Origin of the sequence: Mesorhizobium sp. M0496 (genome assembly GCF_040321205.1) — a bacterium.
GTDB lineage: Bacteria > Pseudomonadota > Alphaproteobacteria > Rhizobiales > Rhizobiaceae > Mesorhizobium.
The window spans coordinates 1-57,671 of sequence record NZ_JAMYRC010000012.1 but is presented as its reverse complement, the minus strand read 5'-3'; the positions used below and the strand labels follow the sequence as shown (position 1 = coordinate 57,671).

Annotated in this window: 48 protein-coding genes and 4 pseudogenes; 22 read left to right on the top strand and 30 right to left on the bottom strand. The window is 60.4% G+C overall.

Annotation, left to right across the window (positions count from 1 at the left end):
• Positions 1-128 precede the first annotated feature (128 nt).
• From NKI73_RS13425 to uxuA, 17 genes are all read right to left on the bottom strand, one after another.
• Positions 129-1,841, bottom strand: a complete 1,713-nt coding sequence (locus tag NKI73_RS13425) for a glycerol-3-phosphate dehydrogenase/oxidase (RefSeq protein WP_502905612.1) — start codon at positions 1,839-1,841, stop codon at positions 129-131.
• Positions 1,838-2,614, bottom strand: coding sequence for a DeoR/GlpR family DNA-binding transcription regulator (locus NKI73_RS13420; RefSeq protein ID WP_352630293.1), 777 nt, complete (start codon positions 2,612-2,614; stop codon positions 1,838-1,840). The genes NKI73_RS13425 and NKI73_RS13420 overlap by 4 nt, the downstream gene beginning before the upstream one ends.
• The gene (locus NKI73_RS13415) at positions 2,611-4,146 is read right to left on the bottom strand and encodes an FGGY-family carbohydrate kinase (RefSeq protein WP_352630291.1); all 1,536 of its coding nucleotides are present in this window, start codon (positions 4,144-4,146) and stop codon (positions 2,611-2,613) included. Before NKI73_RS13415 ends, NKI73_RS13420 begins: the two co-directional genes overlap by 4 nt.
• 236 nt (positions 4,147-4,382) lie before the next feature.
• Positions 4,383-4,619, bottom strand: coding sequence for a hypothetical protein (locus tag NKI73_RS13410; protein ID WP_352630289.1), 237 nt, complete (start codon positions 4,617-4,619; stop codon positions 4,383-4,385).
• 106 nt (positions 4,620-4,725) lie between these two features.
• Entirely contained in the window at positions 4,726-5,562 is an 837-nt protein-coding gene (locus tag NKI73_RS13405) for an SMP-30/gluconolactonase/LRE family protein (protein ID WP_352630287.1), read from the bottom strand.
• A gap of 6 nt (positions 5,563-5,568) precedes the next feature.
• Positions 5,569-7,338 (bottom strand): CoA-transferase, encoded by a 1,770-nt coding sequence (locus NKI73_RS13400; protein WP_352630286.1) that lies wholly within the window; start codon positions 7,336-7,338, stop codon positions 5,569-5,571.
• Between the two features lie 14 nt (positions 7,339-7,352).
• On the bottom strand, positions 7,353-8,369 hold the full coding sequence (locus NKI73_RS13395; protein WP_352630284.1) for an aldose epimerase family protein: 1,017 nt from the start codon (positions 8,367-8,369) through the stop codon (positions 7,353-7,355).
• On the bottom strand, positions 8,366-9,154 hold the full coding sequence (locus tag NKI73_RS13390; RefSeq protein ID WP_352630282.1) for an enoyl-CoA hydratase/isomerase family protein: 789 nt from the start codon (positions 9,152-9,154) through the stop codon (positions 8,366-8,368). The genes NKI73_RS13395 and NKI73_RS13390 overlap by 4 nt, the downstream gene beginning before the upstream one ends.
• A gap of 2 nt (positions 9,155-9,156) precedes the next feature.
• On the bottom strand, positions 9,157-10,362 hold the full coding sequence (locus NKI73_RS13385) for a CaiB/BaiF CoA transferase family protein (RefSeq protein ID WP_352630280.1): 1,206 nt from the start codon (positions 10,360-10,362) through the stop codon (positions 9,157-9,159).
• A 21-nt stretch (positions 10,363-10,383) separates the two neighbouring features.
• A complete protein-coding gene (locus NKI73_RS13380; RefSeq protein ID WP_352630278.1) occupies positions 10,384-11,169 on the bottom strand; it encodes an SDR family NAD(P)-dependent oxidoreductase in 786 nt (261 codons plus the stop codon).
• Position 11,170: 1 nt separating this feature from the next.
• Positions 11,171-12,166 carry an ABC transporter permease gene (locus NKI73_RS13375; RefSeq protein ID WP_352630276.1) on the bottom strand — a complete coding sequence of 332 codons (996 nt, stop codon included), beginning with the start codon at positions 12,164-12,166 and terminating at the stop codon, positions 11,171-11,173.
• A 45-nt stretch (positions 12,167-12,211) separates the two neighbouring features.
• Positions 12,212-13,744, bottom strand: a complete 1,533-nt coding sequence (locus NKI73_RS13370) for a sugar ABC transporter ATP-binding protein (RefSeq protein ID WP_352630274.1) — start codon at positions 13,742-13,744, stop codon at positions 12,212-12,214.
• On the bottom strand, positions 13,734-14,717 hold the full coding sequence (locus tag NKI73_RS13365; RefSeq protein WP_031259451.1) for an ABC transporter permease: 984 nt from the start codon (positions 14,715-14,717) through the stop codon (positions 13,734-13,736). Before NKI73_RS13365 ends, NKI73_RS13370 begins: the two co-directional genes overlap by 11 nt.
• Positions 14,718-14,787: 70 nt before the next feature.
• Complete coding sequence (locus tag NKI73_RS13360; RefSeq protein ID WP_352630272.1) at positions 14,788-15,816, bottom strand: sugar ABC transporter substrate-binding protein; 1,029 nt, start codon at positions 15,814-15,816, stop codon at positions 14,788-14,790.
• A 27-nt stretch (positions 15,817-15,843) separates the two neighbouring features.
• The gene (locus tag NKI73_RS13355) at positions 15,844-16,695 is read right to left on the bottom strand and encodes an IclR family transcriptional regulator (protein ID WP_352630270.1); all 852 of its coding nucleotides are present in this window, start codon (positions 16,693-16,695) and stop codon (positions 15,844-15,846) included.
• Positions 16,695-17,837, bottom strand: coding sequence for an ABC transporter substrate-binding protein (locus NKI73_RS13350; RefSeq protein ID WP_352630268.1), 1,143 nt, complete (start codon positions 17,835-17,837; stop codon positions 16,695-16,697). Before NKI73_RS13350 ends, NKI73_RS13355 begins: the two co-directional genes overlap by 1 nt.
• A gap of 117 nt (positions 17,838-17,954) precedes the next feature.
• Positions 17,955-19,139, bottom strand: a complete 1,185-nt coding sequence (uxuA, locus tag NKI73_RS13345; protein ID WP_352630266.1) for a mannonate dehydratase — start codon at positions 19,137-19,139, stop codon at positions 17,955-17,957.
• A 150-nt stretch (positions 19,140-19,289) separates the two neighbouring features.
• Between uxuA and NKI73_RS13340 the strand changes: the two genes are divergently transcribed.
• The 3 genes and pseudogenes from NKI73_RS13340 to NKI73_RS13330 form a co-directional block, all read left to right on the top strand.
• On the top strand, positions 19,290-20,063 hold the full coding sequence (locus NKI73_RS13340) for a FadR/GntR family transcriptional regulator (protein WP_352630264.1): 774 nt from the start codon (positions 19,290-19,292) through the stop codon (positions 20,061-20,063).
• On the top strand, positions 20,056-20,841 hold the full coding sequence (locus tag NKI73_RS13335) for an SDR family NAD(P)-dependent oxidoreductase (protein ID WP_352630262.1): 786 nt from the start codon (positions 20,056-20,058) through the stop codon (positions 20,839-20,841). The genes NKI73_RS13340 and NKI73_RS13335 overlap by 8 nt, the downstream gene beginning before the upstream one ends.
• A 4-nt stretch (positions 20,842-20,845) precedes the next feature.
• Positions 20,846-21,835, top strand: a pseudogene (locus NKI73_RS13330) (mannonate dehydratase); the annotation flags it as partial.
• A 93-nt stretch (positions 21,836-21,928) separates the two neighbouring features.
• Here NKI73_RS13330 and NKI73_RS13325 read toward each other — a convergent pair.
• Together NKI73_RS13325 and NKI73_RS13320 are read right to left on the bottom strand one after the other, a co-directional pair.
• Positions 21,929-22,134 (bottom strand): annotated as a pseudogene (locus NKI73_RS13325) (LysR family transcriptional regulator); the annotation flags it as partial.
• A gap of 54 nt (positions 22,135-22,188) precedes the next feature.
• On the bottom strand, positions 22,189-22,341 hold the full coding sequence (locus tag NKI73_RS13320) for a hypothetical protein (protein ID WP_352630260.1): 153 nt from the start codon (positions 22,339-22,341) through the stop codon (positions 22,189-22,191).
• Positions 22,342-22,772: 431 nt separating this feature from the next.
• On the opposite strand from NKI73_RS13320, the pseudogene NKI73_RS13315 reads away from it, so the two are divergent.
• Positions 22,773-23,072: pseudogene (locus tag NKI73_RS13315) on the top strand (calcium-binding protein); the annotation flags it as partial.
• 564 nt (positions 23,073-23,636) lie between these two features.
• Here NKI73_RS13315 and NKI73_RS13310 read toward each other — a convergent pair.
• Together NKI73_RS13310 and NKI73_RS13305 are read right to left on the bottom strand one after the other, a co-directional pair.
• On the bottom strand, positions 23,637-24,074 hold the full coding sequence (locus NKI73_RS13310; RefSeq protein ID WP_352630258.1) for a hypothetical protein: 438 nt from the start codon (positions 24,072-24,074) through the stop codon (positions 23,637-23,639).
• A gap of 639 nt (positions 24,075-24,713) precedes the next feature.
• On the bottom strand, positions 24,714-25,421 hold the full coding sequence (locus NKI73_RS13305; RefSeq protein WP_352630256.1) for a Crp/Fnr family transcriptional regulator: 708 nt from the start codon (positions 25,419-25,421) through the stop codon (positions 24,714-24,716).
• Between the two features lie 812 nt (positions 25,422-26,233).
• Here NKI73_RS13305 and NKI73_RS13300 point away from each other — a divergent pair.
• The 14 genes from NKI73_RS13300 to NKI73_RS13235 all read left to right on the top strand — a co-directional run bounded on the left by NKI73_RS13300 (position 26,234) and on the right by NKI73_RS13235 (position 43,214).
• Entirely contained in the window at positions 26,234-28,501 is a 2,268-nt protein-coding gene (locus tag NKI73_RS13300; protein ID WP_352630254.1) for a polysaccharide biosynthesis tyrosine autokinase, read from the top strand.
• A 51-nt stretch (positions 28,502-28,552) separates the two neighbouring features.
• Positions 28,553-29,110, top strand: a complete 558-nt coding sequence (nusG, locus tag NKI73_RS13295; protein WP_352630251.1) for a transcription termination/antitermination protein NusG — start codon at positions 28,553-28,555, stop codon at positions 29,108-29,110.
• A gap of 203 nt (positions 29,111-29,313) precedes the next feature.
• Complete coding sequence (locus tag NKI73_RS13290; RefSeq protein WP_352630249.1) at positions 29,314-30,486, top strand: glycosyltransferase; 1,173 nt, start codon at positions 29,314-29,316, stop codon at positions 30,484-30,486.
• A gap of 10 nt (positions 30,487-30,496) precedes the next feature.
• A complete protein-coding gene (locus NKI73_RS13285) occupies positions 30,497-31,471 on the top strand; it encodes a sulfotransferase family protein (protein WP_352630247.1) in 975 nt (324 codons plus the stop codon).
• Between the two features lie 50 nt (positions 31,472-31,521).
• Positions 31,522-32,673 carry a CDP-glycerol glycerophosphotransferase family protein gene (locus NKI73_RS13280; RefSeq protein ID WP_352630245.1) on the top strand — a complete coding sequence of 384 codons (1,152 nt, stop codon included), beginning with the start codon at positions 31,522-31,524 and terminating at the stop codon, positions 32,671-32,673.
• A 100-nt stretch (positions 32,674-32,773) separates the two neighbouring features.
• Positions 32,774-33,256 (top strand): FAD synthase family protein, encoded by a 483-nt coding sequence (locus NKI73_RS13275; RefSeq protein ID WP_352630244.1) that lies wholly within the window; start codon positions 32,774-32,776, stop codon positions 33,254-33,256.
• Between the two features lie 160 nt (positions 33,257-33,416).
• A complete protein-coding gene (locus tag NKI73_RS13270; protein ID WP_352630241.1) occupies positions 33,417-34,721 on the top strand; it encodes a lipopolysaccharide biosynthesis protein in 1,305 nt (434 codons plus the stop codon).
• Positions 34,722-34,764: 43 nt separating this feature from the next.
• Positions 34,765-35,982 carry a glycosyltransferase gene (locus NKI73_RS13265; protein WP_352630240.1) on the top strand — a complete coding sequence of 406 codons (1,218 nt, stop codon included), beginning with the start codon at positions 34,765-34,767 and terminating at the stop codon, positions 35,980-35,982.
• Positions 35,979-37,379 (top strand): O-antigen ligase family protein, encoded by a 1,401-nt coding sequence (locus NKI73_RS13260; protein WP_352630239.1) that lies wholly within the window; start codon positions 35,979-35,981, stop codon positions 37,377-37,379. Before NKI73_RS13265 ends, NKI73_RS13260 begins: the two co-directional genes overlap by 4 nt.
• Entirely contained in the window at positions 37,363-39,090 is a 1,728-nt protein-coding gene (locus NKI73_RS13255) for a hypothetical protein (protein ID WP_352630237.1), read from the top strand. Before NKI73_RS13260 ends, NKI73_RS13255 begins: the two co-directional genes overlap by 17 nt.
• A gap of 21 nt (positions 39,091-39,111) precedes the next feature.
• Positions 39,112-40,041, top strand: coding sequence for a ParB N-terminal domain-containing protein (locus NKI73_RS13250; protein ID WP_352630235.1), 930 nt, complete (start codon positions 39,112-39,114; stop codon positions 40,039-40,041).
• 86 nt (positions 40,042-40,127) lie between these two features.
• Positions 40,128-40,589 carry a hypothetical protein gene (locus NKI73_RS13245; RefSeq protein ID WP_352630232.1) on the top strand — a complete coding sequence of 154 codons (462 nt, stop codon included), beginning with the start codon at positions 40,128-40,130 and terminating at the stop codon, positions 40,587-40,589.
• Between the two features lie 268 nt (positions 40,590-40,857).
• Entirely contained in the window at positions 40,858-42,174 is a 1,317-nt protein-coding gene (locus tag NKI73_RS13240) for a polysaccharide biosynthesis/export family protein (RefSeq protein ID WP_352630230.1), read from the top strand.
• A gap of 23 nt (positions 42,175-42,197) precedes the next feature.
• Positions 42,198-43,214 (top strand): nucleotidyltransferase family protein, encoded by a 1,017-nt coding sequence (locus NKI73_RS13235; protein ID WP_352630228.1) that lies wholly within the window; start codon positions 42,198-42,200, stop codon positions 43,212-43,214.
• Positions 43,215-43,636: 422 nt separating this feature from the next.
• On the opposite strand, the gene NKI73_RS13230 is transcribed toward NKI73_RS13235, so the two are convergent.
• Both NKI73_RS13230 and NKI73_RS13225 read right to left on the bottom strand, forming a co-directional pair.
• On the bottom strand, positions 43,637-44,104 hold the full coding sequence (locus NKI73_RS13230) for a YihY/virulence factor BrkB family protein (RefSeq protein WP_352630226.1): 468 nt from the start codon (positions 44,102-44,104) through the stop codon (positions 43,637-43,639).
• A 659-nt stretch (positions 44,105-44,763) separates the two neighbouring features.
• On the bottom strand, positions 44,764-45,006 hold the full coding sequence (locus NKI73_RS13225) for a hypothetical protein (protein ID WP_352630450.1): 243 nt from the start codon (positions 45,004-45,006) through the stop codon (positions 44,764-44,766).
• A gap of 444 nt (positions 45,007-45,450) precedes the next feature.
• Between NKI73_RS13225 and NKI73_RS13220 the strand changes: the two genes are divergently transcribed.
• The gene (locus NKI73_RS13220; RefSeq protein WP_352630224.1) at positions 45,451-46,242 is read left to right on the top strand and encodes an IS5 family transposase; all 792 of its coding nucleotides are present in this window, start codon (positions 45,451-45,453) and stop codon (positions 46,240-46,242) included.
• 103 nt (positions 46,243-46,345) lie between these two features.
• Here NKI73_RS13220 and NKI73_RS13215 read toward each other — a convergent pair whose 3' ends face one another.
• From NKI73_RS13215 to NKI73_RS13205, 3 genes are all read right to left on the bottom strand, one after another.
• Positions 46,346-46,816: an FkbM family methyltransferase gene (locus NKI73_RS13215; RefSeq protein ID WP_352630433.1), complete on the bottom strand. Its 471-nt coding sequence runs from the start codon at positions 46,814-46,816 to the stop codon at positions 46,346-46,348.
• 9 nt (positions 46,817-46,825) lie between these two features.
• Positions 46,826-47,116 (bottom strand): hypothetical protein, encoded by a 291-nt coding sequence (locus tag NKI73_RS13210; protein WP_352630222.1) that lies wholly within the window; start codon positions 47,114-47,116, stop codon positions 46,826-46,828.
• An 83-nt stretch (positions 47,117-47,199) separates the two neighbouring features.
• Positions 47,200-48,351, bottom strand: coding sequence for a PqqD family peptide modification chaperone (locus NKI73_RS13205; RefSeq protein ID WP_352630220.1), 1,152 nt, complete (start codon positions 48,349-48,351; stop codon positions 47,200-47,202).
• Positions 48,352-49,275: 924 nt separating this feature from the next.
• Between NKI73_RS13205 and NKI73_RS13200 the strand changes: the two genes are divergently transcribed.
• Positions 49,276-49,524 (top strand): hypothetical protein, encoded by a 249-nt coding sequence (locus tag NKI73_RS13200; RefSeq protein ID WP_352630218.1) that lies wholly within the window; start codon positions 49,276-49,278, stop codon positions 49,522-49,524.
• A 188-nt stretch (positions 49,525-49,712) separates the two neighbouring features.
• Here NKI73_RS13200 and NKI73_RS13195 read toward each other — a convergent pair whose 3' ends face one another.
• Positions 49,713-50,303, bottom strand: coding sequence for a sugar transferase (locus NKI73_RS13195; protein ID WP_352630216.1), 591 nt, complete (start codon positions 50,301-50,303; stop codon positions 49,713-49,715).
• Positions 50,304-50,846: 543 nt separating this feature from the next.
• Here NKI73_RS13195 and NKI73_RS13190 point away from each other — a divergent pair.
• On the top strand, positions 50,847-51,935 hold the full coding sequence (locus NKI73_RS13190) for a hypothetical protein (protein ID WP_352630214.1): 1,089 nt from the start codon (positions 50,847-50,849) through the stop codon (positions 51,933-51,935).
• 145 nt (positions 51,936-52,080) lie between these two features.
• Here NKI73_RS13190 and NKI73_RS13185 read toward each other — a convergent pair whose 3' ends face one another.
• A complete protein-coding gene (locus NKI73_RS13185; protein ID WP_352630212.1) occupies positions 52,081-52,710 on the bottom strand; it encodes a LuxR C-terminal-related transcriptional regulator in 630 nt (209 codons plus the stop codon).
• Positions 52,711-53,768: 1,058 nt separating this feature from the next.
• Between NKI73_RS13185 and cysN the strand changes: the two genes are divergently transcribed.
• On the top strand, positions 53,769-55,796 hold the full coding sequence (gene cysN / locus NKI73_RS13180) for a sulfate adenylyltransferase subunit CysN (protein WP_352630210.1): 2,028 nt from the start codon (positions 53,769-53,771) through the stop codon (positions 55,794-55,796).
• 170 nt (positions 55,797-55,966) lie between these two features.
• On the opposite strand, the gene NKI73_RS13170 is transcribed toward cysN, so the two are convergent.
• Both NKI73_RS13170 and NKI73_RS13165 read right to left on the bottom strand, forming a co-directional pair.
• Entirely contained in the window at positions 55,967-56,665 is a 699-nt protein-coding gene (locus NKI73_RS13170) for a GntR family transcriptional regulator (protein ID WP_352630208.1), read from the bottom strand.
• A 310-nt stretch (positions 56,666-56,975) separates the two neighbouring features.
• Positions 56,976-57,530: pseudogene (locus NKI73_RS13165) on the bottom strand (type II toxin-antitoxin system HipA family toxin); the annotation flags it as partial.
• Positions 57,531-57,671: the final 141 nt, after the last annotated feature.

Below are 57,671 nucleotides of genomic sequence, written 5' to 3'. Positions count from 1 at the left end.
TTTTATTGAGTTATATCCAGTAGCGCAAACATCCCAATCAGACTGTGAGGTGGGTTACTTTCGCGCGCGCAGCGGCATCGGCAAAACCGACCGGATTGCCACGGGAAAGGGCATCGGCGACGGAGCGATCAGTCCAACCGCATCAGGTTCCGGCCCTCGAGTTCCACAACTGCGGCCTCGATTTCCTGCGCAATGCGCTCAGCACTCCAGTCAAGAGCCCGCGCGGCGATCGACGCGATCTCCTGCAAGTCCCGGCCTGTCAGGGAACCGGCAATCGCCAGGGTGCTGCGGCGCATGACGATATCAGCCAGATGTTCGACGAATTCGTTGCGGACGATGTAGTCGATTTCCGACCGGCTGTAGCTTTCTGAATCCGGCAGTCGACTCTCATCATCCGGCCCATGCCTGGCGATCTGCGTAGCTCTGGTGCCGTATCGTGACAGCAGCTGATCGAGACGCCGTTCCTCGATGCCTGTTTCCGATCGCGCCCGGGCCAGCCAGTCTGCGCGTGCCGAAGCATCGGGCGGGAAATCCCTGCCGCCGCCAATCGGCATGGCTTGCGTCGTCACCTTACGGCTGCGCTTCAGGCGCCCAAGCACCGTATCGGCGACTTCCTCGGCGAAGCCACGGAAGGTCGTCCATTTGCCGCCGATTAGCGAGATAACCGCGAAAGGCCTGTTCCGGTCCGGCTCGGCGACCGGCGCCGAGTGATCGCGGCTGATCAGCCCAGGTATCGATGCATCGGAGGCCGGCAGCGGCCTGATGCCGCTATAGGCATAGACGATCTGCTCGCGCTCGAACGCCATTCCCGGCAGCAGCGTCCGTACGCTGTCGAGCAGGTACTCGACTTCCTCGGGCTCGCAGCGCACCTCGTCGGGATTGTCGGCCTTGATGTCGGTGGAGCCGACCAGCGCCAGGCCGAGATAGTCGTAGACAAGGCAGATGCGGCCGTCGTCGGCCTCGAAATAGAGCATGCGCCCGGCCAGGCTTTTGACCAGTTCGTCGTGCTTCAACAGGATGTGCGAGCCCTTGGTGCCGCCGATCATCTTCGACGGCGCACCAAGCAAATCGTTGACGTCGTCGATCCAGGGACCGGCGGCATTGACCACCAGCTTCGGCCGCACTGAAAAGGCCGCGCCGTTTTCCGGCTGGAAGGTCAGCACGCCATCGGCCGAAGCCACCGGCGCCGTGTAGTTCGCGCTGGCCGAGGCCGCATTTGCCTGCAGCCCATCGAGGATCAGTTCGAGCACCAGCCTTTCGGGGTGGCTTATCTTGGCGTCATAGTAGGTGCCGGTGGCGACGATCGAAGGGTTGAGCGCCGGCATCTCACTGAGCGCCTGGCGCCGCCCGACCATGCGGTGGCGCGGCATGACCTGGTTTCGCGAGCCATAGAAATCATAGATCATCAGGCCGATCTTGATCAGGATGGCACCGCGGCTGCGCGGTGCGCTGGTCGAGCCGAACACCGTTCGCAGCGCCGCCAGCATGCCCTTGCTCCAGGAAAAGATCGGGATGACGGTCGGCAGTGGACTGACATAATGCGGCGCGTTTTTCAAAAGCAGATTGCGTTCGAGCGTCGACTGCGCCACCAGACCGAACTCGCCGGTTTCGAGATATTTCAGGCCACCATGAATGAGCCGGGATGGCGCGGCACTGGTGCCCGAACCGAAATCGGCCTTGTCGACGATCAGGCAGCTGACACCCTGTGCGCACAGGTCGCGAAACAGGCCCGCCCCGTTGATGCCGGCGCCGAGAATGACGACGTCGACCTCGCCGGTCCCGGCCATGGCGGCCAGACGCCCGGTCGGCTTTTCCGTACGCGTTCTTTCAGCAGGGTTCATGGCGCTTTCGTCTTGACGATGCGCAGCTTCACGCCGGCCCGTTCGAGGGCTTGCGCCCGTGCATCGCCCAGGCCTTCGGTCGCCAGCACGACGTCGAAGCTGGTCAGATCGTCGAAGACGTGCAGCGCGATCCTGTCGAACTTGGCATGGTCGACCAAAAGGATGCGCTTGACCGATGCTGCCATCATCGCCTGCTTGACCCGCACGACATTGGGATCCTGGATGAAGGCGGTGGTTCCAGTGATGGCTGAGGCTGAACAGATCAAGACATTGGCGCGCAGCTGTGCCACTGCGTTCTCGCAGACGATACCGATATAGGCGTTGTAGGTGCCGTGGTACTGGCCGCCGAGGCAGATGAAGTCGATGTCGTCAACATTGGTCAGCAGTGACGCCGTCGCCACCGAGTTGGTGATGACGGTCAGCGGCTTGACGTCGAGCAGCAGAGTGGCGGCGGCATTTGCTGTGGAGGAATCGTCCAGCATTACCACCTGGCCGGCTTCGACATAATCCAGTGCTGCCCGCGCCAGCGCATCCTTTTCGGCGCGATTGACCGTCACCCGGTAGCGGAAGGCGCTTTCGTAGAGGCCTGAAGGCTGAACCGTCACCGCACCGTGCAGCTTGCGCAGCACGCCCTGCTGCGCCAGCCGGTCGATGTGCCGGTGGATGGTCATGCGCGATACGCCGAAATGTTCGACCAGATCGTCGATGCGCACCTGGCCGAGCTTGATCACATAGTCAGCGATCTCTTCGCGTCGTTCGTCGGCCTTGATCATGCGGTTCCCCCAGTGTCTGGCCGCGCCAGCCTCTCGATCTCCGGCCAAAGCGGTTCGAGCGCACCTGCTATGCGGCCATAGAGGGAAAAGCGCTCGTTGAACACAGCACTTGAGGCCGGCACCGGCTCGTATTGGCGCGCCGTCATGCCTGCCTGCCTGGCACCTTGTTGCGGCGTCGCGAACATGCCGACCGCGGCACCTGCGCAAAGGGCAGCGCCAAAGGCCGCGGCCTCGTCGGTCGAGGTGACGGTGACCGGGGCATTCAGCACATCGGCGAACATCTGGACGAAAGCCGGATTGCGTGAACCGCCCCCGGTCAGGCGGATCTCGCTGATAGCAAAGCCCTCGCGCAAGGCTTCGACATGGGAGCGATGATTGAAAGCAATGCCCTCCAGAACCGCCTTGAGCATATCGCCGCGATCGTGCCAGCCGTGAAGGCCGACAAAGCTGCCGCTGGCGACATCGCCAAACGGGGAGCCGAACAGATAGGGATGAAACAGGATGGTCGACCGCTTTTTCAGGGCCACGTCAATCTCTGCTGCCAGAAACTCGTGGATCGAGCCGCCATCGACCGATGCCTTTTCCTGCTCCGAGCGGCAGAATGTGTCGAGAAACCAGTCGTAGTTAGCGGTCGAGGCTGGCGAGATCGCCATGTTGTTCCAGCGGCCCGCGTCGATGGCGTTGCGACAGAACCAACGCGGGTCGATGCGCGGTTCCAAAGAGACCACTTCGTTGATGGAATAGGTCCCGGCGACGATGGCGAGCACGCCCTCCTCATGGCCGCCCATGCCAAGCGCGGAGGCGGTCACGTCATGCAGGCCGCACGCAACCGGTGTTCCCTTGGCAAGGCCGGTCATTTCGGCGGCCTCGGCGGTGACGTGGCCGACGATTTCAGCCGAATGCGCCACCGGCGGCAGCGCGTCGAAAAGATCGTCCAATGCGAAGATGCGCATTGCTTCAGGCGCGAAGGCTTGCGTTCGGAAATCCGTGAATGAGGTGCTGGCCTCCGTGCGGTCGGTACCGATCGTGCCCGACAAGCAAAAGCGCAGCCAGTCCTTGCAGGCCAGTATATGCCCGATGCGCCCATAGCGGTCGGGTTCGTTCTTCCTAATCCAGGCCAGCAGCGCCGATGGCGCCGAGACGTGCGGCGCCTGGCCGGTGCGCGCCAACGCATCTTCGAAGACCCCGTCCGCCGACCATTGTTCGACAATCTCGCCGGCGCGGCTGTCGAGCGACAGGATCCCGGGCCTCAGTGGGCGGCGATCCTTGTCGAGCAGGTAAAGACCGTCGCCATGCGCGGTCGCCGCAACCGCCTTAATGTCGTCGGCAGGCCGGCCGCACAATGCGATCGCCTCGCGGATTGCGTCGGCGGTCGCTTGCCAGAGGCCGGCCATGTCGCGCTCCACCCAGCGCGGATGGGGCATCGATTGCGCAACCCGCCGGCGCGCCACCGACAACTGTGTGCCATCGGCATCGAAGATCACCGCCTTGGTAACCGTGAGACCGTTATCGATTCCGAGCAGACAGGGCATGGTCACCGCCTCTTTCAGCGACTGGCGATGCGCACTGCAAGGCAATCCTGCAGGCTGGGGCAAGGGTGACAGATATAGCGACGATCGACGAGCAACTGTGATACAAAGCGATGGGACCCAACGGATCAAATGAACCATATCTCGATGTTAATTTAACGTCAACATCTGAGATAATTCAGCGTACATCTGTAAAATCGAGCACCACGAGTGATGCAGGGGTCCGAAAAATCCCTGATTTATCTGTATTTTTTTGCTGTGAAAACATCCCAATTTGATCGTTCATTCAGCCTGCGAACACCATAGAACCGAAAGGCGAGATCGGCCAATGCGGCGGGATCCAACTTCGCCGTCAGCTCGGCCGTCGGATACTTGAATGTCTCGAAGAATAGGAAGCGCATGCGGACATTGCGCAGATCGACGCCGGTAGCCGTGTTCTTTTGGAAGACGATCAATGCGGAAAGGGCAATCGGCAAAGCAACGCGCCACCGTGTCGGACCCGTCTAGGCTTTTGATTTCATTGTGGAATTTTTCCAACACTGGCAACTCATCTATCGCCTGCTATGGACGCCGAGCGTCCTTTTATCGACCGGCCAAGGTCAAATCGATCTCGGTAATGTGCCAGCGGCCGAGATTGGCGGTGTAGAGTTTGTTACCCTTGAATGCGATATTGGTGGGGTGCGCGAGTGTCGTCGCAGCCGAATCCTCGATCAATGTCTCGAGTCCCCGGTCCTTGCGCCAGCGGTAGATCCGGCTGGGCTCATAGCATGAAATGAACAGCGAGCCGTCCGGAGCGAAGGCTAGACCATCCGGGACGTTATGCACGCCTTCGATAACGACCTGTCGCGGCCCAGCCGCACCGTCGGCAAGGATCGGCACGTAGCTGACACACGACGCATTGCTTTCCACCACATAAAGCCCGCTTCCCTCTGGCGACATGGCCATGCCATTGGCGAAGGACATCGCCTCCTGGCACCACAGGCGGCCCTCGCCCGTTGTGAGATCGTAGCGGAAGATGCCGGAACGATTGTCTTCGCCAACGCTATCCGACACGTAAAGCCAACCTCTCGCCTCGTCGACGATGGGATAATTCGGCACGCGGATGCCGGACGACGCGAAGCGTTCCATGCGCGCGGTCGCGGCATCCCAGCGAAAAATCGCGGCGTGCCTGAGGTCGCAGGCAAAGCAGTTCCCGGCGCTGTCGAAAGCAATGCCGAGAAGGAAACCGTCCGTGCCGCCCATGCGCTCGACCGAGCCGCCATCGGCGGCCAACCGCAGCAGGTCGCCGGTTTCGGTGCCGCACCAGATCGAGCCATCGCGGTGGACGGTCACGCCCTCCGGGTGCGCGACGCGCGGGCTGGTGAAGATGCCGTCGAAGAAAACGCGCGCGGCGGACATGTCGAGCAACGGCTTTACCATGGGGCCTCAGCTTGCGGTGTACGATCTCTCTGCGACGATGCAGCGCTCGACCATCGCGCGGTCGGCGGCGAGAATCTCGGCGATCAGCGCACCGCGTTCCTTGGCGCTGACAAATTCGAGGCGACGCAGGCCGAGCGGGTCGATGCGATTGCGCAGAACAGCGAGCGTATCGCTGGAAGGCAAGGGGACCTCCCGGCAATCGGCGTCGAAAGTCACAGGAAATCCGGTAGCGTCGCGAACCTGCTGGCGCGTGACATCCGGCATGGTCTCAAGGACGATCAATTCCCGGGATATCTGATCGAGCCGGAAGACGCAGAGATCGGTGAACACCAGCGCCTGGCCGGTGCGATAGCCCATCGGCACGCGCTCGGCCGGCGTCAGCAGCCCGCGGGCCGAACTCGCGATCTCCACCTCATCCACCAGCGACGGGATAGAATGACGGGGAATGTAGAGTAAATAGTCGCGGTGCATGTTGGCGACGTCGGCCATGCCGCCCTGCCCGGGCAGCCGGATCAGGCCGCCGCTCGGTTTGCGCAGCGCGATGGTGTTCACGCGACCACGCCGGTCGACTTGTGCCGCGCCGACGATCTCATGCGTCACGGCACCCGCCTGATAGTAGGTCGAATAGGTGTCGTCGCCGCCAGCATGCGCTACCGCCGTCTCGCAATCCAGACTTTCGATCAGCGACAGGATCATCGGGCTCGGCGCGATGTCGAGATGGCCGCAACTCATCGTCGCAATGATCATGTCCGGTGCGTGCGTCGCCTTGGCCAGCCGGTAAGCGACGTTGGCCAGCGGCGAGACAGCGCCGGCGCTGGCAAAACTCTCATTGTCGAGTTCGGCGGCGATGCGGGCGGCAATGATCTCGTCGATGGATGCTTTCTCTTCGCTATATGCGAGCGCCGGCATTGCGAGGGCCGTTTTGGCGCGAACCTTCGCAGCGTTTTGCAGCGGCTTCGGCACGCCATCGGAGGGCAGCCGCAGACTGTCCGCCAAGGGCGTTTCCCGGGCCGCCAATGCCTGCGACAGTGCCTGATAATCGGTGACATAGAATGGCAGGCACGAGGCCGGCCAGGCGCCGCCCGGCGCCAGCGCTATGGCCGAAACCTGATTGCGGGTCAGCACGCTCTGGCGCCCGTCCTGCCGCAGCGCCCCGACCGGGACGACCTCCTCGACCGTGACCAGCACCTTGCGCGCTGCACCCACCATCGCGAAGTCCAGTGCGCGCGGCCCGATGACCTGAACATTGCCGCTTTCGTCCGCGCGCTGTGCGTGGACGACGAACGTGTCAAGACGCAGTGGCGGGATGAATCCCATATCTGTTCGGGCGATCGGATCGGGCACGGCTCTCGCGCGCGGCAAACGCGACAGCATGTCCGATCCCTCCGGAAGCTGGAACGGCATGGACGGCAGATTCTGCTGCGCAGCCCGCAGCGCCTGGATCATTGCCAGTGCCGTCCAATCGCGAACCGGTATCGCGCCGCTTTCGGCGGCGGCACGGAATCTTGGTGGCAGGCCGAAAATATCGAGGCTGGAAAAGCAGAGGTCGATTTCCGCCACCGCACCCGCTTCGAGCAGCAGTTCGAGCGGCAAGCCGCCGGCCCAGCAGACGTAACGCAAATCCTTGACGTCCGACTGGGCTATCGCGCGCAGCAATGCGATCGGCAGCCGAGCGAAATGGTGACCGCCGACGCCAAGCGAGTCGCCTTGGCCGACCATCGCGGCCAGCCCTTCGACATCAGTGAAGCGCGGCCGGTTCGACTTGACCAGGGACATTGCGGCACGATCATTCACAGCGCGGACGCCTCGATGCGGTAGCGGGTCACGAACGGCTTTTCGGTTGAGAATTCCAGTGCCGTCGCAATGCCGGATTGGGCGATGGGGTTGTCAGCCAGCGCGGTCGCTGGGCCGAGCCCGAAGGGTGAGCAGATCGGCTCGATGCCAATGGCGACATGGCGCCCATTCCACGGTGCTGCCTTGCGGCCGCGGTTGGAGTACCAGAGCAGAAGGCTCGGAAAATGCTCCTTCTGCCAGGAGAGTTTTACCCGATAGCCGTCCGCGTGGTTGGCGAGCGCAGCCGCGCCATCGAGCCCCTCTATTTGCAGCAATTCCTCGGTGTCGGCGGCCAGAGGCAATCGCGAGGCGTCGACAACACCGCCGGCTCGCGCCGGCACATTGCTTAGGTCGGAGAAAGATTTGTTCCGGGCAAACAGTTCCGCGCCGGTTTCGACATCGTGTGGATAGGTGCGGCCTTCATCGAAGCTGCCGAGTTCCAACATAGCGGCGCCTGTCTCGAAAGGTAGCCGGAATACTGGATGAAGGCCGATCGGCAAGCGGCAGGCTCGGCGGACGACGATCTTGAATTCAATGTCGATTGCCGGTGCCGATTGATCGGGCGTAATCGTCCGTTCGACACGCTCGACAGGACTCCCCTCGGGATAGTCCAAGACCAGCGACAGCGATCCGCTCTCGCTGTCGCGCCAGGTCCAGTCATGGTTGGAGCTGTGGCCGTGGACTTCTTCGTCCAGCCCCGGCGGCCCCATAACCTGCGCCCAAGTCTCGGGCCATCCACCGGCGGGCACCGAATAGCCGAACGGCACGCAGGGCCACTCGCCGCGCAACCGGCGCAGGATGCCCGGTAGCGCTTCCGCCTCCGGCTCGCTCGACCACGGCGCGATGTGCATCGGCGAGACCTGCCGGCCATCCGCCAGCAGAAAGGTAACGGGGGCGAGCATCGCGCCAAGCCGCTGGACAGTCAGCGCGCCATGCGCCCAGCCCAGTCCGCGATGGTCGTCGTCGCTGTTCACGACCCGGCCTTCTTCAGCCGCGCAGGGCTCCTGTCGGCGAATTCCTTGACCCGCTGCTGGCCGATCTCGCTGCGATAGAGATCGCCCAATATGTCGCGCTCCATGGCGAGGCCTTCGGCCAGATCGCCAGACACGGCATGCGCCGTCAGTGCCTTCAGGCCCTCGATTGCGGCGGCGGGCTCGGCGGCAATTATCTCAGCCAATTCCAGCGCGCGCGGCATCAGCCTGTCGACATCGACGACCTCGTTGACCAGGCCGGCAGCGACGAATTCGGAGGCCGGCACGATGGCACCGGTCATCAGCAGAAGTTTGGCGCGGTTGCGGCCGAGCTTGGCGACGCTGCGTTGCGTGCCGCCACCGCCGGGAACCAGCCCGAGCTTGATCTCCGGCAGACCGAGCTTTGCGAACTGGTTGGCGATCACGATGTCGCAGCACAGCACCAGCTCCATGCCGCCGCCCAAGGCAAAGCCGTTGATCGCCGCGATCACCGGCTTGCGGTTGTTCTCGATCGCCGCGTACATGCGCATGCCGGCAGCCTGGAACGTGTCGAATTCGGCGGAGGTCTGCGCGGCGTATTCCTTGATGTCGGCGCCGGCCATGAAGCCGCGACCTTCGCCGGTCACCACGATCGCCCCTACCCCCGCATCGCCGGACAGCGCCTCGAATGCGTCGGTAATCTCGCCCTGCATCATCCGGTTCATGGCGTTGAGCTGGTCGGCGCGGCGGAAGGTGACGACCGCGACGCGGCCCAAAGTTTCGACCGTGAGTGTCTGGTAGACGCGCATTGTCAGGCCGCGTCCACGGTCATGTCGCCGCACGCCTCCAATGCTGCAATCTCCTCCTTCGAAAGGCCGAACTCGGCCAGGATCTCGCGGCCATGCTGGCCGACCAGTGGCGCGGGCCGTTCGATGGTCGCGGGCGTCTCGCTCATCTTGACCGCAGGCGCCACCACCCGCACCTTGCCGCCGCGCGGATGCTCATAGCTGGTGATCATGCCCATGTGCTTGACCTGCGGGTCTTCGGCCGCACGGCGGATATCCTTCACCTCGGCGCACCAGATGTCGGCTGCCAGCAGCCGTACCAGCAGATCCTGCGTGGCGAATTTCTTCGTCTCCGCATTGACCTTCTCGAACACCTCGTCGCGCTTGTCGAACAAGGTCTTGAGGTCGTCATAGACGGCAAGCTGCGGCGCCTCCAGCACCTCGTACAGCGTCTTGAACGGGCTCATGGCGATCGAAATGTAGCCACCGTCCTTCGCCTCGTAGATGCCGAACGGCGCCTGCATGCCGGGATGGCCGATGCCGGAATTGGGCCGGACAAAGTCCTCGCCGAGGTTGAGCACGGCTACATATTCCTGATTGAGATGCGCCAGCAGACCGGCCAGCAGATTGACCTCGATCTTCTGGCCTTTGCCGGTCTTCTCGCGATAATAAAGCGCCGACAAGATGCCGTAGACCATGTTCATGGCGCCGATCTGGTCGGCGAGCCCGGCGCCGGCCGGAACCGGCGCCTGGTCGCCACGGCCGGTGTTGGCAATGAGCCCGGCAAGCCCCTGGATCAGCATGTCCTGGCCGGGGCGCTCGACATAGGGGCCCTCCTCGCCATAGCCCGAACCCGAGCAGTAGATGATGCGTGGATTGACGGCCTTGAAGTCCTCATAGCCATAGCCGAGCTTGGCCAGCACGCCAGGGCGGAAATTCTGCACCACCACGTCGGCGGTCTTGGCCATCTCCATGAGGATGGCGTGCACCTTGCGGCTCTTCAGGTTGAGCGCGATCGAGCGCTTGTTGCGGTTCCAGGCGAGGAAATTCGGGCTCTCGGAGCCGCCCACCCATTTGGCGAAGAAGGTCATGCCACGGAACATGTCGCCGGCGCCGGCACGCTCGACCTTGACGACGTCGGCGCCCATGTCGCCGAGCAGCTGCGTGGCGAACGGCCCCTGCAGCAAATGGCTGAAATCGAGGATGCGGACGCCTTCGAGGGCCTTGTTCATTTCAAATCTCGTTTCGTGTTTTCAAAGCAGTTCGGGAACATAGCGCGGTGCGGCGGTCAGTCCGCCATCCACACGCAAATCGGTGCCGGTGGTGAAGCCCGCGGCATCGGAGGCGAGATAGACGGCGGCTTCGGCCACTTCGGAAGGTTCGCCGATGCGGCCGAGCGGATGCATCTTGACCCAGGCCTTGGCCAAGTTGCCGCCGATCTCCTTGATCAGTCTGTCGTTCATCGGCGTGTTGATGGTGCCTGGCGAGATCGAATTGACGCGGATATTCACGGGGCCGAACTCGACTGCCATCTGGCGCGTCATCGCCATCACCGCGCCCTTGGCGCCGGCATAGGCGGTCCAGCCATCAAGCCCGATGTGCCCCTGTGCGGAGGCCATGTTGATGATCGAGCCGGACTTCTGCGCGATCATGTGCGGCAGCGCGTATTTGCAGCCGTGAAACACGCTGGTCAGGTTGACCGCGATCAGCCGGTGCCACTGCTCATCGGTCATCTCGTGCACCGGCATGCCGCCAATGGCGATGGCGGCATTGTTGACCAGGATGTCGAGGTGCCCGGTCTTCTTGACGGCGCCGTCGATGAGGCCGGCGATGTCGGCCCCTTGAGAGACGTCGCAATGCACGTAATCGGCCTGACGGCCGGCGGCGCGAAGTGCGGTCGCGAATTCCTCGCCCGCGCCGTCGGCTATGTCGCCGAGGAAAACATGCGCGCCTTCGCGCGCCATCGCTTCAGCGATCGCGTGCCCGATGCCGTCGGCAGCACCGGTGATGACGGCGGTTTTCCCTTCGAGACGGGCCATGTCAGCCTCCATTCGCGCGCCGGCGTTTCGCCTCGTCGAAGGCGACCGCGGCGATGATGATCATGCCGGTGATGACCAGCTGCCATTCGGTCGGCAGGCCGAGCCCGCGCAGGCCGTTGGACAGGAACTGCAGGATCAGCACGCCCAGAGCCATGCCGGTCAGGCTGCCGATGCCGCCGGCAAGGCTGACCCCACCGAGCACCGTCGCGGCGACGACCTGGAATTCGAAATTGAGCCCCGCCGTATGCTGCGCCGAGCCGACGCGCGCGGCGAGAATAATGCCCGCAATCGTCGCCAGCAGTGAACTGATGATGAAGCAGATGAACTTGACGCGCCGTACATCATAGCCAGCCAGCCGCGCCACTTCCTGATTGCCGCCGACGGCATAGATCTGCCGCCCGAACGGCCGATGCTGCATCATGTAGGCGAAGGCGGCGAGCAGGATGATGGCGATGACAGCCGAATAGGGGATGGTGTTGAACAGGCGGCCATCCGACAGAGCGATAAAGCTGTCGAGGCTGGCATCGTCCGGGATGGCGCGCTGGCCGGTATAGAGATAGACACCGCCGCGCATGATAAACATCGTGCCCAAAGTCACGATCAGCGAGTTGATGCCGGCATAAGCGGTGAGATAGCCGTTCACCACACCGATGATCAGCCCGAACAGCAGCGCGCCACTGATGCCGAGCCACAGCGAGTTGGTGTGGTTCATGATGATGATCAGCGGCAGGGCAATGGTCGCGAGCAGCGACCCGATCGAGATGTCGACCTCGCCGGAAATGAACACGATGGCACAGCCAATGCCGGCGATCAGCGGCAGCGACGCCTGGCCAAGCACGTTGGTCAAATTGCGCACGGAGAAGAAATTCTCGACCGTGAAAGAAAAGAACGCCAGAACCAGGATGAGGCAGACGAGCAGCGCCAGTTCCTGTCGGGCAACGAGCCGCACCAGCATGGATGGCTGGGCCTTTGCGGAAGCCGTGGCTGCAAAGCTCATCTCATGCTCCCTTCGAGGTGGGGCTGATCGCTTGATGTCATCATCTTACCCGATCGCCGCATTGAGGATCTTCTCCTGTGTGGCTTCCTCGCGCGACATGACCACGGTCAGGCGGCCTTCGCACATCACCGCGATCCGATCCGCAAGACCGAGCAGTTCCGGCATCTCGGACGTCATCATGACCACCGCCAGGCCCTCGCCGGCGAGCCGGTCGATCAGCGCGAAGATTTCCGACTTGGCGCCGACGTCGATGCCGCGCGTCGGCTCGTCGACGACGATCACCTTCAGGCCCCGCATCAGCCAACGCGCGATCAGCACTTTCTGCTGATTGCCGCCCGACAGGTTCTTCACCTGCTGGAACAGGCTGGGCGTCTTGATGCGGAAACGGTCGACATAGTCCTGCACCGCCTTGTGTTCCTTCGCCTTGTCGACGAACCCCAGGCGGGCGAAAGCACCGAGCGAGGCCAGGCTTGCATTCTGGTAAACAGGCAGTTCGCCCATCAGCCCTTCGCTCTTGCGGTCCTCGGTGAGCAGGCCGATGCCGAGCTTGACGCCGGTGCACGTGTCATGCGGCACGAGCCGGCTGGCGTCGACGGTGATCGTGCCCGCAGTGATCGGGTCATAGCCGACGATCGCCTTGGCGACTTCGGTGCGGCCAGCGCCCATCAATCCAAAGAAGCCGAGCACCTCGCCAGCTCGTGCCTCGAAGGAGACGTCGGTCAGCTTCTTCGCCGTGGTGAGGTTCTCCACCGACAGCGCGACCTTGCTGCCCGCCGGGCCACGCTGGCGGGGAAACAGATTGTCGATGCGCCGGCCGATCATGTCCTGGATCAGCGTGTCGTTGGTGTGCTCACCGATCGGCCTGGTCGAGATGTGGCGCCCATCACGCAGCACGGTCACCGTGTCGGCGATCTCGAAAACCTCGTCGAGCTTGTGGCTGACATAGACCACCGCGATGCCAAGGCTGGCCAGCCGGCGGATGACTGTGAACAGCAGCGAAACCTCGTTGGGCGTCAGCGAGGATGTCGGTTCGTCCATCACCACGACGCGGGCTTCATGGGCGAGCGCGCGCGCGATCTCGACCATCTGCTGCTGGCTGACCGGCAGCGATCCCGTGCGCGCCGCCGGATCGACGTTGAAGCCGATGCGGTGGAACAGCGCAGCTGAATCGGCACGAATCTTCTTCCAGTCGATCGAGCCGGCTCTGCCGGTCGGATAGCCTTCCAGGAAGATGTTCTCGGCAACGGTGAATTCGGAGATCAGCGCGATCTCCTGAAACACGACCTTGATGCCTTCCTTCAAGCTGTCGCGCGGCGACTTGATGTCGACTTCGTGCCCGCGCATGCGGATGGTGCCGGCATCCTTGCCGTAGACACCAGCCATGATCTTGATCAGCGTCGACTTGCCGGCGCCGTTCTCGCCCATCAAGGCATGGATCTTGCCGGGCTCCAGGCTGAAGTCGACATTGTCTAGCGCCACGACGCCAGGGAAGCGCTTGTCGATGCCGCGCAGTTCGAGCGCCGGCATGCTGGTGTCGATGGCCGCGCCTTCGCCAGGGTGAAGGAAATCAACGGACATTGGCTTTGTTCCGGATGATGTCGAGGTAGGTTGCAAGGATGATGACGACGCCCGGCACCACCATCTGCAGGTCCTGGTTCCAGCCGAGAATGATGATGCCGTTGTCGATCACCTTCAGCACCAGTACGCCGAGCAAGGTGCCGAAGAGCGATCCACGGCCGCCGAGCAGGCTGGTGCCGCCGAGGATGACGGCAGCAATGACCGTCAGTTCGAAGCCGCGGCCGGCGGTAGGCTGGCCGGCATTCATCAGCGACGACAGGATCATGCCGGCAACGCCGACGCAGAGCCCGGTGAGAACGAAGGCAAACAGCTTGAGGCGCTCGGACCGAAGTCCGGACAGGCGCACCGCCTTTTCATTGGCGCCAACCGCATAGAGGTAGCGGCCGAGCGTGGTGAAACGCAGCGTTACATAGGCAACCACGAAGATCAGCGCCGCCAGAATGACGGGGACCGGCACCGCGCCGACGTAGCCGGCGCCGAGATCGGTGAAGCTTGCGAGCTGGTTGTGGTTCTGCACCGCCTCGCGCGTGAACAGATAGACGCCGCCTTGCAGCATCATCATCGTGCCGATGGTGGCGATCAGCGAGTTGACCCGCAGCCTGGTGACGACCAGCCCATTGAACAGGCCGACCCCGCCGGCAAAGGCAAGGGCCGCCAGCAAGCCGAGCGTGAGGCTATGGGTAGAATTGAGCACTGCCATGCCAATGCAGCCGACGAAGGCGAGTGACGCGCCGACCGATAAATCGACCTCGGCGGTGATGATGAGCATGGTCATGCCCGAGGCAACGATCAGCACCAGCGCGCATTGGCGCAGAATGGCGATGATATTGGCCTCCGAATAGAATTGCGGCGCGGCGATCGAGATGGCGATGCACAGCACCGCCAGGATGACACCCAGCACAAGCTGGCTGCTGCCCAGCAGCTGGCCACCGACAAAGCGCTTCGGCGCGGAGGCGTGTGTAAGCTCGCTCATCTCAATCCATTCGGGCCGCTATGGTTCAGGCGCCCTTCCCGCATTGCGGGAAGGGCAAAGCCAGCCGGCTTTATTTCTTCAGGTCGGCGGAGGTCTTCATGCACTTTGCCGGCGGCTGCAGTGCGTTGACGGCATCCCATTTGATGGTGCGGGTGGTGCCGTCGTAATCATAGAACTTCTTCCAGTCCTCGCCGTTCATCGGCGCGGTCGGGCTGACGATATGCTCCGGCACTTCCTCGTTGTTGAAGAGCTTCACCGCGGCATCGATTGCCGTGAAGCCTTCCTTTTCCGGGAACATCGCGGCCTCGATGCGATACGACGGCTCGTTCTGCATCGCGTTGATGAAGGCAAGCCCCTCGCCGCCGGTGCCGACGGTCAACAGGCCATCCTGCGACTTGCCGGCCGCCTTCCAGGCCTGCAGGCCGCCCAGCGACGACGAGTCGTTGATGCCATAGATGATGTTGATGTCGGCGTTCTTGGCGAGTGCCGCCGAAGACACTTCGAGCGCGCGGTCGGGATTGCCGCCGCCGTCAAGGTCGTGGACCATGACCGCGTCAGGGATAACGGTCTTCAGCCCGTCCATGAAGCCGTGCGAGCGCAGCACCGTGGCGGAAAGCAGCGGCAGGCCGACATTCATCACCTTGGCAACGCCGCCGAGCTTTTCCTTGGCAAATTTGCCGGCCTCGACGCCGGAGAAATAGCCGGTGTCATAGTCGCAGATGGCGACCATCGTCGTCATGCCCTTGACCGGATTGCCCTCGAGTACCACCGGAATGTTGGCGGCTTTGGCCTGACGCAGCAGCGGCACCACACCTTCTTCATTCACCGGCGTGATGATCAGCACATCGACGCCCTTGGCGATGAAGTCTTCGGCTGCAGCGACCTGCTTGGATATGTCGAGATTGGCGTCCTGCACCTCGACCTCGATGCCGAGTTCCTTCCCGTGAGCCTTCATGCCCTTGATGACGTTCTGGTACCATTCATGGGTGGCGTAATTGGTGACGTAGCCGATGCGCTTGGGCATGTTCTCGGCATGTGCAGCCGCGCCCATGGCCAGCGCGGCCGCGGATGCAAACAGGATTGACTTGGACCAGTGCATTTTCTTCTCCCAGGTTTATCGCTTTTGTTAATCGCTGAACGGGTAGTCCCGCCGTTCCGGGTCGGCACGTAACGAAGAGTTGGATTCCCCCCAGCCGAGCTCCGCCGATATCTTCTCGGCGGCTGCCCGGGTGCGTTCGAAGACGGTCTGCCGGTCGAACCGTGCGGCCTTCTGCGGCAGCAGCGGGACCGTGAGTGCGGCGATGACGGCGCCGGTGTGATCGCGCACCGGCATGGAGATGTTGGTGCAGGCTTCGACGGCCAACGAGGCACGCATCTCGTAGCCGAGCCTGGCCACCTCGTTCAGCCGTGCCTCGATTTCGGCCCGCGTGCCCTGTCCTTCGCCGGCGGTCACGATGCGATCGACAATACGGTCGCGCTCGGCCCGGTTCGAATGGGCGAGCAAGACCGCGCCTGAACTGGTTTCGAGGATCGGGAAATGCGACCCCAAGGCAACCGAGTAGCGCATCGGCAGCGGTGAATCGATCTGCAGCACCACCAGCGCGTTCTGGCCTTCGCGCACCACGAGGTGGCAACTCTGATCGGCATTGGCGGTCAGTTCGCGCATCACCGGCAGCGCGCATTCGACTACCCGGTTTACCGGCGGGTGCATGTGCGCCAGTTCGAACAGCTTCAGCGACAGGCGGAAGCGGTCCGACTGCGTGCGAAAGATGTAGCCGCGCTTTTCCAGCAGGAGCAGGATGCGGTAGATTTCGTGAATGGAGCGTCCGAGGCCGGCCGCGATCTCGGTCTGGGTCAGCGTTTCAGCGCTGGCGGCCATGAACTCCAGGACGTCGAGCGCCTTGTCTACCGCCGGCACACGATAGCCGTTGCGACCGCTATCGCTGTCGTCGAGCGTCTCGGCAACATTAGCGGCCATCACGCAATGCTCCATTCCGGTTGCCTGGTTTCGCGGTAGAAGCGATTCACATGGTCGGCGAGTTCGGCCGCCGAAATTTCGCCGGCGATGGCGGCGGCCGCATGCGGCGCGCATTCGCGGAAGAAGGCGATGAAGCCAGGGTGCGTCGGACGCAGATAGGACGAGCTGATCGTCGCAAGCGTCGAGTTGAAGAAATTGCCGGAGAGATGATTGACCTCGACATCTTTCCAAGCCGCCAGCGATCCCGGCTGTCCGCCCGACTTTACATAGTCGCCGCGCTGGTATTCGGGCGAGCACAGGAACACCGCGTAGTCGATCGCGGCCTGCTTGTGTTTCGACCGGGCACTGACGCCGATACCGGCACCGCCGAGCAAGGCTCCGGCGGAACGCGGCGTCGGCACGTCGGCAAAGCGCAGACACGGCCTGTCGGTCCTGGAAGCATAGTTCACATAGCCGAACGCGAAAGGCACATAGACCACGTCGTCATGCGCGATCATGTGGTCATAGCAGCGGATCGGGTTCCATTTTGATGAGTTCGGATGCGACAGCGCCGCGAGCTCTCGCAATTGAGCGACGGCCTGCTCGACCATCTCCCTGGCAATGAATTGCCCACTGTTCTCCTGTGGGCTGCCAAGCGTCAGAAGCATGCACATGGCATCCGTCGGGACCGAGGGCAGGCCGAGCCACTTGCCGTTCTTGCGGGCGCGCCGGCCAAGCTCGACCACCTCGTCATGTGTGCGCGGCACCGGCCCGTAACGCTGCAGGAGATCCGGACGATAGGACGCGACCTGACAAGCGGCATCGATCGGCAACGCCCATTGGCGTCCGTTCCTTGCGTAGGAGCGCCAGGACGCACCGACCGAATCGCGTTCGAAGAAACGGATTTGTTCGGCCGACAGATAGGCGTCGAACGGCACCATCAGCTCATCCTTCGCGATGTCGCCGATGAAGGGATGGTCGAACACGACCAGATCGTAAGTGCCGAGCACCGGACCGAGGGCACCCTCGCCGAATTCATAGAGGCTGCGGCGGTCCCATTCGATTTCAAGGCCTGGATTGCCAGCGCAATACGGCGCCACGCTGGCGTCGAGCGGACCCCAGCAACGTCGATGATCCCACGCAAGACCGCGCAGTCTTGTCATTTCAGGCAATTCCTCCCTGGAACCGAGCATGTCCGCCCGGCCCGCAGTCGTAGCAGGTATTTTCACATAGACAAGTAACTTTTACATATGCAAATGGCAGTTCGCCTCCTGACGGCTTCAAGCCAGCCCGAACCGCTCGACGGCGCGCATGATGCCACGCAGCTCGGCGAGGCCTTTCAGCCGGCCGATCAGCGAATAGCCGGGATTGATCCTGGTCTTGCCGATATCGTCGGCGAGCAGGTGGCCGTGGTCCGGCCGCATCGGAATGCGCCAGTCGGCGCGGCCCTCGTTGCGGCGCCGCGCCTCTTCCTGCATCAGAGCGAGGATGACATGCGCCATGTCGGTGCCGCCTTCAAGATGCTCGGCCTCATAGAACGAACCGTCATCCTCGATGGTGATGTTGCGCAGATGGACGAAATGGATGCGATCAGCGAATTCCTTGACCATGGCGACGATGTCGTTGTCGGCGCGCGTGCCGTAGGAGCCGGTGCAGAACGTCAGGCCATTGGCGGGGCTGTCGACGGCGTTGAGGATGAAACGCGCATCCTCGGCGGTCGACACGATGCGGGGCAGGCCATAGAGCGAGAAGGGCGGGTCGTCGGGATGGATGCACATGCGCACCCCCTCCTCTTCGGCGACCGGAATGATCTCGCGCAGGAACCAGGCAAGGTTGTCGCGCAATTCCTTCGGCCCGATCGCATCGTATTCCGCCAGGGCCTCGCGAAAACTGTCCCTGTTGTAGCTGCGCTCGGTCGCCGGCAGGCCGGCGATCAGGTTGCGCTCGATCCTGTCGATCGCCTCGCTGCTCAGTTCCTTCAGCCGCGCTTCCGCCTCGGCGATGCGGGCGGCACTGTAGCTGGCTTCGGCATTGCTGCGCTTCAGCACGAACAGGTCGTAGGCCGCGAAATCGACCGCGTCGAAACGCAGGGCATAACCGGTCGTCGGCAGCCGATAGGCCAGGTCGGTGCGGGTCCAGTCGACCACGGGCATGAAATTGTAGCAGACCGTCGCGATGCCGGCCTTGGCAAGCGCGCGGATCGTGTCACGATAATAGCCGGCGTAACGCTCGCGTTCCGGTGCGCCGATCTTGAACGAATTATGGACCGGGATGCTCTCGACAACCGACCATGTCAGGTCAGCGGCCTCGATGATCCGCTTGCGCTCCATAATGCTCTCAAGCGGCCAGGCGCGGCCATCATAGATGTCGTGCAAGGCCGATACGATGCCGGTCGCGCCCGCCTGCTTGACATGATCGAGTGTTACCGGGTCGTTCGGTCCATACCAACGCCAGCACTGTTCCATGAAGCCTCCTCAATGTCAGCGGCGACCATATTGTCGGACCACAGAGCTGTCAACAAGCTAAAATTGTGCTCATTTCGACCAATAATCCCGCAATCTGTTGATCTCTTGCCAACTCTCCTTTATGTGGTCCAACAAATAGGAGGCAATCCCTTGGAGCAAGGTGGTCACGAGGCGGCGGACGATGCGGCGGTCAGCAGTTCGGCCGTCGATCAGACTGTGCGGCAGATCCTCGACCTCATTCGCAACCGCGCCATGTCCGTCGGCGACGTGCTGCCCACCGAACGGGAGCTTGGCGAACTGTTCGGCGCCAGCCGCAACACGATACGCGAGGCGCTGCGCACCATCCGCACCTATGGCCTGATCGATCCCAAGCCGCGTGTCGGCGCGGTGCTGGCCGATCGCCAGAATATCGCGATCCAGAACTTCTTCGCCGCGCAGATGGATATATCGAAGACCTCTTTCCACGACATCCAGGGGTTTCGCCGCATCATCGAAGTGAGCATCGGCGATCACATCATCCTCAACGCCAGCGCCGCCGAACTCGACGCCCTGGACGAGGTCAACGGCCTGATCGAAACCAGCAAGGATGTGCAGGAGGCAGCCCAGCGCGATTTCGATTTCCACCTGGCGCTGATGAAGCTCGCCGGCAACCGCATGCTGGTGCAGACCTATCAGTTCCTGTCGCCGGTCATCCTTCACATCATGACCGTCGGCAAATCCATCCGGCCGGTGCTGAGCGAAACACGCCAAGCCCATGGCGAGATCATCGCGGCTTTGCGGGCGCGCGACCGCATCGCCTACAGCTACCTGATGAGCCGGCATCTCGATTTCGGCCTGCGCTTCGTTCCCGACGACCTCGAAAACGCCCGCATCTCGCCGGCGCTACCGGACCCGACATCCTCCAAGGATTTGCATCATGTCTGACTTTGAGAACAAGGTTGCGCTGATCACCGGCACGACCGGCATCGCGCTCGCCACCGCAAGGCGTCTGGCGCAAGGGGGTGCTGCGATCGTCGCCTGCGGTATCGATGGAGCAGCCAATGCGGCCATGCAGGAGAGCCTCGTCGGAGCCGGAGCGAATGCGCTGGTGCAGACGGTGGACGTTTCCGTTTCCGACCAGGTTCGCGACGCGGTCCTGGCGGGCGTCAAGCGGTTTGGCGGCATCGACATCATCGTCAATTCCGCGGCGGTGCATCCTTACGGGACGGCGACGACGACCGACTGGGAAACCTGGAACCGGGCGATGGCGGTCAATGTCGGTTCAATCTATCTGACCGCCCATTTCGGCATCCCGGAAATGATCAAGCGTGGCGGTGGCGCCATCGTCAACGTCGCTTCGGTGCAGGGCTTCGCCTGCCAGCAGGACGTCGCAGCCTATGCCACGACCAAGGGCGCCATCCACACGCTGACGCGATCACTGGCGCTCGACTATGCGCCGGCTGGCATCCGGGTCAATTCGGTCAGCCCAGGCTCGATCCGCACGCCTATCCTCGAGAAAGCCGCACGCGGCGACAATGGCAGCGATGCCGATGTCGAAGAGGCTTACCGGCGCTTCGGCGCGGCCCATCCGCTTGGCCGCATCGGGGAACCGGAAGAGGTGGCGGAGCTGATCGCCTTCCTGTGCTCGTCAAAGGCCGGCTTCTGCACTGGCGCGGACTACAGGATAGATGGCGGCCTGACCGCCGGCATCGGCGTGAAGTAAAGCCATGAAGATCGGTCTTGGCCTTTACCGGGAGTCGCTGACCCCCGACAATTTCCGCTTTGCCCGACAGGCAGGCGCCACCCACATCGTTGCCCACCTCACCAACTATTTTCGCGGCCGCGATCCTTCGCTGTCCGCCGGCAGCGATGCCGAGGGTTGGGGCGATTGCTCCACCGACGAGCTTTGGGATTATGAGGATTTCGCCGGTCTGGTGAAGACCGTGCGCGACAACGGTCTGGAAATCGCCGCGATCGAGAATTTCTCGCCGCGTTTCTGGTCAGACGTGCTGCTCGGCGGTCCTGACAGGGCAAAACAGATCGAAGGCTTGAAGCGTCTTGTTCGCGATGCCGGACGTGCCGGTATTCCCTGTATCGGCTACAACTTCTCGATCGCCGGGGTCTGGGGCTGGTCGCGCGGCCCATTCGCTCGGGGCGAGGCGATGTCGGTGGGGCTCGATCTCGCCGCCATCGATCCCGATATGCCCCTCCCCGACGGCGTCGTCTGGAACATGCGCTATCGCGCCAGGCGGCCGAATGCCGAGCCAGTGAAGGTCAGCAGCGATGAGCTTTGGCAGCGGCTCGACCTCTTCCTTCGCGAGATCATACCGGTAGCCGAAGAAGCTGGTGTTGTGATGGCGGCGCACCCCGACGATCCGCCGGCCGAGGCGCTGCGTGGCGCCGCGCGGCTCGTCAACCGGCCGGAGAAATACGATCGGTTGATGGACATCGTCGACTCGCCGTCCAATGGGCTGGAGCTCTGCCTCGGCTCGCTGCAGGAAATGCCGGGCACCGATGACATTTACGAGCATGTCAGGCGCTTCGCCCGAAGCAAACGCATCGGCTACGTCCACTTCCGCAACGTGCGCGGCAAGGTGCCTAACTATCATGAGACTTTCGTCGATGACGGCGACATCGACATGGCCGAGATCGTCCGCATCCTGCGCGATGAAAACTATGACGGCGTGATGATCCCCGACCATACGCCGGAGATGTCCTGTGACGCGCCTTGGCACGCCGGAAAGGCCTTTGCCTTGGGCTACATGCGTGCGCTGGTCCAGAACGCCGCGGCGCTGGGGCCTTCTCGCACCGCTCAAGCCGCCAACATGCCGTACGGCAACGATCTGCACCTCGGCGTCCGAGGTCCTGAATGGAACCCCGTGGTGCGAACCTCACCCTCGCTGACCCAGTCCGGGATTCCATGAATGCTTATGACGATCCACCGGATGGGATCCGGCGCGCCCGCACGCCACGCGGCTAGTCGATCGCAGGACATTTAGACGCCGCCAAACAGCTCCATCGACGCCACTTCTCCGAGACCACCGCTCTTGGCCAACTCTGTGCCTTGTCATCACTGCTCCCGGAACGCCCGCTGTATCTGATCGGCCAGGGGCTTCACGAGATAGGACAGCATTGTGCGGCTGCCGGTCGAGAAGAACGCTTCGCCGGGCATGCGCGACGCCAAGGTGAGGCCTTTCAGCTTTTCCAGCTCCGTGCGCGGCAAGCTGACGCGAACCGTGTAGAAGCCCGCGCCGCGGCACGGTCTCCCAAACCGGCGACTGGGAAAACATTTACGTCAACTCCGCCGCAGTCCGTATAAATTCAGCCCACAACTTTGTCATCGACGATTGGACGGCTACCCAGCCCTGGGATGGCATCCGTGTCGGCGGCACTGGCTCCTTCGTCATCGAGGATAGCTATGTCGGCTACTCCCGAGACGACGCGGTCGAGGACGATGACGTCATCGGCGGCACGATCAAGGATTCTGACACGCCGCTGCCGTCCAGTTATCCACTTCCGCCCGCCGGTTGGACGGTCCTTCAAGGCTAGGCGGCGCGCGATTACTGGGCCAACGCCAAGGCGGTCTGGCATGCAGCCCATGACGGGACTGACCAGCCACCGCCGACCCCGCCTACCGACCCGGCCACGGGAACTACCGGGAACGACACTTTTTTCGGCACTGGCGCGGCCGATACCTATGATGCTTTGGCTGGCAACGACATACTGTGGGGCCGGGGTGGCAACGACGTGCTCAACGGTGGCGCCGGCAAGGACACCTTCGTGTTTGACACGGCCTTTGGCCCGGGCAATGTCGCTACGCTCCCCGACTTCCACGCAGCGGACGACGCGCTCTATCTCGACAACGCCGTCTTCACCAGCCTCGGCCCCGGTTCCTTGTCCAGCCCGACGCAGGTGAACTCGTCCTATTTCGAGTTGCGCCGCCACCAGCCATAACGATTACCTGCTCTACAACCAGACCACGGGCATTCTGTACTATGACCCCGATGGCTCGAAATCGGCCGCTCAGGTGGAAATCGCCCACCTACAGGCCGGGGCGGTCCTGACCTTCCACGACGTGTACGTCATTTGATCGCCGATGCGATCGCACATGGCACTACGAAGCGCGGGCGCGTCACCGCTGGTGTTCCAGTTGCGACTAACAGCGATCAAAAATAGCGACGGATCGGCGCCTTCATAGCGAGTGTTGCAGCAGCGTTCGGTGGCAAGCAGCGTGACGACGAGAAGGCCCTCGTTCTGACGCGTTGAAGTTTGGATCGCATCGGCCGGCAGCGGGCTTGGCCTCACGGGTCAATTCATCGCCGGTCGAACCAAAGAGGTGATCAAAGCCAGGGAGCAATGAGGCGACCTCACTGACGATGATCTTGATCGAATTGAATTGACGGGCAATCGCGACCACCTGCTGGGGCGTATCCAGGAGCGGTATGAGTTGGGGCTGGGCAGCGACATGCGCCTTCACGCTGGACGTCGGCTAGGAAGTGTGCGCGAACCGCCTGTATGCTACTGCCCGCGCGCAACCATCCAAACAGATACTAACCGGGTGAGTGGACCCATGATCACGCCAGCCCAGGTAGCGGCGCGCTCTCGGCGATCTTTGCATTCTTGACGGATCATATTTTGGACTTCAGAGCAACCAAGTGGCGTCAGTATCCAGCTGTTAAGCTGAGATGATCTTCTCCACATTGAGCTGTTGTCGTCCGCGTAGCCAATCGGCATATTGAGACGATCCGCTTTCCGGATCAGTCGCCGAGTTTTTATCTCTGCAATCTGCTCATAGTATATCAACGTTTCCCAATAATGCCGGTATTCAGCCTTTTCCCGCTGCGCAGGCGTACGAGCATTTGCGAGGTCGATGTCATAGGCGTGATCGAGGTTCCTGATGGTTCGCCGGTACGCCTTAATTTCCAACAACTCTTTGATTTCTAATAATATCGTCATACGACCTCCCCACGCCCTCGTGTCCAAAAAAACGCTACGACCTTATGTGACGTTCAGTCCATTCAACTACTTGGATGAGCTCAGAAGGCAAAAGAACTAGACGGCGAGTAGCATCACGACGATCTGGTTCCGAAAAGCTCCGGCTCGCCAAAAGCCGCCACGAACCAGCGTTTGCAAAGGCAAAGCGGTCTCGCCAGCAAGGCCGATTAAATCAAGAAGGTACCGGCGAAGCGGAAGGCGAAAACAACTTCAAGTAACAGCCGTTGCTGAAAGAGCGCGTTTCTCCCTTACGGGCCAACGACCGAACAATCCTGATATCAGCGCTACACTGGGCACCACCGATAGGATTAATTGCGCATTTTCTAATATGCCTAGTAAAATTGACCGGTGCGGGTGCGTAGCGTAAGCCCGCCGCAGTGGCCGGTGCGGTCCTCACGTCCCCGGAGGGCTGCCCCCCGCATCGGCCATTTCCCTTACGCTCTGGATGGCGGCGAGCGATCGGGGATCGATCTAAAGACTGATGCGCAACGAAGCCCACCTGATGTGGCCAACGGCATAGTCAGCCGCTTGGCAAGAGAGCCTGCGGGATCACCGAGGCACTACCCGGTCGCGCGGTTGAGATCAGAATTGCGCCTGATGTCAGCTCGAAATGTAAGACCGATCAAATCCGGCCGTTTTGATAAGTCCCGCATGGTCATGCAACTCGACCACACCATTGCGGAATGAAGCCAGTCCGTTTTCCCGCAAATCCTTCAACACGCGACTTACATGCACAGCCGAAAGTCCTAACGCGTCGGCCAGCTCGGCCTGGGTCAGCGGGCATTCAAAGCGGTCCGGATAACTCGTTGCCGATCGATGTGCTCGGCAGCCCAGTTCGAGAAGAAAATGAGCCGTGCGCTCTACAGGTCCCCTTCTGCTGACTCCTGCCAGATGTTCCGCAACCCTCGAATATCGACTTGCCTCAGCCAGCACGATAGCCTCGCAAATGGACTGCGGATAGCGCGAAAAACAAGTATGGACAGGACCGGGCAACTCGATTGCGGTCACATCCGAGAGGGCTGTTACCGTCTCGCCCGCTTCTCCAGCAAACTTGATCAAGGCAATTTCGCGAGGAAGCGCTAGATCGACAATGAGACGCGATCCGTTGCGCAACGTCTTGGCGAATGCCGCCCACCCGCCAGTCATAACCAGGATCAAGGATCTGGCCTGATGCGCACCTGCAATCGTCGTGTTCGCCGGATAGCGGCGGCGCACAGCCCCCGGCAGTACAGAGACCCCCCTTTCCCAACTCGCATCAGCAAGCGTAGGTCCCCTCGCCAATCCAAGCGCCTGCTTTGATAAGTTCATTTGTTCTGAATAACCCCAGCCATGATCGTCCCGCCGATCACATCGAGCTGGAAACCAACAACTACATAAAAAGTTCCATCTATCATTTCATCCGAATGTCATTGCAGTATACCACCTTTGGGTATAGCCTTACCACCTTGCGGGTGATATTCGGCAAAGACGGCGCGGCGCACTGCGCGCCATCGACGGAATGCGACGATCCTTGTGAGGTCGGCAGTGACTGTCTGGCCATCGGCAAGGATTTTTGGAGAGGCCGGCAGGATCTCGTTTGTATTGCGTGCGCGGCATACCGGATCGTGATGAAAGTCGGATCAGCCTGCCGGTCAACCGCACGAAGCTCTTACAATCCACCTATCGGATCAGTTTCGGCAAGTTGCCGTGGGTCTGCCGCGCAGCCGATGGCATCATTCTACTCGATCGGTGTCCACGAGTCGCCGTCCTCGGTGGCGAAGTATGAGCCGGCCACGGTCACCCAAGGCAGTCCGGTGATTGGAGCGGGCAGCGTCCGCTCCACGTCAAGTCGCCTTCGTTTCGTTTTCGAGCGCTCAGGCCACATCTGCGCCCACCATCATGGGACGGAATTCCTGCGCCACGAATAGGCGATTTGCTTGGGGTGGTAGGAGATACTCAATAAGGCCAACTTGGTAAACCGTTTTGGGGTAGGCCTCCAAGTATTCATGCGTATATTCCCGCCTTTTTGTGAAGTGTCCCGGTTCAGGCCCGTCTGTTACCCTGAAAGCTTGTCGCTGCTTGCAAGGCGGCGCCGGCTCCGCGTTGGAAAGACTGACAGCCCGTGGAAACACAAAGTCGAATTGACCGACAGGTTTGCTGGGATTGGCTGGGCGAAGGGTGGGAAAGTGGCATATTTCGAGAGTTCCACTTCCGCGATCAGAGGGCTTACCCAGCGGCGGGAGACCAGCCTCGAGGCTAATCTCAATTTGCGAGAAGTTCTCAGATTTTACGGACGCCGCTGGAAACTGATTGCGGTGGTAGCAGCCGCTTTGACCATAGCCGCGGTTGCCGTCGCAACGAATATTTCATCAGCCTTCACCAGCACGGCGAAACTCCTGCTCGAACAGCCAAGCGCGAGTCCGATTTCAACGGATTCGCCGGCGAGCGCGTCGGCGTCCGATTCTTCGTTTATAGACAGCCAGGTGTCTGTTCTCACCTCCAGCACGCTACTGGAACGTGTCGTCCGCGACGCCAATCTGTTGGACGATCCCGAATTCATTAGTGATGAGGAGCCGTCGCTCACGGACAATATCCCGGCGAGGATCGCTGATTGGTTGAAAGTGTTTGGGACGACCGAGCCTATCGAGCACCATCCAGTCACGGCCCTTCCCGACTTGTCATCGCGAGCCGTGAGCCGATTGCAGGACATGCTCGAGGTATGGCGAGAGGGCCGTTCTTATGTGATCGACATCGCGGTAACCTCAGGCGATCCCGAAAAGGCAGCCTTGATTGCCAATGCCGTAGCCGAGGGCTATGCCGAAGATCAGCTTCAGGTTCGCTATCACCATGCCGGACGAGCGTCGAAATGGCTCACTGAGCGGATCGCTGCTCTGCAGACGCAGCTCAAGAACGCTGAAGATGCGGTCGAGGAATTCAAGACCAAAAACAACCTTGTTTCGACCAGAGCCGGCACGTTGACGGAACAACAGCTATCGGAATTGAACCTGCAACTCATTGGCTCGCGCACTGAACTCGCAGAGAGGCGTGCTCAGTTCGAGCAGGCTCAAAAGCTCCTCGCCTCCGGTGGCGATCTCGAATCAATCCCGCAGGTGCTAGGCTCAGAGGTCATCAAAGCCTTGCGCACGCAACACGCCGAAGTGACACGCCGGGAAGCGGACCTAGTGTCGCACTATGGCGCACGCCATCCCGAGGTCAGCAAGGTCCAGGCAGAGCGACGTGATGTGGAATTCCAAATCTCTAGCGAGGTCAAACGCATCGTCGGTAACTTGGCGAACGAGTTAGAGGTGGCGGAGACGCGCGAAGCTGCACTGGCCTACTCGCTCGGACAGGCGACCGGCCAGACCGCGGCAGACAATCAAATTGCCATCCAGGTGCGCGAACTGGAGCGGATCGCTAATGCCAACAAGGCCCTTTACGAAGCGTTCCTGTCGCGTGCCAAGATGGCCGACGAAGAAAAGACCTTTAGCGACAGCGGCGTCCGGATTATATCCGTGGCCTCGGTTTCCGAAACGCCGAGTTATCCTCCGAAAAAGATCATTATTCTCTTTGGCTTAATCGTCGGTCTCGGCCTGGGCACCGGTGGCGCGCTTGCGCGCGAGCTCCTTAATGCCGGATTCGCCACGACGGGCCAAGCGGAAAAAGATTTGGGGCTGCCGATCCTGGCTTCTGTCCCGAAGCTCAGCGAGCCGAAGCTGCCAGCGATCCGCGGCCAACAATCCGCACAGCCGGCGCTGTTCAGGCTGGAACCGAGATCCGGGTACAGCGAAGCTATCCGAAGCTTGCGTCACGCATTGCTCGACGATGTCGACCAAGGTCGCGCCCCGGTCATTCAGATCACCTCCGCCGTTGCCGGTGAAGGCAAGACAACCACCGCCATCAACCTCGCGATCTCGGCAGCTTCCGCAGGATATCGAGTGCTCATTGTCGATGCGGATCTGCGGCGCAGCGGCTTGACGAAACATTTTGGCATGTCCGATTTGCCCGGTCTCGTCGACCTGGTCACTGACCTGCGGCGTCTGCCGAGCATGGTCCGTTTTGACGATCACACGGCCACTTATGTGCTGCCTGCAGGCAAAGGAACGCTCAATCCGTCCGATCTCCTAGGATCGAGCCGCATGGCGCGCTTTCTCGGCGCCGCCCGTAGATCATTCGATATGGTGATCGTGGACTCGCCGCCAATCTGCCTGATGGCCGATGCGCCTGTGCTGGCAAAGCATGCGGACCTCGTCGCTCTTGTCGTGAAGTGGAACAGCACCCCCAGAGAAGCCGTGGCAGACGCGCTGCGCCGATTGAATGGCACGAAGGTGGCCGGAATCGCAATGACGATGATCAATGAAAAACAGGCTGCGAGCTATGGCGACTCCTATGGTCCGTATGTCGCGATGTGACCGCCGGTGTAGCGGCGTCTACGTCCTGCCTCCAATGAATATGGGTGTGTCATGCTTACCAGTCATCAGCTTTCATATGAGTCGATAGAAGTCGGGAATACGGAAGGGCAAGCTGCTCGCTGGTACGCCGTCCACACGCAGCCGCATGCGGAAGAAAACGCGTTGCGTCATCTGGAACGGCAGGGCTTCAGGGCTTTCTTGCCGCGCCGGATCCGCACCATTCGGCATGCACGGCGCGTGACGGTGGCCAAAGAAGCCTATTTTCCGAGTTACCTCTTCATCGCTCTCCGGCTTGAGCGCGATCGCTGGCGCTGCATCAACTCGACGGTCGGCGTGGAACAGCTGTTGTCGGCATGCGACCGACCTTTGCCATTCCGAATAGGGCTTGTGGAAGCAGTGATGGCAGCTACCGGTCCCGACGGCATCCTGCGGCCAAGGGAGATTTTGAGGCCGGGCCAGACGGTGCGCGTTTCAGATGGAGCCTTCGCCGAGCAGATTGGAATGCTGGATAGCGTAAAGAGCTCAGGAGCAATCCAAATACTTCTTACCATGATGGAACGGAAAGTCTCTGTTCAGTTGTCGAGAGAAATTATCAGAGTAATTTCTTGACAACCGTTGGATCGTAAACTAAACTTTAGTTCGTTGTGGCAGATTTAAATTTCACCGCAACTGCGGCAGCTTGAGATATTTCGCTTGTTGGTTCGGTTATTGCCGAAGGCATCTGAATACTAACAACGCAACCGGGCCCCAACTGCTCCGAATCAACTCATCGATCTTCAATGCCGTTTAGCCACCAAAAAGGATGGTGCGAAATGCGCGTGATCCACATTGCTCAGTCAATTGCGGGAGGCGTGGGCACCTATCTCGACGAGATTGCAGCTTGCCAGCTAAAATCGGAGGGCACAGAGGACATCTTCTTCGTAGTGCCAGAAGGCAGTGCCGAGTATCTGCCATTTGTCAGCCCGAAGCAGACGATCACCTTTCCGAGCCTTGGACGCACACCTCTGGGTCTCCTGGTTTTCGGCGCAGTCGCGCTGAAGGCAATCAAAACCCTCGATCCGGCGATCGTGCATCTCCATTCCAGTTTCGCTGGAGCGGTGGTCAGACCGATGCTCGCGTTGCGGCCAGCCAGACCACGAATCGTTTATTGTCCCCACGGCTGGGCCTTCGGAATGGAGGTCGGCGCCGTCAAGAAGCAGTTCTATTGTCTGTGCGAACGAATTCTGGCCGCATTGACTGACGTAATCATCGTCAATTCCGACGCCGAGCATACGCTCGGCCAACGGTATCACATACCGGCATCCAAGATGCGAACGATAAAGAATGGAATTGCCCCGGGTTACGGGGCAAAGCCCAAGGTCTGGCCCCGGGATGAGGGCTGTCTCGACCTAATCTTTATCGGCCGCCACGACAGGCAGAAAGGACTGGATATCCTGCTCAGGGAAATCGGGCACGCGGGCTGCGAAAACATACGGTTGCACGTCGTGGGCAAACCGGTTCTCGGGGGTTCCCTGCCCGTCCCTCAAATACCGAAGAACGTCAAGTTCTATGGTTGGCTCTCCCGCGCCGACATTTTTGAGATGCTGCCGCGCATGGACGCGCTCGTGATGCCGTCCCGCTGGGAGGCCTTCGGCCTTACAGCCATCGAAGCGATGCGCAGCGGCATTCCTGTCATCGCCAGCAACCGCGGTGCATTGCCGGAAGTCGTGCGCCACGGGCTCGATGGCCTGATCGTCGATATCAACCGGCCAGGCGAGCTGGGTCGCGTCCTAGCCGGTCTAGACCGAGCCGAATTGAAGAAGTTCGGCAAAGTCGCGCGAGCGCGATTCCGTGCCGAATTCACCTCCGATCGGATGAATCATCTTATCGAAACGCTGTATCGGTGGGTACTTGCCACCAGCCGCCAGCCCGTTGCGGCCGCGGCCATTCCCGCCCGACGGTCTGCCCTCCGTCGCCGGGGCACGTTTCCGAGGGAACGGGCGTAGGAACCGTCCCATGCTTCCCAACTGTATCATTGTCGGCGCTCCAAAGGCGGGCACGAGTTCCCTGTTCCGCTGGCTGACTGATCACCCCGAGGTCGCGGGTTCGACGGAGAAGGAGACCTACTATTTCGTCGATCCGGGCACGCACATGTACCTCAAGCAGCGAAACTGGGCGGAAAGCGGTCTTGCTGGCTACGAAATGCTCTTCGAACATTGCGACCCATCCGCGCGCGTGATCGTCGAGTCCACACCTAGCTACATGTACTCGCAGACTGCCCTTCGCGAGCTGCCGCGCTTGCCCTCCCAGCCGCAATTCATCTTCATTCTGCGCGAGCCGGTGGCGCAACTGAAGTCGCTTTATGGATATTTCCGGGAGAACTGGGACTGGATTCCGGGTGCCATGTCATTCCGGGACTTCGTGGCAGCCGCTGATCTTGGTACATGCACTTTCAAGGGCAATGAGCTTGCAAGGCAGGCGCTAACGAATGCAAGTTATCTGGAGCATCTGCGACGTTGGCGCGCCGGCTGCGGTCGCGAGCGGATGCATGTCTACCTGTTTGAGAACATGGTTCGCGATAAGCGCGCATTCATGGAATCACTCGCGCAGGTGTTAGGCATATCGACGGAATTTTACCGAGAATACGGCTTTCCGACCGAAAACGGCTCTTACGTCGTAAGAAGCCGCTGGGTCCAGCAGGTCAATATCCGGGTGCGATCGCTTATTCCGAGGGGCGCCGGCTACGAGACTCTGCGACGGTTCTATCGTGCCATGAACACCAGGCCAGTGCGAAATTCGCAGATGTGGGACTCCGAAACCGAGCAGATACTGTCGCGGCGATACGTGGACATGATCCACGAACTCGAGCGCGAGTTCGGGCTCAACGCGAGTGCGTGGCGACATGCGATCGCGGCGAGATTGAATGTTGGCCATGACTTCACTGCCCGCGCTGTTTCCGCGACCCAGGCCGACCTAGGTACATTCCAATGACGGTCCTATCGGTGAGCCAACTCAGCAGACAAAGCATAGGACAGTTGGCCGTGGTACTGGCCCGCAGCGCAATTTCGCTTCTCAACCGGCACCTTCCGAAGCAAGCAAAGGCAGTCATTACCGGGTTTCCCGACCTGGAAGACAGCACCATCGAGATTGCGCGTCAGCTCGCTCTCCGGCAGAGCGTCTCGGTGGTGGTCCTCACGGAAGGCGAAGTGCCGCCATCAATCCGCAGGCAGGAGCCGAACATCGATTGGTGCAGCAGGAAGAGCGTGAGAGGCTTCTTCCACTATCTGACGGCTCGGTATATCTTCTTCACGCATGGCCTTTATCTGAGCCCAAAACCCCCGCGCTCACAAATTTGCATCAACGTCTGGCACGGCATGCCGATCAAGCGCATCGGCTACCTCATTGGCAGAACGCCCCCGCCCTCGACCTTCGGGATCGCTACCTCTGACATGTTCAGGGAACTGGTCGCCAAGTGTTTCGGAGTGCCGGCTGCCGAAATCCTGACGACTGGCATTCCCCGGAATGACGTGATGGTTAGAGCAGCACGCCGGGCGAATGCGATCAAGACACAGCTCGGAATTGGCGGCAAGGACACCAAGCCCCGCCTGATCATGTGGCTTCCCACCTTCCGTCAAGCCGTCAGGGGGATCGTAAGGACTGATGGCGTGGCGCATTCGAGCATCTTCGGGATGAGCGACATGGATACTGCTGAATTCTGTGCCTTCCTAGAGGAGCAGAACTGCATTTGCATCCTCAAGGTGCACCCCATGGCGCCCGACTTTCCGGACCAAATCCGATCGGATCGCCTAAGAATCTGGCGAGAGCCGGATTTGCGCGAGCGAGGCGTCAGTCTCTATGAGATGTTGGGGGCGGCAGATCTTCTGATCACGGACGCCTCGTCCGTCTATGTCGATTACCTCATTCTCGACAAGCCGGTGATCCTCGCCTTTCCCGATCTTGAAGAGTATCGGCGGTCGCGCGGCTTCGCCCTCGAACCGGTGGAGGATTTCTTCGCAGGACCTGTCGTGTCCGACTACCAGCAGCTGAAATCCGCCATCGCCGAGACTTTCGAAGCGGATCGCTACGCGTTGCCCCGGTCCTCGGTGGTGGCCTGCTTTCACAAGCACCGGGACGATCGGGCAACGACACGGCTTCTTGACGCCGTATTGCCGCAACAGCCGGCACATCACTGAAACACAGCTGCGCCGCCATGTGGCGCATCCAACTGAACGGCGACCGCCAGGCTGCATGGAACGGCCCCGGTTGCAATGAACAGAACGGCAGGAGGGCGAAGTGAGAACCGTGTTCGTTTCGGGCGTGTTCGATCTGTTTCATCGTGGACATGTCGAACTGCTCAACCGGGCGGCCAAATTCGGGGACCGGCTCGTAGTAGGCGTGAACAGCGACGAGATGGTCGAGAGGTACAAACGGCGGCCGGTGTTTGGTGAGGCGGACAGGCTGGCCATCGTCAGATCGATGCGCTGGGTGACGGATGCCGTCATCTATGGCGAGTTCGACCTGAAGCCAATGGTCGAAAGGTTCAGGCCATCGGTCATGGTCCACGGTGACGATTGGCCTCGAGAATCGTACCTCAATCAGATCAGGATGACGGAACAGGACCTGGAACTCTACGGCGTCGAACTGGTCTTCTTGCCCTACTGGCGAGGCACAAGTACGACGTCCATCGTCGAGCAACTTAACGGTTCGCGTAGCGTCAACGGCGCGCTGCCTGAAGTGCCGTTGAACGGTGCTTCTGCCGCGGACTTTGCCATCTGATCTAGGAAGCCATCCTGCCTCGCGGAGCAGCTTTGGTGGAAAACGTTATGCCACCGAAAAAAGCGGCCATACAGGTTGCCGGTCCCGGAACCCAGTTCCTGCTAGCCAGCGTCGCGTCGCTCCTTAATGAGAGAGACGGAAACAGCCTTCGGGCATCCACATGCATAAAGAAAAACATATCGCCATCGGACGGAACAGGGACGAGCTGGGCCTTGCCTACAACCTGTCTTATTCGGTCGCAGGCCAGCTCTGGTATGTCCTGACGCAGATGTGCGTTCTTTCGGCCCTCGCCCGCTTCAAGGGACCGGAAGCGGTTGGTGAATTCGGGCTTGCCATGGCTATCACTACACCGGTGTTCATGCTGGCGAACATGGGCATCCGAACCGGCCAGGCAACCGATGTCCATGGCTTCTTTTCCTTTTCGGAATATGCTGGCCTAGTGCTACTCACCGCGGCCATCGCGGCATTGACATCGATCGGTATAGGCTACGCACTTTCGGCGTCTCATATTACCTTCCTGATTGTGCTGATCTTCTCGATCACCAAAGCATTCGAGGCCATAAGCAACCTTTCATACGGTGCGTTCCAGCAGGCCGGCCGAATGGACAAGGTCGCGCGTTCTCTCGCCATCCGGGGCCTGCTCACGGTCAGTGCTTTTGTCGCTCTGCTCTCGCTGGGTGGGGAGACCGGCGTGGCATTCCTTGCCCAGTTGACGGTATGGGCGGCGTTATCGTTGGCCTACGACTATCCTCGCGCATGCCGGATAGCCACCGGCCTGTGGTGCTGGCCCTCCTGGCAATGGGAGCGGCTACTCCGGCTCGCACGGGAAATTGGTCCAATCGGTGTTGGCCATTTCATGAACTCCCTGCTGGTCAGCATGCCACGGATGGCTGTGGAGCGGTGGCTTGGGCTGGAAGCCTTGGGGCTGCTCACTGTGGTGACGTACTTCCAGCAAGCCGGAACTCTCGTCGTCAACGCTGCCTCGCAGCCGCTGGTGAACTACTTCGCCAGGCTCAAGCGGGACGGTGAAACCAAGGCGATCAGAACCACGTTGCTTGCCCTTTTCGGCGCGGCGGTCCTGGTATCGGCAGGCAGCATTGCCGTGACCTACTTCGCGGGCGAGCAGATCCTTGCGATTCTCTTCGGGGTGGAATTCACACGGGCAAACGATCTCCTGATGCTGATTGCCCTTGCGATCAGCGTGAAGGTCTTCGCGATGCTGCCGCAGAGCCTGATGCATTCGGACCGCCGGTTCAAGGCCTACTTCAGGTATCAGGCCGCCTCGCTTGCGCTATGCATTGTCCTGCTCGCGATCCTCGTTCCCCTTTGGGGATTGCTTGGAGCCGGCAGTGCAATACTGGCCACGGCTGTCTTCCGGATGTGCGTCCTGACCGTCGCCGTCGCGATTTGGCCACGGAACAGCACATCCAAGGTCGCCAGCCCCGCCGCGCCGAGAGCGGCTTGAGCGAAAGTCGACAGCCATGACACACTCGACTGTGAAAAGCGTGGTGATCGCAAACGACCACGCCTTTGTTAACGGCGGGCAGGCCAAGATCGCGCTGGAATCCGCGCTGAACCTCAAGCGCCAGGGGCTCGACGTATCCTTTGTCGCGGGCCAAGGTCCGGCCGACCCTCGGCTTGATGAAGCGGGTATCGAATGCACGATCACCGGCTCACACGATATTCTCTCAGATCCTGACCGTCTCCATGCCGCTACCTGCGGGCTGTGGAATCCGGCTGCGGCGCGCGCATTGGCAAGGGCGATAGATGCACGTGATCCTGTCACCACGATCGTCCACGTGCATGGTTGGTCAAAGGCCCTGTCGCCGAGCATCGGTCCGGTGGTGGTCAAAGCCAAGACGCCGCACGTCTTCACGCTCCATGAATACTTCCTGGCTTGCCCTAACGGCGGCTTCTACAACTATCAAACCGGCACGATCTGCCAAAAACGGGCGCTCGGCGCCAAATGCCTGACGACGCAGTGCGATCCGCGCCACGCGGGCCATAAGGCCTGGCGCGTTGCGCGGCAAGTAGTAGTGCAGACGCTCGGCCTCATGCCGAGAGGATTGAGGGACGTCATCTATCTCACCGCCAGGCAGCTTTCCCTGATGCGCCCATATTTCCCGGCTGATGCACGATGGCACTATCTTCCCAACCCGGTCGAAATCCGGAGCGACGAGCGGGTGACTGCGGAAGATAATGAGACTTTCCTCTTCATTGGTCGTCTCTCGCCAGAAAAGGGCGCAGACATTGCCGCCGCCGCCGCACGCATCGCCGGCGTGAAGATTGCTTTCGCGGGCGACGGCGAAGCACGGGACGCGGTTACGCGCGCCAATCCGGATGCGGTTATGTTGGGCTGGCTGAACTCAGACCAGTTGGTCTCGTGGATGCGCAAGGCACGCTGCGTTGTCTTTCCAAGCCGCTGGTACGAAACCTACGGACTGGTCGTCGCCGAGGCGTTGCGGCTTGGTCTTCCCGTCCTTGTCTCGCGCAGCAGCGTCGCGGCGGAACTCGTACGCCACGGTGAGAGCGGATTTCATGTGGAGGCGGGCAATGTGGAGCAATGGGCCGCCTTCATGGGCCAGCTTCGGCATGACGCAACGGCGAGAATGCTCAGTCATGTCGCTTACGCGGCCGGAGCGAAAATACCCGGCTATAATGACTACACCGATGAGCTTTTGGCCATCTATGACCGCATAAGCGCCGACAGAAAGAGTTTCAGGTGAGCGTTCTGAAAGCCTTTCATCCGGCGGGGCTGCTGATCGCGCTGATGTCGGTTCAGTGGGCGCCAATATTGAAAACCGCAGGATTTTCAGTCCAGGTTGCCTACCTCGGCATCATCTTGCTGATCATGTTAACCTTGGCCAGTGCCGGAATGCGTCGTGGCTTCGTGGCGGTGCTGCGCAGGAATGCGTCTTGGCTGGTTCCCTATGGCGTTTATCTGCTCCTGCTGACGCTGGCGCTGTACGGTTCACCTGGCCAGAACATGGCTCCACGCCAAATCTTCTACCTAACGGGCGCTCTATGTCTGTCGGCATTTATCGTCCAGGCGCGTGATCCTGGCCGCACCCTTCGCACCGGCGCCGGTATCGGCATTTCTCTCTTCATTCTAGTGATCGAAATCATCGCGAGGGATGTGGGCTTGAGCTGGTTTGTCGCTTTGCAACATTTTCTCACGACGGGCGATTTCGATTTCATTGTCTATGGTTTCTTCCGCGCCGTCTTCAACGCATATAGCGACGGCGAAGAACTGGCTGTGGCGGCCGCCTTAAAGAACGGGGTGGCAGTGAGCATTTTCGTGATGAGCCTGATCTTTCGGATTGGCTATGGCCGGCGCGGCACCGACTGGAGAGGAGTCGGCCTGACATTACTCGCCTTGTTCCTGATCCTCATGCTGAATACGCGATCGGTGCTCATCGTTGCTGGCGTGTCGATGCTGCTGGCGAGCCTGTTGCGAAGCGCCACTCGTTACGACGAGAGCACGGCTGCCCTCGTCATGAAGATGGCTCTTGCCATTATTCTTGTGCTTGGAACTGTGTTGATCTTCCTGACGGACAATCCGGTGGTCGGCATGATATCCGACCGGTTCGCATTCGAAGACGCATCAACGGAAAACCGCGTCGCCCAATACGGTTGGGCGCTTCAGATGATCGAACACAACCTGCTGCTGGGAAACGGTTACACCGAACATGACGGGCGTCTCATTCACAACCTGTTTCTCAGTGCCTGGGTGCAGGCTGGTTTAGTTGCTTTCTTCCTCGTGGCGAGCTTTTACCTGGCCGTGGCGGGTATCTGGGTGGCTTTCATCTTCAAGGTCACGTGCAACCCGCAGCGCTGGGTGCTCCCGCTGCCCTTCGAATGGGTGGCCATGTTGCCCATCCTGCCCCTGTTCCGGGTTTGGCTCTCCGGCGATGCGGGACATCTGTTCCTTGGCGAGTGGGTAGCGCTGGCAACATTCTTCGGCTGCATCCTGCGAAATGATCTGGCGATGCGTGAAATAGCGGGCATGCGCGGCCACGCCAATCGTGTACCCGTGTCGTTTCGGGCATCCCTAAGAGCTGGTCAGCTGATGCCGTCCACGTCCCCGGCAATCGGGCGCTTGGAACATGATGCGCACGGGTAGGACATTGCTTGCAAGCCGGCGTGCCTTCCTGGCTATGACGAGCGCCGGGATCGGCGCGCTTTCGGTTGCTTCGCCCGCTGCATCCGGTGGCGCGGACCAGGAGATGTCCATAACACCTGAGATGTTTGGAGCGCGCCCGGACGATCGATCGTTCGACAGCGCGGATGCAATCGCGGCAGCCTTTGCCTTAGGCAAAACCGTTCGCTTCGGCCAAGGCACCTATTATGTCGGACGGTCGGTTTCTCCAGGGCGGGAACATGCACGGGCTCATTTCGACGGCACGACTATTCGGGTTATCAAAGGCGCGGCATACGCGGCTTTCACGGAATGCCTAGGATGGGACGGCAAGCCGCTACTCGGCCGCAATCGCCAGGGCAATCTTCCAGCGATTGGCACCGCTGTCCGTGTGCTGTTCGACCTGACCGGAACTCGCTATTCGCACTATAGTGGGCAACTCGAACTCAGGGGCGAGTCCTCCTTCGATGGACTTGCGCTGCTTGCGTCATCCAACCACCTGCTCATCTCGGGTGCAAAGGCAGGCGGCGGTGGATCGGTTTGGGACTGCAATCTGACCCTATCGTTCGGCACCTATGGCATGTTCGGCACACCCCGCTTCGATGCCCCGACGAACGAATTTTATCCTGACCCGTTCACCGGCACCGCCTTCGCGAGAGTATGGATCCACAGCTGCCCCATCCCGCTGCTCGCAGGACAGAATACTTTCGACGACAGCTTCATCAACGTTCTCCAGCTTGCCCTGCGTGACGGCGCGCGGAGTTTCGTTAATGGTACTGCGGTCAATGCGGGTACCGTGTTCATGCGCTGCAACGGGACCGCCCAGACCGCTGTTGCCTTCGACGTCCAGGAGGCGACGCTTACCGCCAACACGTTGTATGCAGAGAATTCGCTGGATGTGCCCATCATCCTACGCGAAGGAGCCTGGATCGAGGGGGTGCTGCGTCATGGCGCCGGGTCCAAGAGCAATTTCGCCAGGCAGGCGATGGTCTATACGGACGCGGCGACCGCCGGCGGAGTCGTCACGGCGCATGAGCGCTGCCAGGACAACCCGCATATGCAAGCCTTGATAAAGCTTGGCGCCAGACGGGCCGAAGACGCCAGAACGTTTGTCGTCCATCAACCCTACCCTGAGCACCGGAAGGCGGCATTTGCATACGACGATCAATCGGCTGTCGTGGGGCAAACTCGCGACTCGCTGATATGCCACGCGCCAGGCGGGATTGTCCGCTACCGGCGCCATAAGGGCACGCTTCTGAAATACCAGCGTTGCGCTGGCGGCAGCCCCTATCAGCAGTTGGTGGACGCGGACAGAAACCTTCCTCTTCCGAGCTTTGAAGCCTCTTACGGCACGATTGCGATTTCTACGACATCCTCCGACGCTCAGACACTATTCGTTGATTGCGCGGATACCCGGGAGAATGGCTTTCCCGTGGTTTACACCGATTTCCGCATCGATGCTCGTGAGCCGCACCGGCTGATGCTTGCAGCACCCGCGCAATCGGATCTCGGGCGGCAGATAACCGTCTCTGCCCGAAACGCCGCGGTCACCCTCGCCCACGATGCCAACTGCCGCTTGCTCGGCAGAGCCGACCAGATTCTTACACGCGACGGCAACGAACGCGTTCTGCTGCAGTGCACCGAATATTGGACAGGTGCCGAACATCGGTCTGGTTGGGTCCAGATCGGCGCATAACCGAAATTCCAGAGGCGAAGCATGAAACTGCTACGGTTCATCTCGAAGGACATCATCAACTCGCTTGGCTACGAAGTGCGCCGCGTGCCTCGCGCGGCCGAGGTGTCTTCGACCGTGAGGTCCGGTATCGATCCGGTCACATTTCAATACATGCCCCGCGTCAGAGGCTCGGCTGTAATCGAGATACGGCTGCAGGATACCAGGGGGCTGAACTGCCTGGGGCTACCATTCCGTCCCGCATGCCACCCCTTTGTGCGTACCGCGCTGGCAGCGAAAACAGGCTTGGAAGCGACGTCCAAGGTTCGCAGCATCCTGGAAGAGTTCTATGGATCCGTCCAGCCGGCCACCGCCCGCGAGGCGGTGGATGTCACTCTGGGCGATGCACCTGGATTGCAAGGCGTTCCCGCCGCGGGATGGGTGTATCCTTGGGCGGACAAGTCGGTCGAGGAAACGTTGCGCGGCAGACAAACCGCAATGGGGCTTGATGCCCTTCAATACGGCAAGATGTTATCTTTCTCCGAAGGGCTGACTGCGTTCGGCCCAGTAGGTGCGAAGAAGCTGAACCTCGAGGTGGAACGCATTCAGCGCTTAATAGCCTCGATTGCCACGAACGGCTTTGATTTGTTCAACAGAAGGAATCCCTTGAAGGTGATCGGACTGCGCAGGGGCGACAACTACAGGTGGATCGTCCTTGCGGGGCATCATCGGTTTGCAGCTTGTGCGGCTTTCTCCATCGCAGCCGTCCCGGCAATGGTCGTGGACATCGTGCGCTATGAGGATTGCAGTTACTGGCCTCAGGTTGTTTCCGGAATCTACACGGTTTCGGGTGCGCGCGCCGTTTTCGATCGGTTGTTCGAGGGCGTGCCGGCCCGCGTCTGCAACGGCTGGCTCCAAAGGAAAACGGCGCAGCACGTAAACGGGACCCCTTTCCCAACCGCCGCGCTTCACTGAACTCGGTCGTCTCGCAAACGATATCCTGAAGAGCGGCCGGCTGGAATGCCCGCGCGGCGCAGTCGTCAAACAAGAGGTCGAGGACCATGGAACTGCAGTTCGCTTGGCCCCAATCATACAGCGACGTGGCTCTGATCAGCCTGTCGTTGGCGCCGCCTCTTATCTTGGCCCGGCGCCAATCTTACGCCTTGTTCGGTCTCCTGGCGAACGGCGCCATCGCACTGCTATTCCTAAGTTCGGCACTGGAGCTCGTCATGACGGTTCTGTTCCTGTTGAGCGCCAACATGGTGTTGGGAACGTTCTGCTTGGCGGCGACGACGGGTAAAGCGTCGCATTTGCAAAATGATCTCGCCTCGGCTGAATCCACTATTCAGGACCTGCTTCTGGCCGAAGAACGCCGACGCGCGGCAAGCGCGAGAGTGGACATGATGGGCGCCCCTTCCTCGCTCCTCCCTCGACCTCAACCAGGAAGGCAGCGAGCGCTCAAACTGGCCGCCGCGGCCGGGAGAGAGTCAAGAGCTGGTAGTAGAGTTGGTTCGGCTCTCTAACTGCAGTCGTCCGACTCTGCCGCGACCTAACCACAGACCGTGCGGTGGCGCAGGCGTTCCGAAGAGCGATGTACGGTACCAGACCACCATGACGGCGCAGAAGGCGCTATCCTCTCGCAAGGCGGAATCGAAGCAAAACGGGGCGACGACGTCAAGCAGAGTTGGTTCCGGTTGAACACAAAAGAGTCGGTGGCCCGCCGCGAGCCGGCCGACTGGATCCGAGCGCCACGCGTATCGGATCGTTCTTCGACAGTCGAAAGGCATTCCAATGCATCTGACCATGTGGCACCCCAATGTGCATCACGCCGCTACCTTCCGTCGCGCAGGAATTGCGCGTTGGCGAACCTTGGGCCTCCTGTTCCTTGGCTTGCTGTTTGTTGGCACGTTGCATCCCGACGAGGCGGCCGCTGACGACTACCGCCTGGATACCGGGGACGTGCTTCGCGTCTCAGTATATGGCGAACCGGTGTATCCGCTGCAGGTGACTGTGGACCCGGGCGGCATCATAACCTTGCCGCTATTGGGAGAAGTCAAGGCGGAAGGTCAGTCGGTTCGCAACCTCGTGAAAAGCATTGAGGAAGCATTCCGGGAACGCGAACTGCTCCTTGATCCGTTCGTTCAGGTAGACATTGCGGAGTATCGGCCGTTCTTCATCAGCGGGGCGGTCGCCCAGCCCGGAGCCTACCCTTACAAACCGGGAATGTCGGTCCGACACGCGCTGGTGATTGCCGGCGGCTTCAAGGCAGTTCGGATCGGTGATAAGGCGCCCTCGCTTACAATCGCGGATATAAGAAGCGACCAGGTCGAGCGGATCATCGACATATTCAGGTACGAGGTCCAGTTGGAGCGCCTGAGAGCGGAGCTTCGGGATAGCAGTTCGTTTTCGCCACCGGCCAAAATCCCTGTCGAACTGGCGCCTGAAGTGGTGGCGGACATCATTTCCTCGGAGGAAGCGCAACTTCAGGTTCGCCGAGCCGATTTCGATCGGCAGGTCCGGGAATTGCGGGCGGTGATCGCCGAAGCAGCCCGCGAGGTGGAATCCATCTCGCGGGCTCGAAGCAAGAAGGAAATGGTAACTGCCGACCAGCTCAAGGAAGTTGAGACCGCCAGGCAACTCAAATCCAAGGCGCTCATTAGGAACTCCGATTTGCTCGCGGCCGAGCGTGGTTACAACAACTACCTGGCCGAATTGGCTCAGCTCGAGGTGCAGGCGAGCAAAAAGCAACAGGATCTTTTGGGACTGGAGAGCGAGGTAGAAAAACTGACAGCTGCGCGGAAGGTCGCGATCATATCGCAAATCCAGGAAGCACAGATGGCCATGGCCAAGGCACAGAACAAGGCAAACTTCCTTGCCCAACAGCTCACCTTTGTTTCCACCTATGGCGAACAAAACAGCCTTGATGACCTGCGCAACGTCGTGCGGATTACCATTCATCGTCCATCGGATAACAAAAGCATTCGCCTGATGGCAGACGAAGATTCACCGGTCGAAGCCGGCGATATCCTCGATGTGGCTATTCTGCTCGACAACAATTTCGACGCATCCGGCTCCTCTGCCGCTCTCACAACTCAACCGACTGACTAGCCAGCCATATCTGGACCGAGACAATGACCCTCTTGAGCAAGGTGCGGAAACCAGTTGCCATCTGTCATTTGGAGACACTCGCCGGATGTCTGGAGGGCACGAGCTCTTTTCCAACTGATCTCGCCGGCATTACCGATCTCACGAACAGGCATCTGGTCACGCCGCAGCTCTTTGTTGCAATGGTCGGACATAGGCCGGATACGCAGCAGCAAATGGATTTCCTGAGCTATTGGCAGGAAATTCATCAATTAAATGAGGCTCGAAACAAGCACCTGACGGAGCAGCTGGAAGACCTGCTCAAAACTCTGAACGCCGCCGGAATATCACCTATCCTTCTGACGGGTGCCTGCAGCTTGGTGAAGTCCGACGATGCGTTCTCGGCAGCTCGCATGATCGCCGATCTGGACATCCTGCTTTGCCCTCATGAATCCGGACGCGGTCTGCAAGCCCTCACACAGGTGGGCTATCTTCGCTGCGAGGAGGGACCCAGCCGCCACACGATCGCAAAGCTCGTCAAGGACGGTTTCATCGCGATGGTGCACCTCCATGGCGCCGCGCCTGGGACATGGGAGGCGATGCCGGTAGAAGACATGTCGCGCGATGCGGAAGATGTCACGCTTGGATCCTTGCATGCAAGAATCCTTGCTCCGGCCGACCGGCTCTCCTTCCTGATCGGACACGACATGATTCAAGATCGGGGACTGTTGTTCGGAACGCTGCATCTAAGACATCTCCTCGACGCGCGCGAGATATGCCGCCGGGAACTGGTCGATTGGGAACTGGTTCGCTCCCGGTTCCAGTCCCGCGCCAGGAAGCTCGCCTTGGGCCTCTATCTGGAAAACTTGGCGCGGCTTTGTCAGTTCGACGACTATGCAGCTCCTCGTCGAGGCGCGTTCTACCACCTGCTCTACCACCGGCAGACTATGCTTTTCGAGGAAAAGAAATACGCCGCGATTGACCGTGCGGTGCTGGTGCGGCCCGTTCGGGCAATGAGATACATCATGAGATTCAGCCGATTGGTGGGTGCGCCGCCCTATTGAAATTCCCTCCGCTCATCATGGCCCACAAGTTCTTGGCCGCATGCCAGCCGGGCCTGGGTGCAGTCTTCCACGCGACCGGCAAACCATTCGAAGCCTTCGATCACGCTGGAGAAGCTCGCTTGAATTCGATCGATGCGCCTCTGGTGACCCTGAGGCTTGCTGCACGAATAGGCGAGCAAAAGAGGTAGCGCCAAGTCTCAGCGAGGTCCGCCGCACTACCTCCTGCCATCAACTGCGCCTACAGCTGGCGCCGGCCTTCGCAATCCCACTGTAGGCAGATTTGGCCTCAGACGGATTTTGCGGTCATCTGTTCCGCTCGGCCAGCGTTCATACCACCACCCGCCATTCGCGTTAGCTTCTTTCATTGAAAAACACTTTTGACAGTGGATAAGCTGCCGCGCTATTCGAATGATGCGGTAGGGTCACATAACGCGGGCGCGAACCAGGCGCGACAACGAACTTCCCTGAGCTTCAACCTTCCATATCATGTTCAGCGATTGCTGCATTTCGCCGAAGATGCCCGACGCAGTCACCAACAAGGTGACTATTCCGATCATCGCGGCCCAGCTTCCGGATATCCTGCTTGATGCGCTCTCCAGCGCGGCTTGAAGGAGATTTGCGCTCTCTGGCCCCATCAGCCCCGAAATCTGAGCGGGTAACGCCAATTGGGCAGCGTCGTGACCAAAAACGAGACCTGCAATTGCGACCACGATCAGCAAAATTGGTGCCAGGGATGTGGTGGCGTAAAAAGCCATTGCCGCGCCGTGACTAAGAGCATTGTCGTTGACGAACCCGACCACGCTTTCTTTGACCAGATCCCAGACATTCGTGATCGAGCGTCGCATCTCTTGAATCCGCCTGAATCCGTCGGCATTTACAATGGCGTCCATCACCAATGCCCCAGAACTCGCGATGTTCCGATCGCGCGCCGGCAAGACCGGCGCCTTAAAGAACCGGCCTATAAACCGAAGTCCCGCGCGCGTCCGCAATAGCGGACGATTGTCGCGCGCTGGACGGAGGAAATTCGCCCCCGCCGCGGGCGGTTAACGGGATAGCCGCAGGAGCGTCAGCATAGCCGGCCGCAGGTCGGGACGCGGGACCGACTGTCCCCACCCGCGATGGCCCGCATGTTGCAGCGGTCATGGATGCAATTGCTTGGCACCAACGTGATCCGTCCAATGCTCCAAATCCTGTTGAGAAAAGGCGCATTTTCCGTCGGCTATAAAAGTTCCATGACTCCGATGTTTTATTTTCACTGTCGGCGCGGAGATGCGGTGGTCGCGATCGAGCGTTCGCGGTCCATAGTAGCGGTGCACGAAATACCGGCGATATCGAACCCTGCATCGCGCAAGGACTTATTGGACCTCTGTGCTACGCCATGAATCTCATAGCTCGGTCGACATCTTCATCCTAGAAAGCTCGGCTGTCGGACACAATGCGCTGCGATCCCAGCCGCCTAAAGGCGTGGAGTTTACAGATCCCCTATTGGGGACTCTAAAGCCCTACGTCCTCAAAACGCTGTTTTCAGCGACCGTGATGATCAAGGAGCTTACACTTGGCCGGGAGGGCCAAGGTGAATATGGTTCTTGTCTCCCCAGCCGTTGCCCGGGCGTGATCCTCCCGATTTGGCGATCGCCTTTGAGCTCAAGCTTGTGCCGAGCAGAAGCGTTATGGCTGGCGGTGTCACCGCAGCAAAACGCCCCGCCTTCTTGAGAAAGTCCCGGCGCGCCTGAGACTCTGAAACCAGAGTTTCCTGCGTCAGTTGCGAGCATTTTGTCTTTTCGGTTGGCATGTCAAACCTCCCACAAGCGTTCCAAGATTTCGCAGACTTACCCTATTCTTCCCAGTACGGGCGTACTAGTTCACCAAAAGGCTTAGAGCCCTTCTCGAAAGTTTTGGAGCGGTGGCTCTGCCCGCCAGAGCCCCAGAGCCCTTGGTTTTTAAACGGGCGATGCTTGCGGGGGAGGTACGATTCGGCCGCCGATCATCAGCGATCATGGTGGTGGGCGCTTCGGAAATTTGTATCACGTTTTTCCGTATCCCGCCCAAGCCAAGCAAGGCGAGCGATAGCCGTCTTTGCCATGATTTATATAAATCTAGTTCAATGGGTTAGTGGATTCGTGTGGATCTACATCCATACAAAAACATGTCCTTCAATAGTGATCTCGCCGAAGGGTTGAGCAGCTGGCGCGGTCGTGATTCCAACGGGTTGTCGAAGCCTGATTGGAGAGACCTGATGTGGACGCCAGCTACTCGCCGCCAGCATAACCGCGAAAGCCTGCGTTACGAAACCGACATGATGGACATCGCACCACTCATGCCCACGGTGCGCCCGACGGGGCGACCGCGCAAATGGCCATTGCGCGAGATCGTGAACGCGATCTTCTACGTCATGCGCGGCGGGATCGGATGGCGTCTTCTGCCATCGGATTTTCCACCGAAAAGCACGGTGTTTCGCTGGTTTTGCGTGTTCCGCGACACCTGCCTCTTCGAGAAGATCAACCACAAGCTCCTGATGCTGGATCGCGAACGTTGCGGCCGAGAGGCCTCACCCACGGCCTCCATCATTGACAGCCAGACCGTAAAGACCTGCGAGAGTCGCGGGCCGCGCGGCTATGATGCCGGCAAGAAGATCAAAGGCCGCAAGCGCCATGCGCTGGTCGACACCGACGGTCGGGCTCTTGTCCTTTATCCGCATCCCACCAGCATCCAGATCGCGACGGCGCCGGTCCTGGACCTCTCGCGGCGACCATTCCCCTTTATCCGAAAGGTGTTCGCCGATTCCGGATATCAGGGACCGCGTGTGGCCGAGGCCACCTCGATCGCTGTCGAGATCGTTGAAAGAAAACCCGATCAGGTCGGCTTCACCGTGCAACCGAGACGCTGGGTTGTGGAGCGCTTCTTTGCCTGGATCAGCCGCAACAGGCGGCTATGGAAGGACGCCGAGGCCAGCATCGAATCGGCAACAGCCTTCCTCTATGCAGCGGCCGTCATGATCCTTGTGCGGCGAATCGCGCGACACCGGTGAGTTTCGGCGCGGACTCTCAGACAGCCGAGCGCCGAATGTAAACCTAGGTTCTTTGCTGACGAAAGGGGAAGATGCTCGGCAGCATAAGCAGGTTCCGGCAGGATCAATTCCCGCCCCGGAGGGTGAACTGCGCTACGCTTCCATACTGCCTGTAATCGTGGGTCCTTCCGAGCGGATTCGGATCGAAACTTTTTTCCACGTAAATGCGCTGGATGTGCTTAGCGAACTCGAATGGAATACGCTCGGTGAGCTCCCGTTCCATGGTTTCGATATCAATCTTCAGGATGTCGATGCCGCCATGTTTTGCAATCGCCTCCCCAAGAACCGTATTGGAGTCAACGCACGGCACGGAGATGTAATTTCCGGTTTTCATGCCGACCCCGCCGTATCGGCCTGTTTCCTCCCAGCCGAATTCCACAGTGCCGTTTGTTGTCCCGACTGCGATAGGGTGCAGCTTGTAACGGCCTTCAAACCGAGCCAAATTCTGGCGCAGTCTTTCGATGTTGAAACCAAGTGGCTCATAGACGTAGACGAAAGAATCGGGCGAGCGGGTCAAGAACCAAGCCGCTGATATGCCGATATTTTACCCGAAATCTACGATGATGGTATCTCTACCAGTTGCCGGATAGTCTATCCGGCAAAAAATTTCGTTAACTGTCAATATGTCGTGATGTGTGTATGCAGTCAGGGTCAACGGTCCAAGGGGCGTCTTCAGTGCAATGGAAGCCGGATATTTCCCCGATGCTAAAACGTAGCGGAAGGCTAGTTCTGCCGGGCGGTCGTAAGTTCTTATCATGTTAACGGCGGCTGTATAGTGTCGCGCCTGCAGCAGGGCCGATCCGATCGCTACTAGGGAACGATTGCCAATTTTCATAGATGGCTCCTCCGCTATGGATGGTTGGGAGTATATCAAGTTGTCACGTTAATCTTTGCATCCGGTGCGTTGCCCCCTGCGCATCATCGGCATGCTTTCGTGATCAGCTCTACCGCATCATCGAGCTTCGAATAGGTCAGGCAATAGGTGCCCGCAGATCCGATGACTCGGGTCAATGTGTCGAAGGCGGTGGCATTCAGCTCTTGGCCGCGTGCGGACGCGCCATTGAGCAGGACGCGCAATGCGCTGGCTGGCTCGATCGGCTCCAGGCAAGCCTTCGCGTCGCGGCTTCGACGGAGCTGGATCACGCAGCCGATTGGCACGGGCGGGCGCGGCAGGAACTCCTTGGGCACGGCAAACCTAACACGCCGGCCGTCCGGCCGGCGACAGACCGGAATAGCATCGAGGTCGGGGTAGTGTTCGGCCAGAAGCGGCCATGCTCCCGCCTTGACAGCGGGGGCAAACGGCAAACCCACGCCGTGCGCCCGGGAGTCCAGCAGCGTGACATCGTCGGAAGCGAAACCGAATCCAGCATGCATCAACGCCACGGTCAGCGTTGTCTTGCCTGCGCCCGGGTTGCCGCAAAGAAGCACGATGCGTTCATTTCTGAGAAGCGCAGCCGCGTGCAGAGCAAGCTCGTAGGCGCCGCGATCGAGAACCTCGATCAGCAATTGCCCTTTCAGCATGACGGCCAATTCGTCGGGCGAGCAGGAGAGAACCCAGTCGCCATCCCGGAACAAGTGGACCTGCCCTTCATGCTCGACCGGCTGGAGTAGAACGTCAGCAGTCTCGCTTCGGACCTCGAGATGCCGGAATGCGGCGATCGCGGGAAAAGCGCAGGCTGCGGAGTAGACGATGCGCATGTTAAGGCCCGCAATGGCGACCACCTGACTCACAGTCTCATGAGCTGATGCGGACAACGGCGCCTGGGGCCGTATCAGGCTCAGCCGTTGCCAATCCCTTAGCGCAGCCTCGACGTGCCTGTTTGCCTCGGGCCTATCAACGCCAGCGCGCGCCATCTCGCCCGAGATGGCGTCCAGCGGCATGCCTCCTTCCAGGGAGCGCCAGATCTCGGCAGCAGTATCGTTGACGGCGAAAATGGCCTGCCGAGATGGACTGAACAGAATATTTTGCCCTCTGAGGCGTACCAGCCGCCCCTGGGTCACAAACGTCGCACGACTGTGAGCGGCGAGGCTGAGCGCCGCCGTTCTTTTAACCGGCTCGTGCTGATTCATCGGATAGCCCCCTCCCCGCCTGCCGAAACGCGATGACGGTCCAAGCTGTTGTTGCAAAGCAGGTGTGTTCAACGGGTGATGCGGCAATGCCCTCTCGGCAGGACTTCCATTTTGTCCAATCAGCTCGCCGACAGATGCGACTTCTCGCAGCGCTTCGTCGGAGAAACCGGGCCACGTTCTGATGTGCCGCGACCCACTGGAGATGCGCCTTGTTCCAGTGTTCGCGCGCGTCAGCCCCCGTCAGCACCCTGAAACCGGACGGCGGCAGCGACAATGCGGACAGGATTGGCTCATCGGGTAGCCACAGCAACATGTTGTCTGGCTTTCAATCGCAAGCCGCTAGGTTCTTTCAAGGCGACGGAACCCACGGATGTTCGCCGAAGCCAGCGCAAAAACCGATCCTGTGATCCCTCTGCGACCGCTGGAATTATGGCGAAGCCCAACACCTGCGTGAAAACCGCGCACATCGTGCGTAGAGCATCGACAGCAGCGACAGAACGATGATGCAACCGGATGTCGCCAGAACGGCAGTCGCCAAGGCCGCTTCGGCCCGATGAAGGCGTTTTGCAGTTTCGGCACAGGCAACGACGCTGACCAGGGCTCAGATGGGCGTCACGCTGAAAGCGCTACGCAGCAACTGCGCACCAACGCGGGATTAAAGGCGCGCTGCCGCACCGCGGGTGAATGTTCCGCGCACCTATTTCATGCAGCGTAGGCTGCGCGGATAGACAAGGAAATGAGCGAAAAAGCGTCCATTGGGAGAAGATGTCCTACGCCTTTTGTGCAAGCGGCGGCGGCGCGGCGATTCCTGCCGCCTGATCAGGAGCAGGTCAGGCAGTGCTGCCGGATTGGGTATTGGTACGGATTCTGAGATGTGCGAGACTTGGGCGTGGCACTGAGTCTTCCACACCATAGGAGAACGCCGTGCTTTGGGGCTTAATCGCCGTCGGCGGGACCGGCATTTTGCTCGGATTTCGTGTTCGAGCACCGGCACTCATCGTCACGACCGCGGTGATTGTCCTGATCAGCGCCGTTGCAGGCGGCATCGGCAGCTTGCTTGACTGGGACCGTCTGCTTTCGATCCTGCTTTTCGTTGTCACGCTGCAGTGCGCCTACCTGCTCGGCGTTCTCCTTGGCGTCGTGTGGCGTCGCGGCCTCACCCATGAGCCATGACGGACCGCGGCTGCCGTGTTGTCGCCGGCGCCGGACGTGTTCGACGCAGCCACACCGATAGGGTTCGCTGCCTTTCTCTCGCCAATGCATGTCGCCCAAAAGTGCGCAGCGGTTTTGGAGAACGACATGCATCAAAACAAGGACTTAAAGCGCGTCGCCTGAATCCGTTTCGCTGCGACGCGCTTTACTCAAGACGCTTGGTCGAATTTCATCACCGCGACGACAGTCCGGACGAGAATAGCGACATCGGCCCATAGGGACCATTCCCGCACATAGCGGCTGTCGATAGAGACACGACTGGGATAATCCATTGCGTCTCTGCCGGTCACCTGCCACAGGCCGGTTAGCCCCGGTCGGGTTTTTAGATAATCGATCGCACAGGAGCCGTAACGTTGAAGTTCGTCGGGAATGACCGGACGAGGGCCGACGCAACTCATCTCGCCGCGCAGCACGTTGATGAGTTGAGGCAGCTCATCCAGGCTCGATTTCCTGAGAATATGCCCCAGGAATGTGATGCGCGGGTCCTTCTTGAATTTCCAATTCTGCTTCCACTCCTTGGCGGCTTCGGGATTGCTGGCGAGATAGTCGGCCAGGATCCGCTCCGAGTTCGCGATCATGGTCCTGAATTTGTAGCAGGCGAAGCGCTTGCCGTTGAACCCGACCCGGGTATGGGAGAACACCACCGGTCCCCCGTCAGTCACCAATATCAAAAGGGCAACCACCAACATGACCGGAGCAGCAAGGACAAGCGCTATCAATGCGACAATCATGTCCATCATTCTTTTGGGCCGGCCTCCAAGCGGACGGAGGTTTTGGCCGATGTGGATGCCGGCTCTGCGGCGCTTTATGTCAAATGCGCTGATTGTCACGGGATTTCACCAAGAAACGCTGTTGGTGTGCCCAACTTCACAGCGGCTTGTCATTCTTCGCAAGAGAAGCAAAGGAGGTAGCGGCGTACTCGGCGCTCTTTACCCCTTAGCCTGATCCGCGCGTCGCTGGCGTAGCGTCTGTAAGCCTTCTGACCAAACGGCGTATCACCTAGCATCCGTTTGCTGCGGTAGCAGTTCAGGCAGGTTCGGATGTATTGCCAGAGCCTGCATTGGACTTGGCTCAGCCACCAAGAGATCAGAGTGGCAACCAATCCAGGCAGTCACGCTCGTGGCGATACAGGAACCACGTTTGCTAAATGCGCGAGGCCGCAAAGGCATCCGTCAAAACAATGTGGGAAATGCACATGCATCGCGCCGAGACAAGATCCGGCAGGGCGGTTGGTCCGCTTAAACGACATCGCAGGCCTATTTGATAGTGGAGCGCGCAACATAGTGCCCAGCTTGATGCCTTTACCACATGATTTTGCCGGAACGTCGTTTGCTCGTGTTCCCGAGATCGACCTTGCCGAAATGCTTGCTATCGTGCGCAAGCAAATAGCCTTGCTTGATCTCGATCTCTCCGGCCTCACCGTGGTCGTTGGCGCCACGACAGGATATCAAGTGGTGACAGCCACAGCGGCGGCGCTCGCCAATGCCGACCGTGTCGTTGCGCTCACCCGCATATCGTCCAGACATCCGAGCCTGGCGGCAGCTGCAGAGGCGACGTTGGCATTTGCCAAACACGCCAAGGTCTCCAAACGCGTTGAAGTGACGAACCGCATCGACAGCCGCAAATGGCAGGACGTCGACCTCGTCACGAACTGTCTCGAGGTCGGGCCGATTTCGAGATCGCTCATCGAACTCTTACCCTCCCATGCGGTGGTTTCGCTAATGGCTGAACCATGGGAGCTTCGGCCGGGCTTTGTGGACTTCGACGCCTGTGATGAGGCCGGCATCAAAGTTGCGGCCCCCAATCTCAGCCACCCAGCCATAGACCTGCTGCCGGAATTCGCGCGGTTATGCTGCGTCTTGCTCGGCGATGCTGGTGTCGTTCAACGTGCCGCGAGGCTCGCCATCGTCTGCGACACGCCCTGTGCATCGTCCCTTGAGCATACGCTACGCGAGGGTGGGGCGAGAGTAAGTGTTTTTTCGCACCCCATGCTCCTGACCGACGATGCATGGGATGTGATCGTGGTCGCGATGAGGCCAACTGACAAACCACCGATGGACATCAACTGCCTGGGCCGTATTGCCCGGAACTCTCACCAGGCGCTGCTGGTGCAATTCAGCGGCGGGGTCGATCGCTCGGCCGCCAGCTATTTCGGCCTCAGGATCTGGCCACCGAAACGGCCCACCAGTGGTCAGCTGGGCCTTCCACTTGACGTACTCGGACCGGCTCCAATGGTCCGCAGACTGACAGGTGGGCTGAAGGCCGCCGAAGCCGCATATCGGGGCGCGGAGCTTGGAGAGGACAGCGTTGGATTTCTCGTAACGGCAGCGTCCGCGACGGTTGGCCAGGAACGTGCCTGGACACACGCCTAGCGAGCCCGTTTCGCGAAAACGCTCGGACGGGACCATCGACCTTCGAAACCTTAGTTCAGAACGACGAACCTGTGGGGCCCGCCCTTAACGTATCCGGCAGTTGCATGGCCAGAACCGGCCAGGCAAAGACCGATCGAGGCGGCCCTCAAAGCAACATCTGTCTAAGCTTGTACGCTACCTCGGTGCGGTTCGTAGCCTTGAGCTTTTTCATGATATTTCGGATGTGGACCTTGACGGTGCTCTCGCAGAGGTTGAGTTCGTAGGCGATTATCTTGTTCGCCTTGCCTGTCCTGAGCGCCTCCACAACCGCAGCCTCGCGTGTGGTGAACATGCCGGTGAGCGGACGGGCACCGTTTGCGGTCGAGTGGATGACCTCTCGAAGCGCCAGCACGCAGCTGGCGGGTACAAAGATCCCTCCGGCACGAGCGAGACCAATGGCCTCGGCAGCGACCTTCACCTTCACGCTTGTGGGAATGTAGCCTCGGGCGCCGCATTCGAGAGCCGCGAGAATTTCCCCCGGCTCGTCGGAATCCACCACGACGATTACGGGCACGGTGCCATACTCGGAAATGACGTGCGCAAGCTCCGCCCGAACACTCTGGTCCGTGACCTTCCTGGCGCCAAGAATTACGAGGATCGCGGATGGCTCCTCGTCCCCGGCAATGTGCTGGATTTCGTCAAGCGATCCTACCGCGCTAACGCGCAAAGTGGGATTGTGTTCGATAAGGCCGCGCGCAAGGCATTCACGCTCAAGCGCCCGCTTGTCGACAATCATGACCAAGCCTTCGCTTGGACGTCCTTCATCGAGATCGGACCTGCCAAGACCATTCGCGTCCGGCAGATGTCCATTGTGTAACGGTCTTGTTGCGTCATTCCAAAAATCGGAAATTTGGGGGTGTGCCATCGCTTTACCTACTCCTCTCCATCGCGCTGACTTGCTTTTCTCCTCTTTGGTTTGGCTCCCTCGCAAAGCATGTCAAAGGCGTGAACTGATACGCTCATCGTCCGTCAGGCTGACTAGATGTTGACTGAAGATTGGATTCAAGGAGTAGGGCATACGCCGTCCCAACGCACCGACGTATGGCTTCCCCACCCTATGGAGGTAACCCAACCTGGAGGGCATACTACGATGCTGTGGAAAAGACGCATTAATCCTGGTTAACAATTTGGCAATTATATCTCAGATAGCTAATATACCTGAAAGTATTGCAATCTGTGATTGTATCTCGTCACGCGACACTATTAAGGCGAACTCAAGATCGCCCGAACTGAGATCGCAGGTTGACCAGTTCTGCCTCGACCACCAACGAGCTCACCGGCTTATCGGCTATCGGTTGACCCCCGAATTGTGGCTCTCGTACTCCGTTCGTATGCTTTGCGCGTGCTCGGCGTGAGCGCATATAGTCCCCAGCCCCGGCGCCGTTTCTCACAAACTGCCCGTCGGTTAGGCCCGGCGTCCTAGCCCCATCCCAACAACGGGTGCCGGGCCGCTCCATCAGAACTCCTCGTTGACTAAAGGCCCGCCACCCCATTTGCGAGGCGACGAGCCCTCGCCCCAGCCCACACATCAGTCAACGCAATTGCGGTGCCAGACGTACTGACCCGTTACGGGTCACATTTGCCCAGCGGCGGACGAGCTCCAAGTCGGAGCTCGCGGCAACGACTTTGTCCTTGATTCATGATGATCCTGTTGCAGCGTCAGGCGAACCTGACCTGATTGGACCATTTCACAGACGCGGGCCCAGGCGTATAACGATCCAGCAGTCTTCTTACCTGACTCTTGCAGAAGCGCAGATCGTGAGAAGACAGCCGGTGATAGGGTTGGAGACGGCCATGTCCATCAGGAACCAGATCGGATCGCTCGGCGCAGCGCAGGCCCGCCTTCGGATTGCATCGCGTCCGACTGCCGTGGATGAGGATCGCCGGACGCCAATCCTTGACCTGTCCTTTTCCGCCGCGAGGAGCGTTCGCGACTATCTGGCGGCGCAAGAGAAGAAGTCGCTGCTGCGCTTCCTGACCTGCGGTTCCGTCGATGACGGCAAGTCGACGCTGATCGGGCGCCTGCTTTCCGACACCAAGCAGATTTTCGAAGACCAGCTCGCCGCGCTCGAACGCGATTCGCGCAAGCATGGCACGACCGGCGACGACATCGACTTCGCGCTGCTGGTCGATGGCCTTGAGGCCGAGCGCGAGCAAGGCATCACCATCGATGTCGCATACCGCTTCTTCGCCACGCCGAAGCGCAAGTTCATCGTCGCCGACACGCCCGGCCACGAGCAGTACACCCGCAACATGGCGACCGGTGCCTCGACCGCCGACCTGGCGATCGTGCTGATCGATGCCCGGCAAGGGGTGCTGCGCCAGACGAGGCGCCACTCGATCATCGCCTCGCTGCTCGGCATCCGCCACATCGTGCTGGCCGTCAACAAGATCGATCTCGTCGGATTCGACCAAGCGGTCTTCGCGCGGATCGTTGAAGACTACCGGCAATTCTCGCGCGATCTCGGCTTTCAGACCATGGTGCCGATCCCGATGTCGGCCCGTTACGGTGACAATGTCAGCCGCCGCTCCGAAAGCATGGAATGGTATTCCGGCCCGACGCTGATCGAGCATCTCGAAACCGTGTCGGTCGATGAGGCGGTGGCTGAATTGCCGTTCCGGTTTCCGGTCCAGTATGTCAATCGCCCCAATCTCGACTTTCGCGGTTTTGCCGGCACGATCGCCTCCGGCTCGGTTGCGTCCGGCGACGAGGTCGTCGTCGCCAAGTCGGGCAAATCCTCGCGCGTCAAGCGGATTGTCTCGTATGGCGGCGACCTTGCCCAGGCGGCTGCCGGCCAGGCCATCACGCTGGTCCTTGACGACGAGGTCGAGATCTCACGCGGCAACATGCTGGTTTCGCCGGCCGCACGGCCGCAGGTCGCCGACCAGTTCGCCGCCAACATCGTCTGGTTCGACGAGCATGCGCTGTTGCCCGGCCGCTCCTACATCCTGCGCACCGAGACCGACCAGGCCAGCGCCACCGTCACCGACCTGAAATACCGGATCAACGTCAACGACTTTGCCCATGAGGCGGCCAAGTCGCTCGAAATGAACGAAGTCGGCATCTGCAACATCTCGACGCGGACGCCGATCGCCTTCGATCCCTTCGCCGAGAACCGCACCACCGGCGCCTTCATCCTGATCGACCGCATCTCCAACGCCACGGTCGGCGCCGGCATGATCCTGCACACGCTGCGCCGCGCCGAAAACATCCATTGGCAGTCGCTCGATGTCGGCAAACGTGTGCGCGCCGACATGAAGAACCAGCGGCCCGCCGTGTTCTGGTTCACCGGGCTGTCGGGCTCCGGCAAATCGACCATCGCCAACCTGTTCGAAAAGAAGCTGTTCGCCACCGGCCGCCACACCTATATCCTGGATGGCGACAACGTCCGGCACGGCCTCAACCGCGATCTTGGTTTCACCGACGCCGATCGCGTCGAGAACATCCGCCGCGTCGCCGAAGTGGCGCGACTGATGGCCGATGCCGGGTTGGTCGTCATCGTGTCGTTCATTTCGCCGTTCAGCGCCGAACGGCGCATGGCGCGCGAATTGATGGCCGACGGCGAGTTCATCGAGGTGTTTGTCGACACGCCGTTCGAGGAATGCGCCAGGCGTGATCCCAAGGGCCTCTATGCGCGCGCACTGAATGGCGAGATCAAGAATTTCACCGGCGTCGATTCCCCTTATGAAGCGCCGGAAAACCCGGAGATCCATCTCAAGACACTCGGCAAATCGGCCGAGGAGATGGTCGACGCCCTGGAACACTGGCTGAATGAGCGCGACATTGCCGAAGACCAATACGACAGCGGCGGCGGCATCTGACGACAGGCCGATGCTCGAAATCTTGGAGCGGCTGGCACTGGCGGCCGGGCGCGAGGTGATGCGCGTGTTCCACGCCGGCTGATCCCGTGACAGCCAAAGGGTCAAACTTAGCGACCGCTATGCGTTCGTCGCGCCAAATCCATCTTCGACGCTATGTACCGGTGCTGCAGTCAGGTGGTTCTCAGTATGCGGGTAACCGGCGCCGTGCTTGCGGCTTTCGGCTGGTCGCCGACGGCAAAGACGGCGCTCGCCTCGCTGACGATGGAAACGTGGTCCCGCGCTGCCTTGCCGGCGGCGGCGCCGTCACCGCGCATGATCGCGGTGACGATGGCATCGTGCTCCTGCCAGGATTTGGCGAGCCGGCCTGGCAGCATGAACTGGGCTCGGCGGAACGGCGCCAGCCGACTGCGCGTCATCACGGTCATTTCGTAGATATGTGCGTTGTGGGCGCCGCGATAAAGCCTGCTGTGGAACTCCGTGTTGAAGTACTCGTAGTCCTCCTCGGCGCCCAGACGCACCATCCGCGCCGAGGCCTGGTGCTCGACCTCGAGCGCGCGGCGCTCGCTGCTGGTCATGCGCTCGGCCGAGAAGCGCGCGCAGATCGCTTCCAGCTCGGCCATGCTCTCGAACATCGAGGCGAGATGCTCCTGCGTCACCACGGCGACGATGGCGCCGCGGTTTGGCCGCCTTTCGACCAGACCCATGGCGCTCAGCTGGCCGAGCGCCTCTCGCACCGGGGTGCGTGATACGTCGAAGCGCGCTGCGAGGGAGGTCTCGTCTAGCTTTTCGCCGGGGCGCAAGAAGCCGGTGACGATCCGGTCACCGATCGCCCTCACCATCTGATCCACAGTCGTGCCCGACCTGGTCAAGCTGCGCTTCCCCGACAAGTTTCCTCCGTTTGGTCTTCTCGTTGGGCAGCTCAGCGGCCCGTCGAATCGATATCCCCTGCTTATGCCTCTATTTTAATCTGCCTGTCAAACTGGCTACTTTCAAGGCAAAAAGTGCATGCAATTGCCTTTGACGTGAGCAGGTATGTTTCATGTATATGCTGAATTTATTAGATAAATTTCGTATTCAGAATTGGCACGGCGATTGCATGCACTTTCTCGAAGGCATGTTAACCGACCCGGAAAAGGGTCTTACAGGGGAGCATTCACTATGACCGCGAAATTCACGCTTAGGCGAGACGGCCGCGCCAAGGGCCGAGGCTAAGTCGTGATAAGCGGCGCCCTCATATTTGCGCGAGGGATAGACGCCGAAGACCTGAGCGAAATCCTCGATGTGAATCCTCTCGCCCTCAGCGCCGCGATCGAAGCGTTTGACGAGAAGGACCTTGCCCTCTGACAGCGTGTTGAATTCTTCGGGAATATCCGCGAAATCGGACTTCTCGACAAGTTCGCGTTCAGGCACCTCCATGCCGATCGCTGCGGCCAGCGCGAGGTTGGCGAATTCATTTTCGGAAATGCCTGGAAACGCCGTCGAAGGGAATTTGGCGATGTATCGGCCTTGCTCGTCGTCCATCGGCAAGGTCAGGCCGCCGCCTTTTCCAGTGTTCTTTATGACCGACAGCTTCATCTGCACGCCGGCAAGTGAGAACCGAGCCTTGGGCTTATCTTTTGACGCATCCTGCGGGACCGCTATCGCGCCATCACTAGGCAATGCCTGCACGCCCCCTGGCAGATCGGTGCCGAGTGCTGCAAGCAGATCGAAATCATTGCCTGAAAGACTGGAGCCATGAGGTAGAGATCGAGAACCGGTCGTCGCGCTCGCGTTGAGCGTCGTTCGGCGGAAGCAGAGCATGGCGGGCTTCTTCAACAAGGAGCCTGACCATGCACCATCCTATTCTCGATGCCCGGATCAGCCCGCTGCGCCAGC

Coding starts and splice junctions, on each gene's coding strand:
- NKI73_RS13425 (WP_502905612.1), bottom strand. CDS start 1,841: ATGAACCCTGCTGAAAGAACGCGTACGGAAAAGCCGACCGGGCGTCTG.
- NKI73_RS13420 (WP_352630293.1), bottom strand. CDS start 2,614: ATGATCAAGGCCGACGAACGACGCGAAGAGATCGCTGACTATGTGATC.
- NKI73_RS13415 (WP_352630291.1), bottom strand. CDS start 4,146: ATGCCCTGTCTGCTCGGAATCGATAACGGTCTCACGGTTACCAAGGCG.
- NKI73_RS13405 (WP_352630287.1), bottom strand. CDS start 5,562: ATGGTAAAGCCGTTGCTCGACATGTCCGCCGCGCGCGTTTTCTTCGAC.
- NKI73_RS13400 (WP_352630286.1), bottom strand. CDS start 7,338: ATGTCCCTGGTCAAGTCGAACCGGCCGCGCTTCACTGATGTCGAAGGG.
- NKI73_RS13390 (WP_352630282.1), bottom strand. CDS start 9,154: ATGCGCGTCTACCAGACACTCACGGTCGAAACTTTGGGCCGCGTCGCG.
- NKI73_RS13385 (WP_352630280.1), bottom strand. CDS start 10,362: ATGAACAAGGCCCTCGAAGGCGTCCGCATCCTCGATTTCAGCCATTTG.
- NKI73_RS13380 (WP_352630278.1), bottom strand. CDS start 11,169: ATGGCCCGTCTCGAAGGGAAAACCGCCGTCATCACCGGTGCTGCCGAC.
- NKI73_RS13375 (WP_352630276.1), bottom strand. CDS start 12,166: ATGAGCTTTGCAGCCACGGCTTCCGCAAAGGCCCAGCCATCCATGCTG.
- NKI73_RS13370 (WP_352630274.1), bottom strand. CDS start 13,744: ATGTCCGTTGATTTCCTTCACCCTGGCGAAGGCGCGGCCATCGACACC.
- NKI73_RS13365 (WP_031259451.1), bottom strand. CDS start 14,717: ATGAGCGAGCTTACACACGCCTCCGCGCCGAAGCGCTTTGTCGGTGGC.
- NKI73_RS13360 (WP_352630272.1), bottom strand. CDS start 15,816: ATGCACTGGTCCAAGTCAATCCTGTTTGCATCCGCGGCCGCGCTGGCC.
- NKI73_RS13355 (WP_352630270.1), bottom strand. CDS start 16,695: ATGGCCGCTAATGTTGCCGAGACGCTCGACGACAGCGATAGCGGTCGC.
- NKI73_RS13350 (WP_352630268.1), bottom strand. CDS start 17,837: ATGACAAGACTGCGCGGTCTTGCGTGGGATCATCGACGTTGCTGGGGT.
- uxuA (WP_352630266.1), bottom strand. CDS start 19,139: ATGGAACAGTGCTGGCGTTGGTATGGACCGAACGACCCGGTAACACTC.
- NKI73_RS13335 (WP_352630262.1), top strand. CDS start 20,056: ATGTCTGACTTTGAGAACAAGGTTGCGCTGATCACCGGCACGACCGGC.
- NKI73_RS13310 (WP_352630258.1), bottom strand. CDS start 24,074: ATGACGATATTATTAGAAATCAAAGAGTTGTTGGAAATTAAGGCGTAC.
- NKI73_RS13305 (WP_352630256.1), bottom strand. CDS start 25,421: ATGAACTTATCAAAGCAGGCGCTTGGATTGGCGAGGGGACCTACGCTT.
- nusG (WP_352630251.1), top strand. CDS start 28,553: ATGCTTACCAGTCATCAGCTTTCATATGAGTCGATAGAAGTCGGGAAT.
- NKI73_RS13290 (WP_352630249.1), top strand. CDS start 29,314: ATGCGCGTGATCCACATTGCTCAGTCAATTGCGGGAGGCGTGGGCACC.
- NKI73_RS13285 (WP_352630247.1), top strand. CDS start 30,497: ATGCTTCCCAACTGTATCATTGTCGGCGCTCCAAAGGCGGGCACGAGT.
- NKI73_RS13270 (WP_352630241.1), top strand. CDS start 33,417: ATGCATAAAGAAAAACATATCGCCATCGGACGGAACAGGGACGAGCTG.
- NKI73_RS13255 (WP_352630237.1), top strand. CDS start 37,363: ATGATGCGCACGGGTAGGACATTGCTTGCAAGCCGGCGTGCCTTCCTG.
- NKI73_RS13250 (WP_352630235.1), top strand. CDS start 39,112: ATGAAACTGCTACGGTTCATCTCGAAGGACATCATCAACTCGCTTGGC.
- NKI73_RS13245 (WP_352630232.1), top strand. CDS start 40,128: ATGGAACTGCAGTTCGCTTGGCCCCAATCATACAGCGACGTGGCTCTG.
- NKI73_RS13240 (WP_352630230.1), top strand. CDS start 40,858: ATGCATCTGACCATGTGGCACCCCAATGTGCATCACGCCGCTACCTTC.
- NKI73_RS13235 (WP_352630228.1), top strand. CDS start 42,198: ATGACCCTCTTGAGCAAGGTGCGGAAACCAGTTGCCATCTGTCATTTG.
- NKI73_RS13230 (WP_352630226.1), bottom strand. CDS start 44,104: ATGGACGCCATTGTAAATGCCGACGGATTCAGGCGGATTCAAGAGATG.
- NKI73_RS13225 (WP_352630450.1), bottom strand. CDS start 45,006: ATGCCAACCGAAAAGACAAAATGCTCGCAACTGACGCAGGAAACTCTG.
- NKI73_RS13220 (WP_352630224.1), top strand. CDS start 45,451: ATGTGGACGCCAGCTACTCGCCGCCAGCATAACCGCGAAAGCCTGCGT.
- NKI73_RS13210 (WP_352630222.1), bottom strand. CDS start 47,116: ATGAAAATTGGCAATCGTTCCCTAGTAGCGATCGGATCGGCCCTGCTG.
- NKI73_RS13205 (WP_352630220.1), bottom strand. CDS start 48,351: ATGAATCAGCACGAGCCGGTTAAAAGAACGGCGGCGCTCAGCCTCGCC.
- NKI73_RS13195 (WP_352630216.1), bottom strand. CDS start 50,303: ATGATGGACATGATTGTCGCATTGATAGCGCTTGTCCTTGCTGCTCCG.
- NKI73_RS13185 (WP_352630212.1), bottom strand. CDS start 52,710: ATGATTGTCGACAAGCGGGCGCTTGAGCGTGAATGCCTTGCGCGCGGC.
- cysN (WP_352630210.1), top strand. CDS start 53,769: ATGTCCATCAGGAACCAGATCGGATCGCTCGGCGCAGCGCAGGCCCGC.